Source organism: Modestobacter sp. SYSU DS0657 (assembly GCF_054050925.1).
This window is the reverse complement of record NZ_JBJHAG010000033.1, coordinates 1-44,915: the sequence shown is the minus strand read 5'-3', so window position 1 is coordinate 44,915 and position 44,915 is coordinate 1. Positions and strand designations below refer to the sequence as shown.

Genomic DNA, 44,915 nt, shown 5'->3' with positions numbered 1-44,915 from the left:
GCTTCCCGGCTCGCCGCTGGCCGGCGTCCTCGAACGCGGTGCGCTGGGCACCCTGGACCGGGGGTTCGCCCGCCGGCACGACCGGGCGGCACTGGTCGCGGGGGGGGGGGGGGGGGGGGGGGGGGCCCCCCCCCCCCCCCCCCCCCCCCCCCCACAACGGCCCGGTCAGCTGCGGCTGCCGCCACCGATCATCGGGTCGTCACCGGTGTCCCGACCCGCCTCGGTGGCCCCGCCGCCCGGGGTGGTGCGGTTGTCCGCGTCGGACTCCTCGGTCACCACGTCGGCGCGCACCTCGCCCGCCGGCGGCTGGTCGACGACGGTGACCGACTGCTCGGTCACCGGAGGCGCCGGGGTCACCGGCGGAGCAGCCGGCACCTCCTGCGGCTGCTCGCTCTCCGAGCCGCTCCTCGACCCGGCCACGGCCGCGCCCGCAGCCGCGACCCCGGCCAGCGCAGCCGCCCCGGCGGCGACGCCCTTCGCCGACAGCCCGGCCTTGCCGCTGTCCCCGCGGGACTGGGCGGCGTCCTCGACGCCGGGGGTGCCGGCACCGACGCCGGGCCGGATCTCGCCGCGCCACGCACCGCTGGCGTAGCCCGCGTCCTCGATGAGGGACTTGAACCTCTGCAGGTCCGACTTCGCCTGCCGGCCGACGATGCCGAGCTTGTCACCGGCCTGCTCCACCAGCCCCTCGGGCTCGTACTCCAGGCTCAGGTGCACGATCGTGGACGCTGGACCGACGGGTTCGAACCGGACGGCGCCGGCGTTGGTCGCGCCGTCCGTGGCAGCCCAGGCGATCTTCTGGTCGGGGATCTGCTCGAGGACCGCGGCGTCCCACTCCCGCTTCACCCCGGCGATCTCGGCCACCCAGTGCAGTCGCTGGTCACCGCGCTGGGAGACCTCCTTCACCCCGCTCATGAAGTGGGGGAAGTCCTCGAACTGGGTCCACTGGTCATAGGCCGTCCGTACCGGGACGTCGACCTGGATCGACTCCTCGACCTTGGTGCTCATCGTCTGTTCCTCCCTCGTCGCAGGCACTGGCTGCCTCGCCCCTACCCCCTCGCGCCGCTGTTGCACGTCCGATCACGCGCAACCGCGGGGCGCCCTGCCCGGGTCCCGGCGCAGACCGCCGACCGGCCCTCGGGAAGGCGCCGCCGGGGTTAGCGTGACGAGCGTGACCGAGCCGCAGCGTCTGCCGTCCGACCTCGACCAGCTCGCCGACCGGTTCGTCGACGCCTACGCCGCCGACCAGCCGACCCGGGCGACCTACGTGGGCGTCGCCGGCCACGACGACCGCTGGCCGGACCTCACCCCCGACGGCCGCGCGGCCACCGCGGAGCTGCTGCGCCGCACGCTGGCCGAGGTCGAACGGGCGCAGTCCGCCGACCGCCGCGACGACGTCGCCCGCAGCGCGATGGTCGAGCGGATCGGCGCCGAGCTGGCCCTGCACGAGGAGGGCTGGAGCCAGGCCGCGCTGAACACGATCGACAGCCCGCTGCAGGACTTCCGCAAGACCTTCGACCTCATGCCCACCGGGACCGAGGACGACTGGGCGACGATCGCCCGCCGGCTCGCCGCCCTCCCCGACGCGCTGGCGGGCTACACCGCCGGCCTCACCGACGCGGCGGGCCGGGGCCGGGTCTCCGCCGCCCGCCAGGTCCGGCTGGCCGCCGGCATCGCCCGCCGCTGGGCGGGGGCGGCCGGGCAGGCGGGCTTCTTCTCCCAGCTCGCCGGCCGGGCCCCGGTCGACGGCGCGCTGCGCGCCGACCTGGACCGGGCGACCCAGCGCATCAACGCCGCCCTGGTGACCTTCGCCGACACCACCGAGCGGGACCTCCTGCCGCACGCGCCGCAGGCGGACGGCGTCGGCCGGGAGCGGTATGCGCTGGAGTCCCGGCTGTTCACCGGCATGGACCTCGACCTCGAGGAGACCTACGCCTGGGGCTGGGAGGAGCTGGCCCGGGTCGTCGCGGAGAAGGCGGCGGTCGCCGAGGAGATCGCGCCCGGGCAGGGCATCGCCGGCGCGATGGCCGCCCTGGACGCCGACCCGGCCCGGCAGGTCCGCGGCCGCGACGCACTGCAGACCTGGCTGCAGGAGACCGCCGACCGGGCGATGGCCGCGCTCGACGGCGTGCACTTCGACATCCCCGGCCCGGTGAAGCGGATCGAGGGGCGGCTCACCCCCACCTCCGGCGAGGGCGTCTACTACACCGGCCCCACGGAGGACTTCTCCCGGCCGGGCCGGATGTGGTGGTCGCTGCCCGAGGGCGTCACCGGCATGACGACGTGGCGGGAGACGACGACCGTCTTCCACGAGGGCGTCCCCGGCCACCACCTGCAGATCGCGCAGAACGTCTACAACGCCGCGCTACTGAACCGCTGGCAGCGGCTGATGGCCTGGTGCTCCGGGCACGGCGAGGGCTGGGCGCTCTACGCCGAGCGGCTGATGGGCGAGCTGGGCTTCCTCGACGACCCGGGCGACCGGCTGGGCATGCTCGACGCCCAGGAGCTGCGCGCGGCGCGGGTGGTGCTCGACATCGGCGTCCACCTGGACCTGCCGATCCCGGCCGGCCGCGCCGCCGGCGACCGCTGGACCTACGACGTCGCGCTGGCGTTCCTCCGCACGCACGTGAACTTCGCCGACGCGATGCGCGTCGACGAACTGCACCGGTACCTGGGCTGGCCCGGCCAGGCGCCGTCCTACAAGGTCGGCGAGCGGGTGTGGCTGGTCTGCCGCGAGCAGGCCCGGGCGCGCGCCGGGGCCGACTTCGACCTCAAGGCCTGGCACCGGGCCGCGCTCGACCTCGGCCCGCTCGGCCTGGGCCCGCTGGCCGCGGAACTCGCCCGGATGTGACACCCGGCCGCACCGGCCCGGTGCGGCCGGAGATCGGCACTGCCGAGGATGAGCGACGGACGGCACCCCGCCGCGGGACTGGACGAACGGTCACCGGAACGTCCATCCCGGCCCCTGCCGATCTGGACGAAGCTCTTCATCCCCGTGGGCAAGACCTGCTGTGGACCCCGGCGTGTCGGACGGTTCGTCGCGCACGACTGCGGCGCCCGTGACGACTGGTGCGGATGGGGCCGGCCGTCACGCGGACGACATTTGACCGGTTGTGAAGGACAGCCGTGTAATTCATGGCGTTGTCACAGGTCGTGACAAACCGGCAACCGCGAGTACGGGTGGCGGAGCGAGACGCAGGGGGACGAATCGTGATGGCTGAGGTTTCCTGGATGAGCGAGTACCGGAGCGCGGCGGCAGCAGCAGCGCCGGTCGACTGGGCCGGACAGGACGTGCTGGGCCTGGCCACCGTCCACCAGGGCGGCTTCCCCGGCTTCGACGGCGAGGAGCAGGGCTGGCAGGAGAACGCCCTGTGCGCCGAGACCGACCCCGAGGCCTTCTTCCCGGAGAAGGGCGGCTCCACCCGCGAGGCCAAGAAGATCTGCACCGGCTGCGAGGTCCGCGCCGAGTGCCTGGAGTACGCGCTCGCCAACGACGAGCGCTTCGGCATCTGGGGCGGGCTCTCCGAGCGGGAGCGCCGCCGGCTGCGTCGCCGCGCCAGCTGACGCAAGGACCCCGTCCTCCGCACCCCGCGCACGCTCGGGGCGAGCCGCTGGACGGGGCCGACCGGCGAGGCATCGGCGAGACGGTGTCGGGTAGGAGCCGCTCGTGCGAGCGATCACCTACACCCAGCCCGGCGGCCCCGACGTCCTGCAGCTCGTCGACCGCCCCACCCCCGAGCCCGGCCCCGGCGAGGTCCTGGTCCGCCTGGCCTTCTCCGGGGTGAACCCCACCGACTGGAAGTCCCGCAGCAGCGCACAGCCCGGCCCCGACGGGCAGGTCCCCAACCAGGACGGCGCCGGCACGATCGAGGCCGTCGGCCAGGGCGTCGACCCGGTGCTGGTCGGCGAGCGCGTGTGGATCTGGGAGGCCGCCTGGCAGCGGCCGCACGGCACGGCGGCGGAGTACACCGTCGTCCCCGCCCGCCAGACCGTGCTGCTGGGCGCCGACCCCGCCTTCGAGCTCGGTGCGAGCCTGGGCATCCCCTTCCTCACCGCGCACCGCTGCCTCACCGTGGCCGAGTCGCTGCCCGACCGGCTGGCCCCCGGCTCGCTGAACGGCCGCACCGTGCTGGTGCAGGGCGGCGCCGGCGCCGTGGGCAACGCCGCCATCCAGCTCGCCCGCTGGGCCGAGGCCACCGTGATCGCCACGGTCAGCAGCCCGCAGAAGGCGCAGCTGGCCGCCGCGGCCGGCGCCAGCCACGTCGTCAACTACAAGCAGCAGGACGTCGTCGCCGAGGTGCGCAAGATCGTGCCGGCCGGCGTCGACGCGATCGTCGAGGTCTCCGCCGCGCAGAACGCCGCCACCGACGCCCAGGTGATCGGCATGCACGGATCGATCGCCATGTACGCCGACGACGGCGGCGCCGAGGTGACCATCCCGGTGCGCGCCCAGATGGGCCCCAACGCCCGCTGGCAGTTCGTGCTCGTCTACACCGAGCCCACCCGCGCGAAGGACCTCGCCGTGGAGGACGTCAACGCCGCGGTGCTCGACGGCGCCATCCGGGTCGGCGAGGACGCCGGGCTGCCGCTGCACGTCTATCCGCTCGCCGAGACGGCAGCCGCCCACCAGGCGGTGCAGGACGGCGCCGTCGGCAAGGTGCTCATCGACGTCACCGCCTGACGCGCGCACGGGTGCGGCCCCGACTCCACCTGGAGCCGGGGCCGCACGCGTCGATCAGGTCAGCGCACCACGGTGAAGGGCACGCTCACCGGGTCGGCCGACCGGTCGCCCAGCGACTGCGTCGCGACCAGCTCGTAGGTGCCCGGCTGGAGCGTCCCCATCGCCGCCCGCCACGTGCCGTCCCTGCCGACGGTCACCGTGCGGGTGATGCCGGCCTGCACCGTCACCGTGGCGCCGGGGGTGCCGGTGCCGGTGGCGGTGACCGCGGGCTTCGTCGTCGCGTCGGCCGCCGGCGAGGTGACCGTGAGCCCTTCGATGTCGGCCCGGGCGGTCAGCCACTGGTCCTGGCCGATCGGGTGGTCGACCACGCGGGTCTCACCGATGCAGCCGTTCCAGCCGTTGGTGGCCTTGTCGTCGACCCAGTCGGACCCGAAGATCCACGGCATCGCCCCGTCCAGCCCGTGGCCCACGGTGTCCGAGGCGTTGCGCAGCACCGGGGCGCCGTCGACGTACATCGTGGTGGTGGCCGACTCCGGGTCGTTCACCAGCGCGACGTGCGCCCACGTGTCGACCATGATCTCGCCGGACCAGGCGGTGCGGTCACCCTTGGCGGTGTCGACCGGCACCTCGGTCCACTGGAACTCCTTGAGGTTCGACAGGCCCAGCGCCACCGGCGACGCCGTCCAGTCCCAGCGGCTCCACGGCACGCCGATCTGCGACCGGTTGCCCGAGCGCACGATCGCCTTCATCCAGGCGTTGTCCGACTGGTTCCAGCTGGGGTCGATCTTGAGGAACGTCTCGATCGTGTAGCCGTTCTCCAGCGCCTCGAGGTTCACCGGCGCGTCCGCGCGGGTGGTCAGGTAGCTGAACCGGTTGGTCTGCTTGTTGGCGTTGGTGAAGCAGACCGCCGCGCCGTCCGAGGAGTACGGGTGCGCGTCCTGCGAGAAGTTCACGTCCCGCAGCTGGGCGGTCGGCGAGCCGGACTGGCTGATCGGCACGCGCATCAGGTTGTTGCGGTTGTTGCCCTCGACGTCGCGGATGACGCCGCCCTGGGCGACCACGCCGCGCAGCCCGTTCATCCGCCAGTGCGCCAGCGTCCCCTCGACGCGGGGGTAGTCCGCGGGCGAGCCCGGCAGCTCGGTGGTGACCGGGTCGGGGGCGACGAAGCCGTCGAGCAGGATGTCGCGCGCCGCCTGGGTGAGCGAGGGCTCGTCGGCAGAACCGGCGGTGAACCCGGGGTTGAACCCGGCGAAGCGCTCCGAGAAGTCGATGTCCAGGGTGAACTGCTGGTTCGGGCCCTCGAGGAACGCCTGGTCGTAGGAGGTGAGCTTCTCCGCCGGCTTCGCGACCACCCACGGGGATCCGGTCTGCACCGAGATGGTGTCGTTGGTGAGGTCGAACTCGAACAGGCCGAGGTAGCCGTTCCCGCCCTCGTAGGCCATCTGGTAGTCCATCAGGACCTGGGTCACCGGGTGCCCGAAGTCGTTCTGCTTGACAGCCGGGTCGCGCCGTGGAAGTGGCCGTTCAGCGTCATGAAGATCTGGTCGTTGCCCTTGATGAGCTGGTCCCAGAGCCGCAGGCCGTAGCGGGTCTCCTGCGGGGAGATCCCGTCGTTCTGGATGCCGATGATGTCGTGCGAGGTGAGGATGACCGGCACGGTGGGGTGCTGGTCGATCACCTCGTTCGCCCAGCGCAGGGTGGCGTCCGAGGCCCGCCAGGACAGCGCCAGCACCATGAACTGCTGACCCTCGGCCTCGAACACGTGGTACTGGTTCATGCCCGTCGGGTCACTGCCGCCGTAGGTCGACTGCTCGGCTGCCCGGTCGGGGCCGAACCAGCGCAGGAACGGCTCGGCCGCCAGGTCGTACTGGTCGTCGTACCAGTTGTCCGAGCTGTTCCGGACGTCGTGGTTGCCGGCGAGCACCGAGTAGGGCAGGTCGGCGTCCTCCAGCGTCCGCATCGCGGCGTCCGCGGTGCGCCACTCGCCCTCCTGGTTGACCTGGTCCACGACGTCGCCGAGGTGGGCGACGAACGGGATGTTCAGCTCGTCGGCGTGCTCGGCCAGCCAGCGGGTCTGGACGGCGAAGGGGTTGTTGCCGTCGCCGTAGCGGTCCGGCCGCTCGAACTCGGACTCCGCGTAGCGCGAGTAGAACTGGGTGTCCGGCAGCACGGGGAGCATGAACCGGGAGGCCGGCTCGGTGGGCGCCGCCTGGGCGGGGGCGGCGGTGGCCAGGCCACCGGCCGTGGCGAGCGCGGCCACCGTGGTGACGACTCCGGCGCCGGCCACGGCCCGCAGGCGGGACCTCCGGGCGGGACGGTCCCCGCGGTGCGCGGGCCGTGTTCTGAGCAGGTGCATGGAAGCTGACCTCCGACTGTCCTGGGATCGGTGGGGGCCCCACCGCGCGGGAACGCTGTCGATCAGCTGTGGCCAGGGGATGTCGACGTTGTGTACGGAGTCCTAGCCCGGCATGAAGCTGTAGTCGCTACACCGGACGGTTCCGTTACCGGGGAGGCCGACCCGCCCACCCCCGTTGATCATCGGCAGATGGTCCCCGAACACGCCGGCCACCGGCGTGTCACCCGGCAGGACGCCGATGATCAACTGCCGGGATGCGACCTCAGCCCACGCCGAGGGAGCGGGCGATGAGCATCCGCTGCACCTCGGACGTGCCCTCGCCGATCTCCAGGATCTTCGCGTCCCGGTAGAACCGGCCGACCGGGAACTCGGTCATGAAGCCGTAGCCGCCGTGCACCTGCGCGGCGTAGCGGGCGTTCTCCACCGCCATCTCCGAGCTGTACAGCTTGGCGACCGAGGCCTCCCGCTTGAACGGCTCGCCGCGCAGCATCTTCTCCGCCGCCCGGTAGTAGGCCAGCCGCGCGGTCGAAGCACGCACCTCCATGTCGGCGATCATGAACTGCACCGCCTGGTTGCGGCCGATCGGCTGCCCGAACGCCTCCCGCTCGGCGGCGTACTTCACCGACTCGTCGACACACCCCTGCGCCAGGCCGACGGCGAGCGCGGAGATGGCGATCCGCCCCTCGTCGAGGATCGACAGGAACTGCGCGTACCCCCGGCCGCGCTCCCCCACGAGGTTCCCCGCCGGCACCCGGACGTCGTCGAAGGCCAGTTCCCGGGTGTCCGAGGCGTTCCAGCCCACTTTGGCGTAGCGCTTGCCGACGGTGAACCCCGGCGTGCCCGACGGCACGACGATCGCGGAGATCTCCTTGCCGCCGTCGGCCTTCGTGCCGGTGACCGCGGTGACGGTGACCAGGTCGGTGAGGTCGGTCCCGGAGTTGGTGATGAACGCCTTCGATCCGTTGATCACCCACTCGTCGCCGTCCAGCCGGGCGGTGGTCCGGGTGGCGCCGGCGTCCGAGCCGCCGCCGGGCTCGGTCAGCCCGAAGGCGCCCAGCGCCTCACCGGCGCACAGCCGGGGCAGCCACTGCTGCTTCTGCTCCTCGGTGCCGAACCGGAAGATCGGCATCGCCCCCAGGGAGACCCCGGCCTCCAGGGTGATCGCCACCGAGGAGTCGACCCGGGCCAGCTCCTCCAGCGCCACGCAGAGGGTGAAGTAGTCGCCCCCCGACCCGCCGTACTCCTCGGGGAACGGCAGGCCGAACAGCCCCAGCTCGCCCATCTGCCGGACGATCGCGGTCGGGAACTCGTCGCGCTCGTAGAAGCCGCCGATCTGCGGGGCGATCACCTCCACGGCGAACTCCCGCACCAGCTGCCGCAGCGCCTCGGTCTCCTCGTCGAGCCGGTAGTCCAGCACGGTCACTCCCCCTCGCCGGGCGCCGGTGGGGTCACCACGGCCACCCGCTCGTCGAGCCGGACCGACTGGCCGGCCGTCACCGGGAGCTCGGTGACCACTCCCGCGACGGGGGCGGTCAGCACGTGCTCCATCTTCATCGCCTCGACCACGAGCAGCGGGGTGCCCGCTGCCACCTCGTCGCCGAGGGAAGCGCGCAGCACGGTCACCGTGCCGGGCATCGGGGCGGTCACCGCGCCGTCGACGGCGGTCGCCGTCACGGCGCCGGCCAGCCGCTCGTGCTCGCGCAGGGCGATCACCTGCCCGTCCACGGCGAGCCAGACCGTGCCGTCGGCGTGCACCGCGGTCCACCGGGTGGTCACCTCGCCCAGCGTGACGTGCAGCTGGTCGCCGTCCCGGACGGCGCTGGCCGGCTGCGGGGCGTCGTCGCCGATGCGCACCTGCGCCGACGACGCCCGGCCGCGCACCCGCACCTCGACCGGCTCCCCACCCGGGGCCTGCAACCGGCGCAACGTCCAGGCGGGCCCGCCCAGGCGCCAGCCGCCGGGGACGTCCCACGGGTCGACGACCGGGCCGGCCGGCTCGGCCTCCATCAGCAGGGCGAGCGCTGCCGCGGCGTAGGCGTGCGGCGGCGGCGGGTCGGCCCGGGTGAGCTGCGCCCCCCGGCGCTCGATCAGCCCGGTGTCCAGCCGGCCGGCGACGACGTCGGGGTCGGCGAGCAGGCCGCGCAGGAAGGTCGCGTTGGTGGGCACCCCGAGGACGGCGGTCTGCCCGAGTGCGCCGGCCAGCCGGGCGCGGGCGGTCTCCCGGTCGGGTGCCCAGGCGACCACCTTGGCCAGCATCGGGTCGTAGTCGGTGCCGACGACGGTGCCCACGGTGATCCCGCCGTCCACCCGGATGCCGCGGCCGGCGGGCTCTCCCAGCCCGACCACGGTGCCGGTCTGCGGCAGGAACCCGCGGGCCGGGTCCTCGGCGTAGAGCCGCGCCTCGATGGCGTGCCCGTCCAGCACCACGTCGTCCTGGCCGAAGGGCAGCGGCTCCCCGGCGGCGACCCGCAGCTGCAGCTCGACCAGGTCCAGGCCGGTGACGCACTCGGTCACCGGGTGCTCGACCTGCAGCCGGGTGTTCATCTCCAGGAAGAAGAACGCGCTCGGGTCGTCGGCGTCGACGATGAACTCCACCGTGCCGGCGCCGGTGTAGCCCACCGCGCGGGCGGCGTCGACGGCGGCGCCGCCCATCGCGGCCCGGCCGGCGGCGTCCAGCAGCGGCGACGGCGCCTCCTCGATCACCTTCTGGTGCCGGCGCTGCAGGCTGCACTCCCGTTCACCCAGGTGCACCACGTTCCCGTGCGCGTCGCCGAGCACCTGCACCTCGATGTGCCGGGACCGCGCCAGGTACCGCTCGACGAGCAGCGTGTCGTCGCCGAAGGAACCCCTCGCCTCGCGCCGGGCCGCGGCGATCTGCTCGGCCAGCTCGTCCGGGCCGCGCACCACCCGCATGCCCTTGCCCCCGCCGCCGGCGCTGGGCTTGAGCAGCACCGGGAAGCCGACCTCCACCGCGGCGGCGGCGACGGCGTCGTCGTCCATGCCCGGCTCGGTGCGGCCGGGCACGACCGGCACTCCGACGGCGGCGACGGTCCGCTTGGCGCGGATCTTGTCGCCCATCGCCTCGATCGCGGCGACCGGCGGCCCGATGAAGACCAGGCCGGCCCGCTCGCACGCGCGGGCGAAGCCGGCGTTCTCGGAGAGGAAGCCGTAGCCGGGGTGCACCGCCTGGGCGCCGGTGCGCCGGGCGGCGTCGAGCACCCGCTCGACGGAGAGGTAGCTCTGCGCGGCCGGCGCCGGGCCGATCGCGACGGCGACGTCGGCGAGCCGGGTGTGCAGGGCGCCGGCGTCGGCCGCGCTGTGCACCGCGACCGAGCGGATGCCCATCGCGCGCAGCGTCCGGATGACCCGGACCGCGATCTCCCCGCGGTTGGCGACCAGGACGGTGTCGAACACCGCTCACCCCTCGCTTTCCGCGCGGAAAGCGAGGTCCCCCGCGCCGCTTTCGGCGCGGAAAGCGGGCGAGGTGGGGTCAGGCCGCCTTGCGGTCGCTCTTGGCGAGGACGGTGTCGGCCTTGCCGACCTTGACCAGCCGGCGCTTCTTGACCGTGTAGCCGGGCGGGAGGGTGCCCTCGGCGAGCGCGCGCAGCGGGCACCGGCCGCACCGGGGCTTGTCGACGCAGCACTTCTTCTTGGGCATCTTCGCCGACTTCCCCACGCGGTGAGGTTAGCCAAGCCTTGCCGGCCCGTCCACGGGTCCGGCGTGTCGCCGACTACCGTGCGGAGGACGTCACCTCGCGAGAATTGGGAGCCCCGATGGCCGCCGAGCCCTTCATCGACCTGCTCAACGCCCAGATCGGCCACGAGTTCGCCGCCCACCAGCAGTACGTGGCCTGCGCCATCTACTTCGACGAGCTGACCATGCCGCAGACCGCGCAGCTGTTCTTCGACCAGGCGGCCGAGGAGCGCAACCACGCGATGATGATGGTGCGCTACCTGCTCGACGCCGACGCGCGCGTGCAGATCCCCGGCATCGCCGCGCCGATCTGCGACTTCGCCGACGTCGTCGCCCCGGTCGCGCTCGCGCTGGACCAGGAGAAGCGGGTCACCGAGCAGATCAACCAGCTCACCGCCGTCGCCCGGCAGCACAACGACTTCGCCTCCGACCAGTTCATGCAGTGGTTCATCAAGGAGCAGGTCGAGGAGGTCAGCAAGATGAGCGACCTGCTGGCCGTCGTCAAGCGCTCCACGCACGACCTGGAGACGATCGAGGACTACGTGCTGCGCGAGGTCAAGCCGGAGTCGACCGACCCGACCGCGCCCGCGATCGCCGGCGCCGCCGGCTGACCCCCCCGGATCTCCGCCAAAATGGCCGTTTTGGCGGAGGTCCTCACATCCGGAAGACGCCATAGCCGACCTCCTCCAGGGGGGCGTTCGCGCACGCGGAGAGCGCGAGCCCGAGCACGGTGCGGGTCTGCGCGGGGTCGATCACGCCGTCGTCCCAGAGCCGGGCGGTGGCGTGGTACGGGTTGCCCTCCTCCTCGTACTGCGCCCGGATCGGCTCCTTGAACGACTCCTCGTCCTCGGCGCTCCAGGCGTCCCCGAGCCGGTCGCGGCGCACCTGGGCGAGCACGCTGGCGGCCTGCTCCCCGCCCATCACCGAGATCCGCGCGTTGGGCCAGGTGAACAGGAACCGGGGTGAGTAGGCGCGCCCGCACATCGAGTAGTTGCCGGCGCCGAACGAACCGCCGATGACGACGGTCAGCTTCGGCACCCGGGCGCAGGCGACGGCGGTGACCATCTTCGCCCCGTGCTTGGCGATCCCCCCGGCCTCGTAGTCCCGGCCGACCATGAACCCGCTGATGTTCTGCAGGAACAGCAGCGGGATCGACCGGCGGTCGCAGAGCTCGACGAAGTGGGCGCCCTTGAGCGCCGACTCGGCGAACAGCACGCCGTTGTTCGCCACGATCCCGACCGGGTGGCCGTGCAGCCGGGCGAAGCCGGTCACCAGCGTCGATCCGTAGAGCGGCTTGAACTCGGCGAACCGGCTGCCGTCGACCAGCCGGGCGATCACCTCGCGCACGTCGTAGGGGGTGCGGACGTCGACCGGGACGACGTCGTACAGCGACTCCGCCGGGTACCGGGGCTCCTCGACCGGCTCGACCGCCCACGGCCGCGGGCTGCGTCGCCCGAGGGTGCCGACGATCTGCCGGATCATCTGCAGCGCGTGCGCGTCGTCCTCGGCGAGGTGGTCGGTGACCCCGCTGACCCGGGAGTGCAGCTCGCCGCCGCCCAGCTCCTCGGCGGTCACCTCCTCCCCCGTCGCCGCCTTCACCAGCGGCGGGCCGCCGAGGAAGATCGTGCCCTGGCCGCGGACGATGACCGCCTCGTCGCTCATCGCCGGCACGTAGGCGCCACCGGCGGTGCAGGAGCCGAGGACGGCGGCGAGCTGCGGGATGCCGGCCTTCGAGAGATTGGCCTGGTTGTAGAAGATCCGGCCGAAGTGGTCGCGGTCGGGGAAGACCTCGTCCTGCAGCGGCAGGAAGGCGCCACCGGAGTCGACCAGGTAGACGCAGGGCAGCCGGTTGTGCAGCGCCACCTCCTGGGCGCGCAGGTGCTTCTTCACCGTCATCGGGTGGTACGTGCCGCCCTTGACCGTGGCGTCGTTGGCGACGACGACGACCTCGCGGCCGGCCACCCGGCCGATCCCGGTGACGATGCCGGCGGCCGGGACCTCGCCGTCGTACAGCCCGTTCGCGGCCAGCGGCGACAGCTCCAAGAACGGGCTGCCCGGGTCCAGCAGCGCGTCGACCCGGTCGCGCGGTAGCAGCTTGCCGCGGTCGAGGTGCCGGCGGCGGGCCTGCTCGCCGCCGCCGAGGGCGACCCGCGCGAGGTGCGTGGACAGCTCGGCGACCAGGGCGCGGTGGCCGGCGGCGTTGCGCTCGGCCGCAGTCGGGTCCGCCGGCGGGGCGGTGGGGAGCACCGGTGCGTCCACGGGTGCGAGTGAACCACGTCACTCCGGGTGTTGTGAACAGTCGTTAACCTGTCGGTGTGGCCGCCGACCGGGACAGCGCGCTGACCGCCGACGCCGCCCACCCGTCCCGCCGAGAGCAGATCCTGCGGGCCGCCGCGCAGCTGTTCGCCGAGCGCGGCGCGCGGGCGGTCGGCGTCGACGACGTGGGCGCTGCCGTCGGCGTCACCGGCCCGGCCATCTACCGGCACTTCGCCGGCAAGGACGCCATGCTCGCCGAGATGCTGCTGCGGATCAGCGAGCGGCTGCTGGTCGGGGGCGGCGAACGGGTCGCGGCGGCCGGGGACGACCCGCTCGACCAGCTGCGCGCGCTGATCGCCTTCCAGGTCGAGTTCGCCCTGGACAACCCCGCGCTGATCACCGTGCACGACCGCGACCTCGGCGTCCTCGGCGATCCGGACGCCCGGCGTGTGCGGCAGCTGCAGCGGCGCTACGTGGAGGTGTGGGTCGAGGTGCTGGGCCGGGTGCACCCGCGGGCGGGCACCGCGGCCTGCCGGGGGCGGGCGCACGCGCTGTTCGGGCTGGTCAACTCCACCCCGCACAGCGCCGGGCAGGTGCCCCGCCCGGCGATGGCCGAGCTGCTCGGCGCGATGGCCCTGGCCGCCGCGACCGCGCCGGCCTGAGGCTCACTCGCCGGTGCTCGGCAGCGACAGCGCTGAGCTGGTCAGCACGTCCAGCGCCGCACTGGACCCGGCCTCGCCGGCCCACGCCGACTCGACGATCGTGACGCCGCTGCCCCGCTGGCTGCTGGCGTACTGGGCACCCTGCAGCCGCGCCGGGGCGCCGGGGTAGCCGACCCCCTCCCGGAGCAGGTCGCTCACGTTGCCGCTGCCGTCGGTGTCGGCCAGCGCGCGGAGCGCCTGGGCCAGCGACGCCTCCGGCATGGTGACCTCGGCGACCGAGACGACCGCCGACCGGCCGTCGGCCTCCGCCGACCACAGCGAGCGCACCAGCGCGGTGCAGTCGTTCTCGGCGAAGAACGAGGCGACCGAGCCGTAGGCGTGGTCGGCGCAGCTGGTGTCGCGCCGGGTGACCTGCAGCGTGTAGGTGACCCCGTCGATGAGCTCGGTGTCACCGAGCTGGACGCCCTCGGCGCCGCCCACGGCCGGCGCCTCGGTGGTCGCACCGACCGGGTCGGCCGTGCGCTCGTCCCCGCCGGAGGTGAGCACGACGACGCCCAGCACCCCCGCCAGCAGCACCAGGACCAGGGCCGCCACCACGAGCGCCGTGCGCCCGCTGCGAGGTGCCCCGGCGGCGGCGGTCGCCCCGCTCCCGGGTGCGCTGCGGCGGGGCCGCAGCCCCGGGGGCAGCTCGCGGAGCGCGGCGACCGGCGGCGACCCGGACGGCGGGCTCCCGATGCTCCCCGGCCCGAACGGGTAGGCGGTGGTCGACCGGGACCCGGTGGACGGCGCCGGCTCGTAGGCCGGCTGGACCGCGGTGGCCGGACCGGACCCCCGGGGCGACGTCGCGGAATCGCCGAAGAGCCCGTCCAGCCCGCCGGTGTCGCCCCGGTCCGGTTGCGCGGAGCTCTCCTCCGGGGCGTGGTCGCCGAGCAACGACACGGTGTCCCGCGCGGTGGACGACCGCAGCTCGACCGGCACCACCGCCTCCTGGGTGGCATCCGCCCGCGCGGTCGCCGGGAGCGGCTCCCGGGATCCAGCGGACTCGGCGGCCGCGCGCTCGGGGTCCACGGCCAGCTCAGGGGCCGCGGGGTCGGGGGCCACCGCCGACTCAGCGGCCGCGCGCTCGGAATCCACGCGCTCGGAATCCACGGGCTCGGAGTCCACGGGCTCGGGGGGCGCCGTCGGCTCAGGGGCTCGGGCGGCGGGCTCCGTGCGGGCGGGAGCTGCCTGCTCCCCCGCCTGCTGGGCCGCCACGGCGGCCGCGGCCACCCGAGCGGCTGCGGCGGGGTCGACCAGGGGCCCGGCGGGCGCGACCCGGCCGATGCCGTTGCCGGTCGCCGGTCCGGCGGCCACCCGGCTGGGCGAGGCGTTGAGCGCGGCAGGGGTGAGCAGGTCGGGACGGCGCAGCACGTAGGGCGAGTAGGGGAAGCCCTCCCCGTTGAGCTCCTCGACCGACGGGGAGCGGCCGGCCACACCCAGCGCCTCGATCGCCGCCCGGACGTCCGCGGTGGTCCACAGCCGCGGGTTGTCGGTACCGGCGTGCCGGCTGGCCCGGGCCACGCCGAGCAGCAGCGAGCGGGGGTCCAGGACGGCGACCTGGTCGCCCTCGCCGAGGTCGCCGTCGGCGGGCACCAGCCCGGTGACGGCGCCGGTGAGCACGGTGAGCCGGGCGATCCGGCCGGGCTCCAGGCCGGCGCGCCGCAGGGTCACGGCAGCGTGCATGCCGGCGCGCATGAGCCCGTCCAGTGGGGTCGACCCGCCACCGCCGAGCTGCAGCACGCTGCCCGGCCCGTCGCCGTCCCCGATGGTCCAGGGCCCCTCCGGGCCGGCGGTCACCACGCCGGTCTGCCGCTCGACCTCGACGACTCGGACGACGGCGAGGCCCTCGGGCACGAAGAGGACCGCGTCCGACTGCCGCCGCTGCAGCGGGGGTTCGACGATCGGCAGGGACGCCATGACCGCCCCGCGCACGGCGCTGCCGGTGTCCCAGCTGGCGAGCTCGGCGAAGAACGCACGCTCGGCCGCCGACTCCAGGCGGCTCGGCGTGACGATCAGCACGGGTTCTCCACGGTCGGGCGACGGGCCGCCGCGGCGGGGGCGACGGCGGCACGGACCGACCCGACGTTACGTCATCGCGCCCCCCGTCCCGGGTTCACCGGACGGGCGCGCCGCCGGTTCCCGCCGCGACCGCGGCGTCCGGCGCACCGTCCCGGCCGGGCTCGACCGCGTCCCGCCAGCGGAGGAACGCCGACGTCCGGGCGACGCCGTCGACCGTGCCCCACAGCACGGCGAAGGCGAGCGCGACCAGCGGCAGCGCCGCCCAGTTCCAGGGCGGGATCTCCGCGACGACCGACTGTGCGAAGGCGGCCAGCGCGACCCCGGCGGTGACCGGGAAGGCGGCCAGCCACCCCGGGATCCGGGCCAGCACGGCCAGGTCGACCAGGAAGGCGCCGGCCAGCAGCATCACCGGCACCACCGAGGGCGGGAACCCGGTGGCGCCGAGCAGCAGCCAGGTGACCGCCCGGTAGGCCAGGTAGCCGCCGGCGATCGTCGTCGCCGTCCAGCGCAGCCCGACCGACTTCCGGGCGACGACGAGCGCGAGCAGACCGGCGCAGACCAACCACGCGGGGTGCACCCAGGCGGGCACCGGCAGCATGAACTGGGCGGCGTCCTGCCCCTGCGAGGCGGCGAAGTCCAGCAGCTGCGGCTCCGCGGTGGTCCGCCCGGCGCGGTAGTCGGCCAGCGACAGCACCCCGTACTCCTGGTGCTGGTTGGGGAACAGGACGTTCTCCACGAAGAACAGCCACAGTCCCAGCGAGACCAGGTCGCGCAGCCGGCCGGGTGCCGCGTAGAGCCACCAGCCGCGGATGGCGCCGGTCAGCATGATCGCGGTGCCGAGGTAGAGCAGCGCGTGGCTGGGGCTCCAGCTGGTGATGTCCAGCCCGTTGATCCGGTGGTTGACCAGGTCGACCGGGACGGCCACCAGGAAGGTGGCGGTGCCCGCCTGCATCAGGCGGAGCGCCCGCTGGTCGACGCCATGGCCGCTGTAGCTGTGGAAGACGACCAGCGCGACCACCACGACGGTGCCCAGGGTGTTGAGCAGGTGCGGCGGGGCCAGGTCGTCGCGGAGCCACTTGAAGTGCCAGGAGACGTCCCAGGAGGAGCCGAGCATCTTCAGCGTGAACGCGGCCAGCCAGGCGGTGTAGATCCACCGCAGCTCGAGCTGGCTGGTCGGCCGGCCGGGGCGGCCGTGGGTCATGTAGGCCGCCCAGAGCCAGCGCAGCAGCGCGACGGGGTGGCGCAGGCCGGCCCGCAGCGAACCGGGAGCCGGGGGCACCGACGTGGACCGGGGTGCGACGGGCGTGGTCGGGGTCACTCGCAGCTCCGCTGGTTCGAGGCAGGAGCCTGCACAGTAGCGGCGCCGAAGCCGCAGGTCAGCCCACCACCGATCACCCCGGGACCGGTGGGGCCACTGGTGCCGGTGGGCCGTTCCGCCGACGCGTGCGTAGGGTGCCGGGTCGTGGCCGAGAGCGCACCGCAGAACCTGGTCTGGATCGACTGCGAGATGACCGGGCTGGACCTGTCCCGGGACAAGCTGATCGAGGTCGCCGTCGTCGTGACCGACTCGCAGCTGAACGTGCTGGACCCGGGCCTGGACGTGATCATCCACGCCGACGACGACGCGCTGGACGGCATGCTCGAGGTCGTCACCGAGATGCACGCGAAGTCGGGGCTGACCGAGGCGGTGCGCGCCTCGACGGTGACCCTGGCCGAGGCCGAGGAGCAGGTGCTGGCCTACGTGAAGCGGTTCGTGCCCGAGCGGCGCACCGCACCGCTGTGCGGCAACTCGATCGGCACCGACCGCGGCTTCCTGGCCCGGGACATGCCGACCCTGGACGACCACCTGCACTACCGGATGATCGACGTCTCCTCGATCAAGGAGCTGGCCCGCCGCTGGTTCCCCCGGGTGTACTTCGCCCAGCCGCAGAAGGGGCTGGCCCACCGGGCCCTCGCCGACATCATCGAGTCGATCCGCGAGCTCGCCTTCTACCGCCGGACGCTGTTCGTGGCCGACCCGGGCCCCAGCAGCGACCAGGCGCAGGCGGCATCCGCGCAGGTCGTCGAGGCGTTCGCGGAGGTCCTGGCGGCCGGTGCGGCCGACGGCGCGGCCCCGGGCGACCAGCCCCCCGCAGCGGGCTGAAGGACTCCGGTATCGTTGCCCCGGTTCGCCCCGCTCGGGGCGGGCGATGGTGGGTGTAGCTCAGCTGGTAGAGCGCCAGGTTGTGATCCTGGATGTCGCGGGTTCAAGTCCCGTCACTCACCCCACGCGCAGGAGGCCCTGGTCAGGAGACTGACCAGGGCCTTCCGTGTGTCGGCGCCCCGATGCCGGGGTCAGACCTTCGTGTTGCGCTTCACCCAGCCGAAGACCGCGGTGGCGACGAAGAGCACGGCGCCGATGACGACGAGCCAGAACAGCCCCTCGATCACCGAGCCGATGACGATGAGCGCCAGCCAGATGACCAGCAGCAGCGCGATGACCCCGAGCACGGGTCCTCCTTCCGTAGTGTCCTCTCCCGTCGGTATCCGCAACCCGGCCGGGGCACTCCCGGACCGGTGTGATCGTCACGCGACCGTCATGGCCCGTCCCGGTGGGTGGCCGGCCATGACGCGGACCGCTGCGCAACGGATCCGACCTGGCGGAAGGGGGGCAGGGCATGAGGGAACAGCCGCCGGTCCCTGCTGACCCCGCGACCGCACGCCCGGACGGGCGGGTGACCACACTGCACCGCGAGGCGACGATCGCCGGGCGCCTCCTGGTCATCGGGCTGGCCGCCGTGGGCGCCATCTGGCTGGTGCTGCAGGTCCAGTTCGTCGCGGCCGCGGCGATGCTGGGCCTCGCCCAGGTGGCGATGCTGTGGCCGATCACCCGCTGGCTGCGGCGGCGCGGCGTGCCGGCCGTGCTGGCCGCCGTCCTCTGCGTCGTGGCCTACCTGGCGTTCTTCGTGAGCGTCCTGTTCTTCCTCGTGCTGCAGTTGATCGGCGCCTGGCCGGGCCTGGTCGCAGCGGGCACCGACGCCGTCGACGCGGTCTCCACCTGGGCCCAGGACCGCACGGACGACCTGGACAACGCCGGGCTCGACCAGGTCCTCGACCAGCTCGAGTCGTCCGTGGGCACCGCGATGAGCGGGCTGGGCGGCGCGGCGGCCCAGGGCCTCAACGCAGCGGGCAACGTCGCGACCGTCCTGGCGATCGCCCTGTTCTTCACCCTCTTCGCCCTCACCAGCGGCGACCGGTTGTGGCGGCAGTTCGTCCGGGCGCTCCCAGCGGGACGCCGGGCGCCCACCGACGCGGCCTTCCGCGCCGGCATGCGCACGGCCGGTGCGTGGTTCTACGCGGCCACCGCCACCGGCCTCATCGACGGGGTCCTCATCGGCTCCGGGCTGTGGGTGCTCGGCGTCCCGCTGGCCCTGCCGATCGGCGCGCTCACCTTCCTGCTGGGCTACGTGCCGCTGGTGGGGGCCACCATCGCGGGCGCGGTGGCGGTCGCCGTCGCCGGGGTCACCGGCGGGCTGAGCCAGGCGCTGTGGGCGCTGCTGATCGTGGTCGTGGTGCAGCAGATCGAGGGCAACGTGCTGGCCCCGCTGCTGCTCTCCCGGGCGATCAGCTTCCACCCGCTCGTCGTGCTCCTCCTCACGACCGGGGCCGCCTCGGCGTTCGGCCTGCTGGGGCTGTTCGTCGCGGTGCCGGTGGCCGGGGTGCTCGCGGCCGCCGTGCAGGGGTGGCGCCGGGAGGTGCGTTCCCCGGCGGCAGCCGGGTCGGCCGGCGGCGACGACCCGGACGGCGACGACCCGGACGGCGACGACCCGCACGACGGCGGCCCGGTGGGCGCACACACCGCGGCCTCCGCGCCCTGACCCCTGCCGGGCGCCCTCCGGTGGGAGAGGCTCCCGGGGTGCCGTTCGACCCACCGCCACTGACCGTCCGCCGCGCCGACGACCTGTGCTGGGAGGTGGTCGGGCCGCTGGTCTACCGCGGGCGCCGGGACGTCTTCGTCGTCCCGGCCGGGTTCCGCACCGACTTCGCCTCGGTGCCCCGGGTGGTCGTGTGGCTGTTCCCGCAGTTCGGTCGGTTCACCCTGGCCGCGGTGCTGCACGACTGGCTGGTGACCGAGGGGGTGCCCAGCGCCGCGGTCAGCGCGCGGGACGCCGACGGCCTCTTCCGGCGGGTGCTGCGCGAGCTGGGGGTGCCGCCCGTGCGTCGCTGGCTGATGTGGACCGGCGTGCGCTGGGGCGCGCTGGTGCCCCCGGCGCGCCGGGCGGGCTGGGTCCGCGACGCGCCCCGGGTGCTGGCGGTGTCGCTGCTCGCTGCGCCGCTGGTGGTGCCGCCGGCGGCGGTCGTCGCCGCCGCGCTGGGGGTCTACGCCGCGGTCGAGGCCGTCGTCTGCGCCGTCCTGCCCGGGAGCAACCGACGCACCGACCGCGGCATGCGGCTGTGACCGACGGGAGGCCGGGGCCCGGTCCGGGTCCCCGCCTCCCGGGCGGGTGCGGTCAGGAGAGCGCAGAGCCCGCCTGCCACTCCTCCCACGGGATCGCCCAGTCGTAGATGTCGCCGTCGACCGCCGAGAGCGTCGGGCCGATGGAGTTGACCACCTCGACGACGTCGCCGGGCTGGGAGAAGTCGTAGAACCACTTGGCCCGGTCGGTGGAGAGGTTGATGCAGCCGTGCGAGACGTTCGCCGAGCCCTGGTCGCCCACCGACCACGGCGCCGCGTGCACGAACTCGCCGTTGTTGGAGATGCGCGTCGCGTACTCGACGTCGGTGCGGTAGCCACCGGGGGCGTCGACGGCCAGGCCGAAGGTGGAGGAGTCCATGGTGATGTCGGCGAACTTCTCCAGCACCACGTGCGCGCCGTTGCGGGTGGGGTTGTCGCTGCTGCCGGCGCTCATCGGCCAGCTCTGCACCTGCTGGTCGCCGTCGTACACGGTGAGCGTGTGCGCGCCGGCGTCGGCTACGGAGACGTGCCTCGCGCCGATGGAGAAGGAGATCGTGCGGTCCTTCTCCCCCCAGACGCCGTCGCCGAAGTCGACCCCGTAGAGGTCGGCGTGCAGCGTCACGTCGGTGTGCGCCGGCCAGTACGTCGACGGGCGGAAGTGCACCTCGTCGTCGCGCACCCAGTTCCACACGCCGTCGGTCGGGGTGGAGCTCTCGACGAGCAGGTGGCTCTCCACGGCCGCCTTGTCGGCCACCGGGTCGTCGAAGAAGACCCGGATCGGCATGCCGACGCCGACGGTGGTGCCGTCCAGCGGGCCGATGCCCGGGGTGGACAGCGTCGCGGGGCTGACCGTGGTGAAGGTGCTGGTGGCCGCGGTCTGCACGTCGTCGGCGTTCGCCGCCGTGGCGGTGACCGTGTAGCTGGTGCCGTATGCCAGCGGCTCGTCGGGCGTCCACGCCCGCGCGGCCGGGTCGCCCGCCACGGCGCCGATCGTGCCGGCCACCGTGCCGCCGTCGGCGGTGGTCACCTCGACGTCGACCAGCTCGCCCGCGGCGACGGTCAGCTGCACCGGCGTCGTGGGCGGGAGGTCGGTGGCGCCGTCGGCGACGCTCAGGGAGACCTCCGCGGGCGCGGCCGACGACGGTGCCGCCGCCGCGGACCGGTCGGACGTCCCCTGACAGCCGACCAGCAGCGCGAGCACCGCTGCGATGAGCACTGCGGCGATCCGTCTCGCCCGGCGCGACCCCACGACGACCTGCCCTCTCCCGGCGCGTGCCCACCCGAGCCCGTCCCGGAGGCACCGCACGCACTTCGTCCCAGTGTCCCCGCCGGTGCTGACAGTCGGGTGTGAGCAGCAGCATGCTGCCCGGCTGCTCGTGGGCGGCGGACGCCGTGTAGAGTTCTCCTCCGTTGCCCGGCGCTGCCGCGCGACACGCGCCATTAGCTCAATTGGCAGAGCAGCTGACTCTTAATCAGCGGGTTCGGGGTTCGAGTCCCTGATGGCGCACCCTCCACGAAGCGGCCTCGTCCTCCGGGACGGGGCCGCTTCGTCGTTCCCGGGCCGGGCGGCATCCCCGGCGGCGGGCGGGCACAGTGGAGGGCGTGACCGCACCGTCGAACTCCCCCGCCGACCTCGGCGCCGCCCGCGCCCGCGAGTACCTGCAGCTGGTCGAGTCCGGCCGCACCGACGACGCCGAGCAGCTGCTCACCGGCCTCTCCGACACCCGCGAGCTCGTGTACGTCGGCGCCGGTTTCACCGCACTGGCCCGCCGCGCCGGCCGCACCCTGCCCACCGCGATGCGTGCCCAGGCCAGCACCCGGCAGGTGCTGCTCGGCCAGCTGCGCGACCGCAACCGCGGCGACGCCGAGGGGCTGCGGGAGTGGCTGCGCCGCGCCGCCGAGGAGGTGCGCACGGTCGACCGGCTGACCGAGGCGGTCCGGCAGCAGTCGGGTGGCGCGGCGCGCTGATCAGCGCAGGTCCGGTGCGCCGACCGGCGTCCGGCCGAGCGCGGTGGCCAGCGGCAGCGCGGCGGTGAGCAGCGCCGCGATCAGCACGTACGTCCACGGCAGGCCCGCCCCGGCGGCGACCGCCCCGACCAGCAGCGCGCCGGTCGCCGTCCCGCTGTCGTAGCAGGCGTTCCACACCGCGCTCACGGTGGCGGCCGGACCGCCGCCGGCCCGCGCCAGCGCGACCACCAGGGTGAGGTTCTGCACCGCGCCGTAGGTGACGCCGAGCAGCAGCGCACCGCCCAGCACGAGGGCCGCGCCGGCCGCGCCGGCAGCGACCAGCCCCCAGGCGATGAGCAGCAACCCGGCCACGCCCGCCGCCAGCGTGCCGGGCAGCAGCGCCCGGGCGCCGAGCCGGTCGACCAGCACCCCCACCCGCCACCGGGCGAGCCCGCTGGTCAGGCCGTAGCAGAGCAGCGCCACCGGGGCGAGGGCCCCGTCGGGCCGCTCGATCGGCAGGAAGGTGAAGAACCCCGCCGCAGCGAACGTGACCACCAGCAGCACCAGCGACGGGGCGATGGCCGCCCGCACCGCTCGGCGTGCCGAGCCCGGCCGCGGGCTCGGCTGCTCGACGGCGGCCATCGCCCGGCCCAGCGCCGGCGCGAACACGCAGGCGAGCGCGGGCGCGGCGGAGAGGGCGGCCACCCAGCCGAAGTGCCCGGCCAGGGTGAGCGCGGCGCCCCCCGGCACCGCGCCCAGCATCGGCACGGCGATCGCCAGCCCGTACAGGCCGATCGACTCGCCGCGGCGCTCCGGTGGCACCACCTGCGCGGCGATCGTCGAACCGAGCACGGTGATCACCGCGAAGCCCAGGCCGCGGACGGCGGAGACGGCGGCGAACCAGCCCAGGTCCTCCGACAGCAGGTACAGCGGCGAGGGCAGCCCGAGGGCGAGCAGCCCGGCGACGAGCACCGGGGTGACCCCCAGCCGGTTCACCAGCGCCGGCACCGCCAGCTGGCCCAGCACGGTCACCCCGAGGAACACGGTGGTGACCGAACCGGCCGCGGTGAGCCCGTGTCCGACCGCCGCGGCGTGCGCCGGCAGCGCCGAGAGCAGCAGCGAGTAGCTGAGGAAGCCCAGCAGGTTCAGGGCGAACAGCGACCGGACGGCCGGGATCTGCCACAGCGAGCTCCGCCGCTGCGTCCCGGTCACCCGCCGTCCTCCCGTCGCCGGTTCCCGGCATGTGCCCCTACGGTCGGGGCATGGAAACCACGCCCAGCATCCCGGCTTCCACCAGCATCGTCGTCATGGGGGTCTCCGGCTCCGGCAAGTCGACCGTCGCCACCGAGCTCGCCCGGCGGCTGCAGTGGGAGTTCATCGAGGGCGACGACCTGCACCCGCCGGAGAACGTCGAGAAGATGCGCAGCGGCACCCCGCTGGACGACGAGGACCGCTGGCCGTGGCTGCGCCGCATCGCCGAGCTGATCGGCGAGCACGAGGCCGCCGGGACGTCGTTCATCCTCACCTGCTCCGCGCTCAAGCGGAGCTACCGGGACCTGATCCGCGACGGCCACCCCTCGGTGTGGTTCGCCCATGCGAACACCTCCGAGGAGGTGCTCACCGAGCGGCTGGCCAAGCGTCAGGGGCACTACATGCCGCCGAGCCTGCTGCGCAGTCAGCTGGCGACCCTGGAACCCCTGGGCGCCGCCGAGCCCGGCGCCGTGGTGCCCGGCGAGGGATCCGTGGAGGAGACGGTCGCCGACTTCCTCACCGAGCTCTGCGACGCACGGAAGATCCAGCTGCCGCCCACGCCGTGATCATCGGCGAGTGGTGGACCACCACGCCGACGGTGGCCGCCATTCGCCGATGAGCAACGCCGCCACTAGAGCATGTGCGGGTAGCGGTGGTCGGTGGCGGGGACGAACGTCTCCTTGATCGACCGGGTCGACGTCCAGCGCAGCAGGTTCTGCGCGGCGCCGGCCTTGTCGTTGGTGCCCGAGCCGCGGCCACCGCCGAAGGGCTGCTGCCCGACGACGGCACCGGTGGGCTTGTCGTTGACGTAGAAGTTGCCCGCGGCGTGCCGCAGGAACCGCTGCGCGTGCGCGATCGCCGTGCGGTCCTGGGCGATCACCGAGCCGGTGAGCGCATAGGGCGCCGCAGACTCCATCTGGGTCAGCACGGTGTCGTAGTCGGCGTCGTCGTAGACGTGCACCGCCAGCACCGGGCCGAAGTACTCGGTGGTGAAGACGTCGTGCCCTGGGTCGGTGCCCTCGATGATCGTCGGCCGGACGAAGAAGCCCTCGCTGTCGTCGGCGGTGCCGCCGGCGACCACGGTGAGCGCGTCGTCGGCGTCCGCCGCCTCGAGCACGTCCGACAGCCTGGTGAACGACTTCCGGTCGATGACCGCGCCCATGAAGTTCGAGAAGTCGGTGACGTCGCCCATCGGGATGTCCTCGACGGTGCCGATCAGGTCGTCGCGGATCCGGCCCCAGAGGCTGCGCGGCACGTAGGCCCGGGAGGCCGCCGAGCACTTCTGCCCCTGGTACTCGAAGGCGCCGCGGATCATCGCGGTGCGCAGCACGTCGGGGTCGGCGGAGGGGTGGGCGACGATGAAGTCCTTGCCGCCGGTCTCGCCGACGATCCGCGGGTAGCCGCGGTAGGTGTCCAGGTTCTCGGCCACCCGCTGCCACAGCTGCTTGAACACGGCGGTGGACCCGGTGAAGTGGATGCCGGCCAGGTCCGGGTCGACGACGAGGACGTCGGAGACCTGGTGCCCGTCGCCGGGGAGCATGTTGATCACGCCCGGCGGGAGACCGGCGGCCTCGAGCAGCCGCATGGTCAGGTGCGCCGCCACCTGCTGGGTGGGCGAGGGCTTCCAGATCACCGTGTTGCCCATCAGCGCCGGGGCGGTGGGGAGGTTGCCGGCGATGGCGGTGAAGTTGAACGGCGTGATCGCGTAGACCACTCCCTCGAGGGGGCGGTGGTCGGTGCGGTTCCACACCCCGGCCGAGGAGACCGGCTGCTCGGCCACCACCTGGCGGGCGAAGTGCACGTTCCAGCGCCAGAAGTCGATCAGTTCGCAGGCGCTGTCGATCTCGGCCTGGTGGGCGGTCTTGCTCTGGCCGAGCATCGTGGCCGCGTTGAGGGTCTGCCGCCACGGGCCGGCCAGCAGGTCGGCGGCCTTGAGGAAGACCGCGGCCCGGTCGTCGAACGACAGCTCCTGCCAGGCCGGCGCTGCCTGCTTCGCGCACCGCACCGCCTCCTCGGCGTCCGCTGCGGTGGCATGCGCCGAGGTGCCGAGCACCTGGGCGTGCCGGTGCGGGGCGACGACGTCGAAGGCGGCGCCCCGGCCCATCCGCTGCACGCCGCCGATCGTGGCGGTCAGCTCGAACGGCGAGGCGGCCAGCTCGGTCAGCCGCTGCTGGAGCTCCGCCCGTTCCGGTGAGCCGGGGGCGTAGTCGCGCACCGGCTCGTTGCGCGGCGCGGGGACCCGGGTGACGGCGTCCATGGGGTGCTCCTCGGGGATCGACGTCGCCAAAATGGCCATCTTGGCGAGAGGCGGGGTGCTAGGAACGGGTGGCGAGGGAGCGGAGGAAGAACTGCACGTTGGCCGGGCGCTCGGCCAGGCGGCGCATGAAGTAGCCGTACCAGTCGGCGCCGTAGGGCACGTAGGCCCGCACGGTGTGCCCGGCGGCGGCCAGCCGGGTCTGCTCGTCGGGGCGGATGCCGTAGAGCAGCTGGAGCTCGTAGCTGTCGCTGCCCCGCCCGGTCCCGGCGACCAGCTCCAGGAACCGGGCGATCAGCGCCGGGTCGTGGGTTCCGGCCATCGGGTGGCCGTCGCCACGGACCAGGATCTCCAGGCAGCGGGCGTAGGCGGCGTCGACGGCGGCCTTCTCCTGGTGGGCCACGGCCGCCGGCTCGCGGTACGCCCCCTTGACCAGCCGCACCCGGGAACTTCGGGTGGCCAGCGCGCGGGCGTCGTCCTCGGTGCGGTGCAGCATCGCCTGCAGCACCGCACCGGTGCCCGGGTGGTCGCGGCGGAGCTCGGCCAGCACGCCGAGGGTGGAGTCGACGGTGCGGAACTCCTCCATGTCGAGGGTGACCGTCGTGCCCAGCGCCGAGGCCGACTCGACCACCGGGCGCACCAGCGCCAGCGCGACGTCGTCGCCGCCGACCGGCAGCGCCTGACCGAAGGCCGACAGCTTCACCGACACCTCCGCCCGCCGGCCCAGGCCGAACGGCGCGAGCCCGTCGAGGGCGGCGAGGTAGGCGTCCCGGGTGCGCTGCGCCTCGCGGCGGTCGGTGACGTCCTCGCCGAGGTGGTCCAGGGTCACCGCCAGGCCCGAGGCGGTCAGCGCCCGGACGACGTCGAGCACCTCGGGCAGCGTCTCCCCCGCCACGAACCGGTCGACGACGCGCCGGGTGACCGGCGTCCCGGTGACCACCCGCCGCAGACCGGGGCGCCGGGCGGCGGCCAGCAGGGCCTTCGAGGCGAGCACGGCGACCTCCGGGAACGCGGGGTGTGACCTACGACGCTAGGCAGGGCGGCTCGCCCGCACCAGCGCCAGACGCAGGGAATCCGGCGCCCCGCTTCGCACGACCGGCTGAACGGCGGGAGGAGCCCGGTGCGCGACGACCTGCAGGACCTGGTGGACGGAGCTGCACCACCGGCTGGGCCCGATCGAGCAGCTCACCCGGCTGGACCTCGGCGACGGCGCCGACCGGCTGCTGCTGCACCTCGGCGTGCGCACCGCCGAGGTGATCGACGCGATGACGCCACCGCCCGATCGTCACCCGGGTGCCCTAGGCTGGGCGAGTTGAGCACAGCAGGAGAAGCGCTCCCCGGGACCCGGGCCGGCGCGGTGGACGACGCGGACCCGGTGACCGACGACCGTGACGTGCTCCGCCGGCTGCGCAGCGAGACCGCGGCCGAGCACCGGGCCGTCGAGGACACCCTCGACCTGCTCGACCCCCGGCTGACCCGCGAGCGCCTGGTGGCCGCCCTCGCCCGGATGCACGGCTTCTGGCGCGCCGCCGAGGCCGGCCTGGACGCCTGGGCCGGAGCCGAGCCGGCCGACGCCGCCCGGGTCGGGTGGTCGCGACGGCGGCGGTCGCACCTGTTCGCCGCCGACCTCGCCGCGCTGGGTGCGCCTCCGGTGGAGCCACCCGCCCAGCCGGAGCTGCCCGCGGTCGCCGACACCGACGCGGCGCTGGGCCGGCTGTACGTGCTGGAGGGCTCCTCGCTCGGCGGGGTGTTCATCGACCGGCACCTGGCCACGCTGCCGCACGTGGCGGCGCCCGGCGTGCTGCGGGCGTTCTCCCCCTACGGCACCGAGACGGGCGCGATGTGGCACGCCTTCCGGACGGTCACCCGTGAGCGGGTCGCCGGCGGGGGCGACGCCGGCCGCCTGGTGGCCGCGGCGCGGGATACGTTCAGCGCACTGGCCGCCTGGTGCGGCGCGGTCCCCGCCGAGCAGGGAGACTCAGGGGCAGCGCTGCCGCGGGGGCACGTCCGAGGGAGCGAGGTCACCGCATGACCGACCGGGTGCAGACCGGCCCTTGGCTGGCGCCGGGCGAACCGGTCGACCTGAGCAACTGCGAGCGCGAGCCGATCCACGTACCGGGCAGCATCCAGCCGCGCGGCGTCCTGCTGGCGGTCAGCGAGCCGGACATGGTGGTGCGGCAGGTGTCGCGCAACCTCGCCGACGTCGTCGGCATGCCCTGGGACGACGCGCTGGGGCGACCGCTGACCGAGGTGCTCGGGGTGCCCGCCGCCGAGGCGGTGGCCCGGTCGGCGAGCGCCTTCGGCGACCTGCGGGAGCGCAACCCGGTGGAGCTGGTCCTCGACTGCGAGGGCACGCCGTGCCCGGTCGACGCGATCCTGCACCGGGCGGTGCACGGCTCGGAGAACATCGTCCTGCCGCCGCTGGTCGACGGCCCGTCGGTGCGCGTGCTGGCCGCGGGGACGGTCGCGGCCAGCACCCTGGTCGTGGAGCTGGAGCCGGCCTCCGGCCCGCGGCCCTTCTCCTTCCCGAACACCTACCAGGCGGTGCGCGGCACCATCGTCGAGCTGAACCGGGCGACCTCGCTGCAGGAGCTCTACGACATCACCGCCGAGGCGGTGCGCGCCCTCACCGGCTTCGACCGGGTGATGGTCTACCGCTACGACGCCGACTACAACGGCGAGGTCGTCGCCGAGGCGAAGGTGGCGGGGCTGAACTCCTTCCTCGGCCTGCACTACCCGGCCTCGGACATCCCGGCCCAGGCGCGGGCGCTGTACGAGAAGAACTGGATCCGGCTGATCGACGACGTCGACTACACGCCGTCGCCGTTGGAACCGGTCGACCTGCCGGCCACCGGCCAGCCGCTGGACCTGACCTTCTCCACGCTGCGCAGCGTCTCCCCGATCCACTGCGAGTACCTGCGCAACATGGGCGTCCGCGCCTCGATGTCCATCTCGCTGCTGCGCGACGACAAGCTGTGGGGGCTCATCGCCTGCCACCACTACGCCGGCCCGCACTCCCCGCCCTACGCCACCCGCGCCGCGGCGGAGTTCCTCGGCTCCGCCCTGTCGCTGCGGCTGGTCGACCGCGCCCAGGACGAGGAGCACCGGCGCGCGCTGCAGGTCCGCTCGACGCTGGCCTGGCTCACCGCTGCCGCGCTGGACGAGGACCGCCCGCTGGCCCAGAGCCTGCTGGGCAGCCCCGGGCTGCTCGACGTCCTGCCCGCCGACTCGGTGGTGCTGAACCTGCAGGGCGCCACCGCGTCCGCCGGCGCGCCACTGCCGGCCGCCGTCGTCGGCGCGCTGGCCGCCTGGGCCGCCGAGCAGGGCAGCGACGTGGTGAGCACCGACCAGCTGCCGCTGGTGGCGCCGCACCTCCCGGTACCGGCGGACCTGGCCTGCGGCGTGCTGGCCCTGCCGCTGCCGGAGGGCCAGTACGTGATCTGGACCCGCGCGGAGCAGGTGCACTCGGTCGACTGGGGCGGCGACCCGCACAACAAGGCGATCGCCGAACGCCAGGGCGACACGGTCCGGCTCTCCCCGCGGAAGTCCTTCGACCGCTGGCGGGAGGTGGTCCGCAACCGCTCCGAGCCCTGGTCCCCCGCCCAGCTGGGCGAGGTCGGCGACCTGCGCACCAACCTGCTGGAAGCCCTGTACGCCCGCAGCCGCCGGGTCGCCCGGGTCGCCCTCACCCTGCAGCGCAGCCTGCTGTCCGAACCGCCGGACCCCGACCACCTCGACATCGCCGTCCGCTACGAGCCGGCCGCCCGCGAGTCGCAGGTCGGCGGCGACTGGTACGACGTCTTCCAGCAGCCCGACGGCGCCACCATGCTGGTGATCGGCGACGTGGTCGGCCACGACACCGAGGCCGCTGCCCGCATGGGTCAGCTGCGCGGGCTGCTGCGCGGGATCGCCTTCGACAGCGAGGGCGGTCCGGCCGTGGTGCTGTCCCGGCTGGACCGGGCGATCGAGGGGCTCCAACTGGGGACGATGGCCTCCGTGCTGGTGGCCCGGCTGGAGCAGACCCCGCAGGAGCGGGCCGACGGCCTCACCCGGCTGCGCTGGTCCAACGCCGGGCACCTGCCCCCGGTGGTCCAGCACCCCGACGACTCGGTGCAGGTGCTCGACGGGCCACGCGCGGAGCTGCTGCTGGGGGTCTCCGCCGACGCCCCCCGCCGCGAGCACGTCACCACCGTGGCGCGCGGCTCGACCGTCCTGCTCTACACGGACGGACTGGTCGAGCGCCGCGACCAGGTGTTCGACGAGGGCGTCGAGCGGCTGCGTACCGAGCTCACCACCCTCGGGGGCCGGCCGGTCGACGAGATCGCCGACACGCTGCTCGCCCGGCTGCTGCCGTCCGAGGGCGCCGAGGACGACGTCGCGCTGATCACCGTCCGGCTCAACGACCAGTGAGCGGGGGGACCACCCCGCTCACTGGTCGGTGAACTGCGGGTCGAGCCCGTCGTCGTTGCCGCCGCCGTCGCCGGCGGTCGGCAGCGGCGCGTCGTCGGCGGCCGCCGCGGCCACCTCCGGGGTGTCCTCCACGGCGGGCTCGGCCGGCCGGCCGTCGGGCTGCTCGAGGGCGGCCAGGGCCTCCTGCTCGTCCACACCGAGGGGCACCCGGCTCCGCTCACCGGGCAGCCCCTCGTCGTTGCCGGTGGCCATGCCGGTGTCGGGCAGGGCGGGGTCCGGGTTCTCGCTCATGCGTCGGTCACTACCGCCGATGGCCTCCGGTCAACCTCCGGTCCGGCGGCAAGGGTGCGCAGCAGCTCGCGGGCGGCGGCCCGCCCCGCCCGGTTGGCGCCGATCGTGCTCGCCGAGGGGCCGTACCCGACCAGGTGGAGACGTGGCTCGGCGACCACCCGGGTGCCGTCCATCGCGATGCCGCCCCCGGGGGCGCGCAGGTGCAGCGGCGTGAGATGGTCCAGGGCCGCCCGGAAGCCGGTGGCCCACAGCACGGCGTCGGCCCGGACGAACCGGGCCGGGGAGTCCCAGGCCACACCGTCGTGGGTGAGCCGGTCGAACACCGGGAACCGGTCCAGCACGCCCCGGTCCCGGGCGGCGAGCACCGCCTCGGTCTCCAGCAGCCCGGTGACGCCGACGACGCTGCCCGGCGGCAGGCCGGCGCGCACCCGCGCGTCGACCAGGGCGACCGCGGCGCGGCCGGCGTCCTCGTCGAAGTCCCCCGGGCGCCAGATCGGCTCCCGGCGGGTGACCCAGGTGGTCTCGGCGACCTCGCTGATCTCGATCAGCTGCTGCACCGCCGACGTCCCCCCGCCGACGACGACCACCGACTGCCCCCGGAACTCCTCCGCGCCGCGGTAGTCGGCGGCGTGCAACTGCCGGCCGCCGAACAGCTCCCGCCCCGGGTAGGCGGGCCAGAACGGGTGGGTCCAGGTGCCCGTGGCGTTGACCAGCCCGCGCGCCGTCCACTCCCCCACGTCGGTGCCGAGCGCGAAGCCGTGGTCGGTGCGCCGGACCGCCCGCACCGCCACCGGCCGCCGCACCGGCAGGTCGAAGTGGCGCTCGTAGGCGGCGAAGTAGTCCCCCACCACCTCGCTGGCCGGGGTCGCCGGGTCGGCGTCGGGCAGCGCCATCCCCGGCAGGGGGTGGATCCGGTGCGCGCGGTCCAGCCGCAGCGAGGGCCAGCGGTGCTGCCAGGCACCGCCCGGCCCGGCGTCGGCGTCCAGCACGACGAAGTCGGCGCCGGCCCGGCGCAGTGCCCAAGCGGCCGAGAGCCCGGCCTGCCCGGCCCCGATCACCACGACGTCGTTGTGCACGGCCACCTCAACACCGCGGGCTCGCGGGCCATGCCGGGCCCGACCGGGAGTGTGACCTTCGCCGGACCGATGATTCCTGATCACCGTCCCCGGGCACAGACCCCCAGTCGAAGCAGCCGACGAAGGAGGCGGGCCCAGCCCGTGGAGCACGCCCAGCAGCAGGTCGTCCCGTCGCCGAGCCCGGAGCCCCAGGGCTACCGGCACATCGGCTACGTGGTGCGCCCGGGACAGGACGTCGCCGCCGTCCTGGGCCCGGTGCTGCGCACCGCCCTGGACGCCGGCGAGCCGGTCGTGGTGGCCTGCACCGAGCCGGTGGCCGGTGCCCTGCTGGACGCCCTCGGCCGCCCCGAGGACGTCCACGTCGGCCCGGCCGACCCGCTGGGCGACCGTCCCCCGAACGCGATCGCCGCGATCGGGTCGCTCGTCGACGGCGAGCTGCCGCCCGACGGCCGGCGGCTGCACCTGGTGACCGGCCCCGGCGAGCCGGACGACTGGACGACCTGGACGCAGACCGAGGCGCTGCTCAACCACGTGCTCGCCGAGCGGCCGGTCGATCACCTGTGCCTGCTGAGCCCGGCCGTGGGCGAACCCGACGGTGTCGACGCCCAGTCGGTGGCGCGGGCGACGCACCCGTGGCTGCTGACCGCCGACGGCGCGGTGCGCAACCCGGACTACCGGGCTCCGGAGGAGCTGCTGCGTGAGGTGGAGCGGGCGCGGGTGCCCGATCCCCTGGAGGACACCGAGCCCACCCTGGCCGTCGTCGACCTCGACGACATGCGTGCCCTGCGCCGCGCCCTGCGCCAGGCGCTGGCCGACAGCGCGCTGTCCGAGGACGCCGCGCAGGACTTCGTGCTGGCCATCGACGAGGTGACCGCGAACGCCACCGAGCACGGCGTGCCCCCCGTCGACGTGAAGCTGTGGTGCACCCCGGAGCGCCTGCTGTGCGCGGTGACCGACCGGGGCACCGCCTTCGACGACCCGCTGGTGGGCTACGGCCCCGCGCACGGCGACATGGCCGTGGGCGGGATGGGGTTGTGGCTGGCCCGCCGGTCGGTCGACGTCCTCACCACCACCCCGGCCGACGCGGCCGGGCAGGGCTGCACCGTCCGGCTCGTGGTGCACGCCTGACGAAGGACCCCGTCCTCCTCACCCCTCGCAGGCTCGGGGCGAGCCTCTGGACGGGGCCGGGCGACCCCGCGTTCCCTCAGGTGGTGGGCGCGAGGCCGGCGGCCTCGATGAGGCGGGCCTGCTCGCGGCACCAGGGCGACCAGGCGTCGTCGAGCTGGGCCTCCTGGCGGGCCCGGAAGTCGGCCCAGTCGAGCACCTCCCACTCACCGACCTCGGTCGGTTCGGGCGACGGCGTGCCGGTGAAGCGGCCGATCCAGACCGGGCAGATCTCGTTCTCCACCACGCCGCGGAACACCGCCCGGTAGCGGTAGGACGGCAGGGCCGGCCGCAGCTGCTCGACCCCGAGGCCCAGTTCGTAGCGCGCCCGGCGGGCGATGGCCGCGACGTCGTCCTCACCCGGGCCGGGGTGCCCGCAGACCGTGTTGGTCCACATGCCGGGGAAGGTCGCCTTGCCCTCGGCGCGGCGGGTGACCAGCAACCGGCCGGCCTCGTCGAAGAGGTAGGCGGAGAAGGCGCGGTGCAACGGGGTCTCCCCGTGGTGCACCAGCGGCTTGGGCATCGTGCCGATCGCCGTCCCGTCCTCGTCGACCAGGACGATCAGCTCGCGCGCCGCGGGTGCCACCACCGCTCCATCGTCCCCGACCGCGGCCTCCGGCGCCTGCCTGGGCTCACCACGGCGCCGACCCGGACGGGTGAGAGGGCATCGCCCCGTCCCGCCGACCATGATCATCATTCCTCCCGACGATCGCCGCGCGGCGGTCCGGGGAGGACGACGGTCGATGACCAGCACCGGGACGGTGGACACCGCCCTGCCTGCTCCGCCGGCGCCCGTCGCGGTCGCCGGCTCCGCTGCACCCGCTGCGCCGGGCGCCGACGGGCCCGCGGTCGCCGCGCTGGGCGACCTGGCGGTGCCGGCCCGGCTGGTGCCGCCGGGAGTGCCGCTGGCCGCCCTGGACGCCCTGTTCCGCCGGGACGCCGGGCTGCGCTGGGTGGTCACCGACCGGCCCGAGGCGCCGGTGCTGGTCAGCCGCTCCTGGTTCGAGGTCGCGATGACCGGCCGGCTCGGCTACGGCCGGCTGGTGAACGCCCGGCGCGAGCTGCCCGAGCTCGGGGTGCCGGAGACGCTGTGCTTCCCGGCCGACGCCCCGGTGCCGCAGGCGGCCGCAGCGGTCGTCGAGCGGCGCGCCGCCGGCGACGCGCTGCTCGACGCCGTCGTCGTGACCGGAGCGGAGGGCCGGCTGCTCGTGGTGCCGGTGACCGTGCTGTTCGAGCACCTCGCCCAGCAGTACGCCTGGCAGGCACTGCACGACCCGCTGACCGGGCTGCCCAACCGGATCTCCCTCCTCGAGCGGCTCCGGCAGGCCGGCGGCGCCGGCGTGCTCTGCTACATCGACCTGGACCGGTTCAAGGACGTCAACGACCACCTCGGGCACAGCGCCGGTGACCAGGTGCTCGTCGAGTTCGCCCGCCGGCTGCGCGGGGTGGCCCGCGCCGAGGACCTGGTGGTGCGGCTCTCCGGGGACGAGTTCGCCGTCGTCACCGGCGAGGCGATGACCGGCGAGCAGAGCAGCGCGCTGGCCGAGCGGATCGTGCTCGCCGCGGCCGCGCCGTTCGTGGTCAGCGCGCTGGGCGCCGACGGGCCGGCCGAGCACCTGGTGAGCCTGGGCGCCAGCGTCGGGGTGGCCAGCGCCGACGGCCGGCTGCCGGCGTCGCTGGACGACCTGCTGCACCAGGCCGACCTGGCGATGTACCGCGCCAAGTCCCTGGGCCGCGGCCGCGTCGCGCACTTCGGCAGCGAGCTGCTGGCCGACGCCGAGGCCACCGACGTGGTCCGCGCGCGGCACGCGATGGAGCGCCGGCTGCGGCACGCCATCGAGACCGGGGGCCTGACGCTGCACTACCAGCCGGTGGTCGCGCTCCCGGGTGGGCAGGTGACCGGGGTCGAGGCGCTGGCCCGCTGGGACGACGTGGAGCTCGGCGTCGTCCCGCCCGACCGGTTCATCCCGCTGGCCGAGCAGACCGGGCTGGTCGTCGACCTGGGCCGCTGGGTGCTGCAGACCGCCTGCCGGGAGGCGGCCGGCTGGCCGACCGGTCCCACCGGCCTCGCCGCCACGGTCGCGGTCAACGTCTCCGCCGTCCAGCTGGCCCAGCGGGACTTCACCGACGACGTCGTGCGGGCGCTGGCCGACAGCGGGCTGACCCCGGAGCGGCTGTGCCTGGAGATCACCGAGACGGCGGCGATCACCGACCTGGAGGCCACCGCGGCCCGGCTCACCCAGATCCGCGACCTGGGCGTGCGGCTGGCGCTGGACGACTTCGGTGCCGGGCACTCGGCGCTGAGCCTGCTGCGCGCGCTGCCGTTGGACCTGGTGAAGATCGACCGGTCCTTCGTCGAGCGGGTGGCCAGCGACACCGCCGACGCGGTGCTCGTCCGGTTGGTCGTCGAGGCGGCGCACAGCCTGGGACGCCGGGTGCTGGCCGAGGGCGTGGAGTCCGACGAACAGGCCCGGCAGCTGATCGCGATGGGCTGCGACGCGGCGCAGGGCTGGCTGTTCGGCAAGCCGGAGCCGGCCTCTCCGGCGCTGACCGCCCGCCTGGCCCGCCGCGCGGTCAGCGGACCGCCGGCCGAGGCCGGGGGCAGCGCGGTGCTGCCGCTGGGCGGGAACGACGAACTGGTCCTGGTGACCACCCCGGACCTCCGGATCAGCTACGCCTCGGCCAGCAGCGGCCCCATCCTCGGCTGGCTGCCGCAGGAGCTGGTGGGCCGGTCGATCGGCGACCTGCTGCACCGGGAGGACCTGGCCCGGCTGGTCGCCGACCCGGAGCTGGCCGCGCGCGTGCTCGACGGCACCGCCGTGCACCGCTACGTGCACCGTGACGGGAGCCTGCGCTGGCTGGAGAGCGGGACCCGCCAGCTGCGCGACGACGACGGCCGGGTGCGGGAGGTGCTGTCGGTCTCCCGGGACGTGACCGCCACCGTCGAGGCGCGGCGGGCGCTGGCGGCCAGCGAGGCGATGTTCCGGCACGCCTTCGACGACGCGCCGATCGGCATGACGATGACCCGGATGGACGGGCGGCTGCTGCGAGTGAACAAGGCCTTCGCCGCGCTGCTGGGCACCACCGCCGAGGAGCTCCGGGACAGCCGGGTGCAGGACCTGACCCCGGTGGCGGACCGGCCCGCCGTCGAAGGGCTGTTCACCGCGTTCATCGGCGTGACCGAGCTGTCCACGGCGTTCGTGCACGCCGACGGCTCGCCGGTGCCGGCGCTGGTGCGGGTCTCGGTGGTGCGGGACCGGGACGGCAGCCCGACGTCGGTGTTCTCCCACGTCCTGCCCGAGTGAGCGGGCGGTCGCCGGGGAAGGGACGGGGCATGGACTCCTTCCGCCGCGGTGACCTCGTCTTCGACGTCCGGGACGCCGGCCCGTCCGACGGGGAGCCGGTCGTGCTGCTGCACGGCTTCCCGCAGGACTCCGGCGCCTTCGACCGGCTCAGCCCGGTCCTGCACTCCGCGGGGCTGCGCACCCTGGCGCCGGACCAGCGGGGCTACTCCCCCGGCGCCCGGCCCGCCGGCCGCTCGGCCTACCGGCTGCGCGAGACGGCCGACGACGTCCTGGCGCTGCTGCAGGCCGCCGGGCTGGAGAGCGCGCACGTCGTCGGGCACGACTGGGGCGGCATCGTCGGCTGGGCGCTGGCCGCCTGGCACCCGTGGCGGGTGCGCACCCTCACCTCGCTGTCGGTGCCGCACCCGGCCGCGATGACCCAGGCCCTCGGGCACAGCGACCAGGCGCTGCGCTCGGCCTACATCGGGCTCTTCCAGCTGCCCGTGGCTCCCGAGGCGGCGCTGCTGGCCGGTGGCGGTGCCGTGCTGCGCCGGATGCTGCGGCAGGGCGGTCTGCCGGAGGAACTGGTCGACCGCTACGTCGACCGGATGCGGGAACCAGGGGCGCTGACCGCCGCACTCAACTGGTACCGGGCGCTGCCCCTGGCCGGGAACGACCCGGTGGGCCGGGTGCGGGTGCCGACGCTGCACGTCTGGGGGGCGCGGGACACCTTCCTCGGCCGGGCCGCGACCGAGGCGACCGGGGAGTTCGTCAGCGCGCCCTACGCGCTGGAGGTGCTCGAGGACGCCGACCACTGGCTGCCCGAGCTCGCCGCCGACCGGGTCGGGGAGCTGGTCACCGCCCACGTGCGCACGCACGGCTGACCGCGGGAGCCCCCGGTCCCCCGCCGTGCCGCGTGGTGCAGGCTGGGGACGCTGCCCGCGCACCCCGAGGAGGAGACCACCACCCCATGCCGGAACGCCGGACCCTGGCCCAGCACCACGCGGACGTGGTCCGGCTGCAGGCCGTCGAGGCGGAGCTATCCCGGGCGCTGGAGCTGTTCCGCAAGATCCTGGACAACACCGCCGACGGCATCTACGGCCTGGACGCCGAGGGCCGGGTGGAGTTCGTCAACCCCGCCGCCGAGCGGATCACCGGGCACCCCGCGGCCGTGCAGCTGGGGATCAACCAGCACGAGCTGATCCACTCCCGGCGCCCCGACGGCACGCCGCTGCCGCTCGAGGAGTGCGGGGTGTGGCGCGCGCTGCGCACCGGGGAGCCGGTGCACGCCGCCGACGAGGTCTTCTGGCACCGTGATGGCCGCGCCGTCCCGGTCGACCTGGTCGCCGTGCCCACGGTCGAGGACGGGCAGGTGACCGGCGTCGTCGTCTCCTTCCGCGACCTCACCGAGCGGCGGGCGGCGGAGGCCGAGGCGACGCGGCTGCGCGAGGCCGCCCGCCGCGCCGCGGAGGACCGCGCGCTCTCCGACCGGCTGCAGCAGGCGCTGCTCACCCCGCCGCCGCAGCCGGACCACCTGCACCTGGTGGTGCGCTACCTGCCCGCCGCCTCCGGCGCCCAGGTCGGCGGTGACTGGTACGACGCGTTCCTGCAGCCCGACGGCGCGACCGTGCTGGTGATCGGCGACGTGGTCGGCCACGACAGCGACGCCGCGGCCGCGATGGGCCAGCTGCGCGGGCTGCTGCGCGCCCTGGCCTTCGACAACGACGAGCCGCTGTCGGCCACCCTCACCCGCACCGAGCGCGCCGCGACGGGGCTGGCGGTCGGCACCCTGGCCACCGTCCTGCTGGCCCGGGTCGAGCGGCGGCCGGACGGGACCGGGACCGGCGGGCGGCGGCTGCGGTGGAGCAGCGCCGGCCACCTGCCTCCGGTGCTGCTCGCCCCCGACGGCAGCTCCCGGCTCCTGGCCACCCGCCCGGACCTGATGCTGGGGGTGACCGCCGACGCGCGGCGGCACGACCACACCGTCGACCTGCTCGACGGCAGCACCCTGCTGCTGTTCACCGACGGGCTGGTCGAACGGCCCGGCTCCGACCTCGATGCCGGGCTGGCCGCCCTCCAGGACGCGCTGCGCGACCTCGGGCGCACCCCGCCGGAGGAGCTGTGCGACACGCTGCTGGCCCGGCTGGTGCCCGGCGCGGCCACCGACGACGTCGCGCTGCTGGCCGTGCGGCCGCACCCCGAGGATCGTCCCCGGCCCGTCGAGGCCGGCCCGAACCGGCTGCCGGACCCGCTCGCCGGCACGCAGGGGTGAGACCGGGCGCCCGGTCGGGTAGGCCGCGTCGATGAGCGCCGAGCCGACCGCCGCCTCCCCGACCTCCCCGGCCGCGCCGCTGACCCGGCCGCAGCGGCTGGACCGGCTGCCGCTGACCCGGCAGCACGGCCGCCTCGTGGTGGGCAGCGGCATCGGCTGGGCGCTGGACGCGATGGACGTCGGGCTCATCTCCTTCGTGATGACCGCCCTCGCCGTCCAGTGGTCGCTGACCGACACCCAGCTGTCCTGGATCGCCTCCATCGGGTTCGTGGGCATGGCGCTGGGCGCCACCCTCGGCGGGCTGCTGGCCGACCGGATCGGCCGCCGGCAGGTGTTCGCGCTCACCCTGCTCGTGTTCGGTCTGGCCACCGGCGCCGCGGCGCTGTCCTGGTCGGTCGGCGCCCTGCTGGTGTTCCGGTTCCTCATCGGGCTGGGCCTGGGCGCCGAGCTGCCGGTGGCCTCCACCCTGGTCAGCGAGTACGCACCGGCCCGGGTGCGGGGCCGGGTGGTCGTGGCGCTGGAGGCGTTCTGGGCGGTCGGCTGGGTGCTGGCCGCGCTGATCGGCTACTTCGTCGTGCCGCGCAGCGACGACGGCTGGCGCTGGGCCCTGGCCCTGGGGGCGCTGCCGGCGCTGTACGCCGTCGTCGTCCGCCGGGGACTGCCCGAGTCGGTGCGCTTCCTGGAGCTGCGCGGTCGCACCGACGAGGCGGAGGCCGCGGTCCGCCGCTTCGAGCGGGCCGCCGGGGTCGACCCGGTGCCCAGCCCCCGGGTGGCCGCGCCGGTGACCCGGGCGCGTCCGGGTCAGCTGTGGGCCCCGGCCGCCCGGCGGCGCACGGCCGCGCTGTGGGGCGTGTGGTTCTGCATCAACTTCGCCTACTACGGCGCCTTCACCTGGCTGCCGACGCTGCTCTACGCCTCCGGCTTCTCGCTGGTGAAGTCCTTCGGCTACACGCTGCTGATCACCCTGGCCCAGCTGCCCGGGTACGCGGTCGCGGCCTGGCTGGTCGAGCGCTGGGGCCGCCGGCCCACCCTGGGGGTGTTCCTGCTCGGCTCGGCGCTGGGCGCGGGCCTGTTCGCCGTCGCCGGCGGGGACTCCGCGGTGCTGGCCAGCGGCATGGTCCTGTCGTTCTTCAACCTCGGGGCCTGGGGGGCGCTCTACGCGCTCACCCCGGAGGTCTACCCGACCGCGCTGCGCGCCACCGGCGCGGGCGCGGCGGCCGGCTTCGGCCGGATCGCCTCGATCCTCGCGCCGCTCGCGGTGCCCCTGCTGCTGGACGGCGGAGGCACCGGGCTGGTGTTCGGGGTGTTCGCGCTGGCCTTCGTGCTCGCCGCCGCCTCGGCCTGGGCACTGCCCGAGCGGCGCGGCGACGCCCTCGACGAGACCGTCGCCTCCTGACCGTCGGCACCTGCCCCTACGGTGACGCCATGACGGTGCTGACCCGGGCGCAGGTGCTCGGTCACCGGGTGCGGGCCCACCAGCTGGACCGCTCCACCGGCACGACCGACGACACCGCGGTGCTCGACCAGGGCGTGCAGGACACCGGCCCCGAGGCGGGCCGGTGGGCGTTGGCCGTCCGCGGCCTCGACGTCGCGCCGGAGCTCCCCGGCCTGGCGGTGGCCTGGACCCTGCGGGGCGCTCCGCACCTGTACCGCCGCGCCGACCTGCCCGGCGTCCTCGCCGCGACCGCGCCGTTCTCCGAGGCCGACGCCGCCAAGCGGGTCTTCGACGCGGCGAAGCCGCTGCGCGCGGCGGGCATCCCGGTGCTCACCGCCCTGGACACCGTCGCCGGCACGATGCGCACGCTCGTCACCGAGCCGATGGCCAAGGGCGAGGTCTCCGGCCGGCTCGCCGAGCTGCTGCCCGAGCCGTACCTGCGCTGGTGCCGCCCGTGCCAGGCCACCCACCTGTATGAGCAGCCGTTCCGGCTCGCCGCGCTGCGCGCCGGACTGGAACTCGTGCCGGGCACCTCACCACCGGTGCTGCGGCCGGTGCCCGGGCTGGCCCCGGCCGCGGAGGTGCCCGAGCGGCTGGACGTCGTCCGCGGCCACCTGCGGCTGTACGGCCCGGCCACCCCGCAGCACGTCGCGGCACACCTGGACGCCCCGGTCGCCGCCGTCCGGGCGCGCTGGCCCGACGACGCCGCCGAGGTCACCGTCGACGGGGAGCGCCGCTGGCTGCTCGCCGCCGACCTGCCGGCCGCGGTCGCGGGGCCGGCCCCAGTGGTGCGGCTGCTCGGCCCCTACGACCCGTGGTTGCAGCTGCGCGACCGGTCGCTGCTGGTGCCCGACCGCGCGCGGGCCAAGGAGCTGTGGCCGGTGCTGGGCCGCCCCGGCGCGGTCCTGGTCGACGGCGAGGTGGCCGGCGTGTGGCGACCGCGCAGCTCCGGGCGGCGGCTCACGGTGCGGGTGCAGCCGTGGCAGGCCCTGCCGCCCGCGGTCCGCAGGCGCCTGGCCGAGGAGTCCGAGCGGCTGGCGGCGTGCCGAGGCCTGACGCTCGACGCGGTCGACGTCGCCGGCTGAGGGGTGGACGTCGTCCTGCGCGGGTAGCCGCCGGACATGGCTGAGCTCCCCAGCGGACACCTGTCGGGCATGACCGTGGCGGTCACCGGCGCCTCCGGCAACGTCGGGACGGCGTTGCTGCGCACCCTGGCCGACGCCGGGGTCGCCGAGGTGCGCGGGCTGGCCCGCCGCCGGCCACCGGAGACCGAGCCGTACGCGGGGGTGCGCTGGTTCAGCGCCGACCTCGGCGAGAGCTCCAGCGAGCCGGTGCTCGACGAGTTCCTCGCCGGGGCCGACGCCGTCGTCCACTCGGCGTGGGCGCTGATCCCCGACCGGCAGCCCGACCTGCTGCACCGGGTGAACGTGGAGGGCACCCGCCGGGTGCTCGACGCGGCCGGCCGGGCCGGGGTGGCGCACGTGGTGGCGCTGTCCTCGATCGGCACGTACGCCGCCGGCCCGCAGGTGCACCCGGTCGGCGAGGACTGGCCGACCACCGGCATCCCGTCCTCGCAGTACAGCCGGATGAAGTCGACGGTCGAGGGGCTGCTGCGCGACTTCGACGCCGCGCACCCGGAGGCGACGGTCTCCCCGATCCGCCCGACGCTGGTGCTGCAGCCGGACGCGGCCAGCGAGATCGGCCGCTACTTCCTCGGGCCGGTGCTCTTCCCCGCCGCCCGGGCGGTGCCCGGACCGGTGGCCAAGCTGCTGCCGCTGCCGTTGCCCGGGTCGCTGCACCTGGGCTTCGTGCACGCCGACGACGTCGCCGACCTGATCGCCCGGGTGCTGGACCGGCGGGCGCCGGGGGCGTTCAACGTGGCCGCCCCGCCGAACCTCGACGCCGACGGACTGGCCCGGGCGCTGGGCACCCGCCGGGTGCCGGTGCCGGCGGTGGCGCTGCGCGCCGGGATGCAGGCCGCGTTCGCCGCACACGTGCTGCAGATCGAGCCCGGCTGGCTGGACATGGGCATCGGGGTGCCGCCGCTGGACACCACCAAGGCGCGCACCGACCTGGGCTGGCGGGCGAAGCACAACGGCGGCGACCTGCTGCGGGAGTTCGTCGCGGCGCTGGGCAGCGGCGAGGGGCACACCGGCCCGCTGCTGCACCCGGGCACCGGCCCCGAGCACTCCCCCGCCTGAGCTCGGCAGCGCCGTCCTGAGTCGGATCAGGTGACCTGATCAGACGCTGTCCCCCCGCACCAGTGCTGGTGCGGGGGGACAGGCATTGATCAGGTCACCTGATCACCTCTGCGCCGGCGAGGGTCCTTCGTCAGCCGGCGAGGGCGTCCAGGCGGGCGATCTCGTCGGCGGAGAGGGTCAGCTGGGCGGCGCCGAGGTTCTCGGCCAGGTGGTCCAGCGACTTGGTGCCCGGGATCGGCAGGATCACCGGCGACTTGGCCAGGAGCCAGGCCAGCGCGACCTGCGACGGAGTGGCGTCCAGCTCCTTCGCCACCGCGGCCACCGGGCTGTCGGGCTTGGCGAGGTCACCGGTGGCGATGGGGAACCACGGGATGAAGGCGATGCCCTCCGCGGTGGCGTAGTCGAGCACGTCCTGGCTCTGCCGGTTGGTCAGGTTGTACATGTTCTGCACGCTGACGATCTCGGTGATCTCCCGGGCCGCCTTCAGCTGCTCGACGGAGACCTCGGAGACGCCGATGTGCCGGACCTTGCCCTGCTCCTTGAGCTCGGCGAAGGCGCCCAGCTGGTCGGCCAGCGGCACCTCGGGGTCGATCCGGTGCAGCTGGATCAGGTCGATCCGGTCGACCTTGAGGTTGCGCAGCGAGAGCTCGACCTGCTGCTTGAGGTAGGCCGGGCGGCCCACCGGGATCCACTCGCCCGGACCGGTGCGGGTCAGGCCGGCCTTCGTGGCCACGACCAGGCCGTCGGCGTAGGGGTGCAGCGCGTCGGCGATGATCTGCTCGCTGACCACCGGTCCGTAGGAGTCGGCGGTGTCGATGAAGTCGACGCCCTGCTCGACGGCGGCCTGCACGACGCGGACGGCGTTGGCCCGGTCGGCCGGCTCGCCCCACACACCGTCGCCGGTGAGCTGCATGGCGCCGTAGCCGAGGCGGTGGACGGGGAGGTCGCCGCCGAGGTCGAAGGTGAGCGTGGGGGCGGTGGCGCTGGTCATGTGTCCTCCAGGACGTGAGGTGCGCGGGACGTCGGTGCGCGACGTCGGGGCCCCGGGATCGGCCACCGGAGTCTCGTTGCGCACAAGCGAGTACTGCCCCACCACCTTCCCGACACCACGCCATGTGTCCGGCTGCACAGATCGGCTTCCGCGCCCCCGCCCCCGGCGCGCGGCACGGCGGCGCGGTGGAGTTGAGTGGACCGGTGCAACGAACACGGGGGACAGCGGCCGTGCCGGTTCTGCTGCTGGTCGGGGTGCTGCTGGTCGCGCTGAACATGCGCGGACCGCTGGTGGCCGTCGCCCCCGTGGTCGAGCTGATCCGCCGCGACCTCGGCGTCGGCGCCGGCACCATCGGACTGCTGACCAGCATCCCGGTGCTCTGCTTCGGGCTGGCCGCGCCGTTCGCCTCGCTGCTGATCGCCCGGACCGGGGTGCACCGCGCCGTCGTCGTGTCGATGGCCGGGGTGCTGGCCGGCACCCTGCTGCGCTCGCTGGGCACCGAGGAGGCCGCGATCGCCGGCACGGTGGTGATCGGGCTGGGCATCACCGTGGGCAACATCGTCGTCCCGGTGGTGATCGGCCGTGACTTCCCCGGCGTGACCAACGTGGTCACCGCCGCCTACACCGCGACGATGAACCTGGGCTCCACGTTCACCTCCGCGCTCACCGCACCGCTGGCCGCGGTGCTGGGCTGGCAGCTGGCGCTGGCGTCCTGGGGGTTGCTGGTGGTCGTGGCCGCCACCGTCTGGACCGCCGCGCTGCGCCGGCACGTGGCCCGCGCCGCGGCGGCCGGCACCACCCCGCCCGCTCCCCCGCCGCCGGTGCCCGGCCGGTCGGTCTGGCGCCGGCCGGTCGCCTGGGGGCTGACCGTCACCTTCGCCGGGCAGTCGTTCGCCTTCTACGGGACGACGGCCTGGCTGGCGACGCTGCTGGCCGACGAGCAGGGGCTGTCCCGGGAGGCGGCCGGGGTCGGCTCGTCGCTGTTCCAGGTGCTCGCCGTCGCCGGCGCCTTCGCGATCCCCGCGCTGGTCGCCTGGTGGCAGCGTCCGTGGGCGGTGCTGCTGGCGGTGACGACGCTGTGGGCCACCCTGCCACTGGGCATGCTGGTCGCCTCCTCGCTGTGGCCGCTGTGGTGCTCGCTGGCAGGGGTCGCGCAGGGCGGCGGGATCACCGTGGTGTTCATCGCCATCGTCCGGCGGTCCCGGGACCAGACCGAGAGCCGGCAGCTGTCGGCGATGGTGCAGGGGTGCGGCTACGTGGTGGCGGCCACCGGCCCGCTGGTGATCGGGTCGGTGCACGATGCCACCGGCGGTTGGACGGCGCCGTTGCTGGTCATCCTGGGTGCGGTGATCGTGATGACCGTCGCCGGCACCGTGTCCGTGGGCGGCCGGGAGTCGTCCGGTTCGAGCGAGCCGGGGCCGGTCCCGGCGGAGGAGGTCCAGCGTGGGTGAGATCGTCGTCGTCCGGCACGGAGCGACCGAGTGGAGCAGGAGCGGGCAGCACACGGGGTTGACCGACCTGCCGCTGCTGCCCGACGGGGAGGACGACGGGCGGCGGCTGCGGTCGGTGCTGGGCGGCCGTGGCATCACGCACGCCTTCGTCAGCCCGCTGATCCGGGCGCGGCGCACCGCGGAGCTGGCCGGCCTGTTCGACGACGGCATCGAGACGGTGCTCGAACCGGACCTCGTGGAGGTCGACTACGGCCGCTGGGAGGGGCTGACCACCCCGGAGATCAGCGACCGCGTCGGGCACCCGTGGTCGCTGTGGCACGACGGCACCGAGCCCGGCGACAGCCCCGGGGAGACGCTGGCGCAGGTGGGCGAGCGGGTCGACCGGGTGTTGGAGCGGGCGCGGCCGCTGCTCGACGGTGGTGACGTCGCCCTCGTCGCCCACGGGCACGTGCTGCGGGTGCTGACCGCCCGCTGGCTGGGGTTCGGCCCGGACAAGGGCGCACTGTTCCCGCTGGCGACCGGCCGCTACGGCATCCTGGGCCACGACCACGAGTGGCCCGCCCTGACCGGTTGGAACACCGGCTGCCCCTGAACGGCTCCGCCGCGCTCCGCAGCGCACCGTGCTCCACGATCAGCTGAGCTCACCTGGCGTGGGGGGGGGGGGGGGGGGGGGGGGGGGGGGGGGGGGGGGGGGGGGGGGGGGGGGGGGGGGGGGGGGGGGGGGGGGGGGGGGGGGGGGGGGGGGG

Annotated in this window: 39 protein-coding genes and 2 tRNA genes; 23 read left to right on the top strand and 18 right to left on the bottom strand. The window is 74.9% G+C overall.

What is annotated here, in order from left to right; genetic code table 11:
• Positions 1-165: 165 nt before the first annotated feature.
• Positions 166-1,008 carry an SRPBCC family protein gene (locus ACI79A_RS17405; protein ID WP_457085015.1) on the bottom strand — a complete coding sequence of 281 codons (843 nt, stop codon included), beginning with the start codon at positions 1,006-1,008 and terminating at the stop codon, positions 166-168.
• A gap of 163 nt (positions 1,009-1,171) precedes the next feature.
• Between ACI79A_RS17405 and ACI79A_RS17400 the strand changes: the two genes are divergently transcribed.
• The 3 genes from ACI79A_RS17400 (at position 1,172) to ACI79A_RS17390 (ending at position 4,681) form a co-directional block, all read left to right on the top strand.
• Positions 1,172-2,851, top strand: coding sequence for a DUF885 domain-containing protein (locus ACI79A_RS17400; RefSeq protein WP_457085014.1), 1,680 nt, complete (start codon positions 1,172-1,174; stop codon positions 2,849-2,851).
• A gap of 380 nt (positions 2,852-3,231) precedes the next feature.
• Positions 3,232-3,564 carry a WhiB family transcriptional regulator gene (locus ACI79A_RS17395; protein ID WP_457085013.1) on the top strand — a complete coding sequence of 111 codons (333 nt, stop codon included), beginning with the start codon at positions 3,232-3,234 and terminating at the stop codon, positions 3,562-3,564.
• Positions 3,565-3,667: 103 nt separating this feature from the next.
• Positions 3,668-4,681: an NADPH:quinone reductase gene (locus ACI79A_RS17390; protein ID WP_457085012.1), complete on the top strand. Its 1,014-nt coding sequence runs from the start codon at positions 3,668-3,670 to the stop codon at positions 4,679-4,681.
• Positions 4,682-4,740: 59 nt separating this feature from the next.
• Here ACI79A_RS17390 and ACI79A_RS17385 read toward each other — a convergent pair whose 3' ends face one another.
• The 5 genes from ACI79A_RS17385 to ACI79A_RS17365 all read right to left on the bottom strand — a co-directional run bounded on the left by ACI79A_RS17385 (position 4,741) and on the right by ACI79A_RS17365 (position 10,713).
• The gene (locus tag ACI79A_RS17385; RefSeq protein WP_457085011.1) at positions 4,741-6,150 is read right to left on the bottom strand and encodes a hypothetical protein; all 1,410 of its coding nucleotides are present in this window, start codon (positions 6,148-6,150) and stop codon (positions 4,741-4,743) included.
• The gene (locus ACI79A_RS17380) at positions 6,147-6,968 is read right to left on the bottom strand and encodes a metallophosphoesterase (RefSeq protein WP_457085010.1); all 822 of its coding nucleotides are present in this window, start codon (positions 6,966-6,968) and stop codon (positions 6,147-6,149) included. Before ACI79A_RS17380 ends, ACI79A_RS17385 begins: the two co-directional genes overlap by 4 nt.
• A 331-nt stretch (positions 6,969-7,299) precedes the next feature.
• Positions 7,300-8,460 (bottom strand): acyl-CoA dehydrogenase family protein, encoded by a 1,161-nt coding sequence (locus tag ACI79A_RS17375; RefSeq protein ID WP_457085009.1) that lies wholly within the window; start codon positions 8,458-8,460, stop codon positions 7,300-7,302.
• Positions 8,457-10,451 (bottom strand): ATP-binding protein, encoded by a 1,995-nt coding sequence (locus ACI79A_RS17370; protein WP_457085008.1) that lies wholly within the window; start codon positions 10,449-10,451, stop codon positions 8,457-8,459. The genes ACI79A_RS17375 and ACI79A_RS17370 overlap by 4 nt, the downstream gene beginning before the upstream one ends.
• Positions 10,452-10,527: 76 nt before the next feature.
• Positions 10,528-10,713, bottom strand: coding sequence for a hypothetical protein (locus ACI79A_RS17365; protein ID WP_457085007.1), 186 nt, complete (start codon positions 10,711-10,713; stop codon positions 10,528-10,530).
• A gap of 98 nt (positions 10,714-10,811) precedes the next feature.
• On the opposite strand from ACI79A_RS17365, the gene ACI79A_RS17360 reads away from it, so the two are divergent.
• A complete protein-coding gene (locus ACI79A_RS17360; RefSeq protein WP_457085006.1) occupies positions 10,812-11,342 on the top strand; it encodes a ferritin in 531 nt (176 codons plus the stop codon).
• A gap of 43 nt (positions 11,343-11,385) precedes the next feature.
• Here the strand turns inward: ACI79A_RS17360 and ACI79A_RS17355 are convergent, their stop codons facing one another.
• A complete protein-coding gene (locus ACI79A_RS17355; RefSeq protein WP_457085005.1) occupies positions 11,386-12,990 on the bottom strand; it encodes a carboxyl transferase domain-containing protein in 1,605 nt (534 codons plus the stop codon).
• Positions 12,991-13,046: 56 nt separating this feature from the next.
• Here ACI79A_RS17355 and ACI79A_RS17350 point away from each other — a divergent pair, with 56 nt between their 5' ends.
• Positions 13,047-13,649 (top strand): SACE_7040 family transcriptional regulator, encoded by a 603-nt coding sequence (locus ACI79A_RS17350; RefSeq protein WP_457085004.1) that lies wholly within the window; start codon positions 13,047-13,049, stop codon positions 13,647-13,649.
• Positions 13,650-13,652: 3 nt separating this feature from the next.
• Here the strand turns inward: ACI79A_RS17350 and ACI79A_RS17345 are convergent, their stop codons facing one another.
• Complete coding sequence (locus tag ACI79A_RS17345) at positions 13,653-15,707, bottom strand: hypothetical protein (protein WP_457085003.1); 2,055 nt, start codon at positions 15,705-15,707, stop codon at positions 13,653-13,655.
• Between the two features lie 94 nt (positions 15,708-15,801).
• Positions 15,802-17,025 carry a hypothetical protein gene (locus ACI79A_RS17340; protein WP_457085002.1) on the bottom strand — a complete coding sequence of 408 codons (1,224 nt, stop codon included), beginning with the start codon at positions 17,023-17,025 and terminating at the stop codon, positions 15,802-15,804.
• A gap of 144 nt (positions 17,026-17,169) precedes the next feature.
• Between ACI79A_RS17340 and orn the strand changes: the two genes are divergently transcribed.
• Both orn and ACI79A_RS17330 read left to right on the top strand, forming a co-directional pair.
• Positions 17,170-17,850: an oligoribonuclease gene (gene orn / locus ACI79A_RS17335; protein ID WP_457085001.1), complete on the top strand. Its 681-nt coding sequence runs from the start codon at positions 17,170-17,172 to the stop codon at positions 17,848-17,850.
• A gap of 49 nt (positions 17,851-17,899) precedes the next feature.
• Positions 17,900-17,975: transfer RNA gene (locus ACI79A_RS17330), tRNA-His, on the top strand.
• Between the two features lie 66 nt (positions 17,976-18,041).
• Here the strand turns inward: ACI79A_RS17330 and ACI79A_RS17325 are convergent.
• Complete coding sequence (locus ACI79A_RS17325) at positions 18,042-18,197, bottom strand: hypothetical protein (protein ID WP_457085000.1); 156 nt, start codon at positions 18,195-18,197, stop codon at positions 18,042-18,044.
• Between the two features lie 224 nt (positions 18,198-18,421).
• Here ACI79A_RS17325 and ACI79A_RS17320 point away from each other — a divergent pair, with 224 nt between their 5' ends.
• Both ACI79A_RS17320 and ACI79A_RS17315 read left to right on the top strand, forming a co-directional pair.
• The gene (locus ACI79A_RS17320; protein ID WP_457084999.1) at positions 18,422-19,564 is read left to right on the top strand and encodes an AI-2E family transporter; all 1,143 of its coding nucleotides are present in this window, start codon (positions 18,422-18,424) and stop codon (positions 19,562-19,564) included.
• 38 nt (positions 19,565-19,602) lie between these two features.
• Complete coding sequence (locus ACI79A_RS17315) at positions 19,603-20,145, top strand: DUF1353 domain-containing protein (protein ID WP_457084998.1); 543 nt, start codon at positions 19,603-19,605, stop codon at positions 20,143-20,145.
• Between the two features lie 52 nt (positions 20,146-20,197).
• On the opposite strand, the gene ACI79A_RS17310 is transcribed toward ACI79A_RS17315, so the two are convergent.
• Entirely contained in the window at positions 20,198-21,358 is a 1,161-nt protein-coding gene (locus ACI79A_RS17310) for a L,D-transpeptidase (RefSeq protein ID WP_457084997.1), read from the bottom strand.
• 218 nt (positions 21,359-21,576) lie between these two features.
• On the opposite strand from ACI79A_RS17310, the gene ACI79A_RS17305 reads away from it, so the two are divergent.
• Positions 21,577-21,649: transfer RNA gene (locus ACI79A_RS17305), tRNA-Lys, on the top strand.
• 95 nt (positions 21,650-21,744) lie between these two features.
• Positions 21,745-22,110 carry a hypothetical protein gene (locus ACI79A_RS17300; protein ID WP_457084996.1) on the top strand — a complete coding sequence of 122 codons (366 nt, stop codon included), beginning with the start codon at positions 21,745-21,747 and terminating at the stop codon, positions 22,108-22,110.
• Here the strand turns inward: ACI79A_RS17300 and ACI79A_RS17295 are convergent, their stop codons facing one another.
• Positions 22,111-23,301 carry an MFS transporter gene (locus tag ACI79A_RS17295; RefSeq protein WP_457084995.1) on the bottom strand — a complete coding sequence of 397 codons (1,191 nt, stop codon included), beginning with the start codon at positions 23,299-23,301 and terminating at the stop codon, positions 22,111-22,113.
• A gap of 50 nt (positions 23,302-23,351) precedes the next feature.
• On the opposite strand from ACI79A_RS17295, the gene ACI79A_RS17290 reads away from it, so the two are divergent.
• Complete coding sequence (locus tag ACI79A_RS17290; protein WP_457084994.1) at positions 23,352-23,906, top strand: gluconokinase; 555 nt, start codon at positions 23,352-23,354, stop codon at positions 23,904-23,906.
• Positions 23,907-23,971: 65 nt separating this feature from the next.
• Here the strand turns inward: ACI79A_RS17290 and pruA are convergent, their stop codons facing one another.
• On the bottom strand, positions 23,972-25,597 hold the full coding sequence (gene pruA / locus ACI79A_RS17285; RefSeq protein WP_457084993.1) for an L-glutamate gamma-semialdehyde dehydrogenase: 1,626 nt from the start codon (positions 25,595-25,597) through the stop codon (positions 23,972-23,974).
• A 58-nt stretch (positions 25,598-25,655) separates the two neighbouring features.
• The gene (locus ACI79A_RS17280) at positions 25,656-26,588 is read right to left on the bottom strand and encodes a proline dehydrogenase family protein (RefSeq protein WP_457084992.1); all 933 of its coding nucleotides are present in this window, start codon (positions 26,586-26,588) and stop codon (positions 25,656-25,658) included.
• A gap of 318 nt (positions 26,589-26,906) precedes the next feature.
• Between ACI79A_RS17280 and ACI79A_RS17275 the strand changes: the two genes are divergently transcribed.
• Positions 26,907-27,626 carry a biliverdin-producing heme oxygenase gene (locus tag ACI79A_RS17275; RefSeq protein WP_457084991.1) on the top strand — a complete coding sequence of 240 codons (720 nt, stop codon included), beginning with the start codon at positions 26,907-26,909 and terminating at the stop codon, positions 27,624-27,626.
• On the top strand, positions 27,623-30,004 hold the full coding sequence (locus tag ACI79A_RS17270) for a SpoIIE family protein phosphatase (protein WP_457084990.1): 2,382 nt from the start codon (positions 27,623-27,625) through the stop codon (positions 30,002-30,004). Before ACI79A_RS17275 ends, ACI79A_RS17270 begins: the two co-directional genes overlap by 4 nt.
• An 18-nt stretch (positions 30,005-30,022) precedes the next feature.
• Here the strand turns inward: ACI79A_RS17270 and ACI79A_RS17265 are convergent, their stop codons facing one another.
• The gene (locus ACI79A_RS17265; protein ID WP_457084989.1) at positions 30,023-30,295 is read right to left on the bottom strand and encodes a hypothetical protein; all 273 of its coding nucleotides are present in this window, start codon (positions 30,293-30,295) and stop codon (positions 30,023-30,025) included.
• Positions 30,292-31,377 carry an FAD-dependent oxidoreductase gene (locus tag ACI79A_RS17260; protein WP_457084988.1) on the bottom strand — a complete coding sequence of 362 codons (1,086 nt, stop codon included), beginning with the start codon at positions 31,375-31,377 and terminating at the stop codon, positions 30,292-30,294. The genes ACI79A_RS17265 and ACI79A_RS17260 overlap by 4 nt, the downstream gene beginning before the upstream one ends.
• Before the next feature lie 135 nt (positions 31,378-31,512).
• Between ACI79A_RS17260 and ACI79A_RS17255 the strand changes: the two genes are divergently transcribed.
• Positions 31,513-32,499, top strand: a complete 987-nt coding sequence (locus ACI79A_RS17255; RefSeq protein ID WP_457084987.1) for an ATP-binding protein — start codon at positions 31,513-31,515, stop codon at positions 32,497-32,499.
• A gap of 76 nt (positions 32,500-32,575) precedes the next feature.
• Here the strand turns inward: ACI79A_RS17255 and idi are convergent, their stop codons facing one another.
• Positions 32,576-33,124: an isopentenyl-diphosphate Delta-isomerase gene (idi, locus tag ACI79A_RS17250; protein ID WP_457084986.1), complete on the bottom strand. Its 549-nt coding sequence runs from the start codon at positions 33,122-33,124 to the stop codon at positions 32,576-32,578.
• A 154-nt stretch (positions 33,125-33,278) separates the two neighbouring features.
• Between idi and ACI79A_RS17245 the strand changes: the two genes are divergently transcribed.
• The 6 genes from ACI79A_RS17245 to ACI79A_RS17220 all read left to right on the top strand — a co-directional run bounded on the left by ACI79A_RS17245 (position 33,279) and on the right by ACI79A_RS17220 (position 41,727).
• Entirely contained in the window at positions 33,279-35,840 is a 2,562-nt protein-coding gene (locus ACI79A_RS17245; RefSeq protein WP_457084985.1) for an EAL domain-containing protein, read from the top strand.
• A gap of 29 nt (positions 35,841-35,869) precedes the next feature.
• Positions 35,870-36,703 (top strand): alpha/beta fold hydrolase, encoded by an 834-nt coding sequence (locus ACI79A_RS17240; RefSeq protein ID WP_457084984.1) that lies wholly within the window; start codon positions 35,870-35,872, stop codon positions 36,701-36,703.
• An 86-nt stretch (positions 36,704-36,789) separates the two neighbouring features.
• The gene (locus ACI79A_RS17235) at positions 36,790-38,091 is read left to right on the top strand and encodes a PP2C family protein-serine/threonine phosphatase (RefSeq protein WP_457084983.1); all 1,302 of its coding nucleotides are present in this window, start codon (positions 36,790-36,792) and stop codon (positions 38,089-38,091) included.
• A 31-nt stretch (positions 38,092-38,122) separates the two neighbouring features.
• A complete protein-coding gene (locus ACI79A_RS17230; RefSeq protein ID WP_457084982.1) occupies positions 38,123-39,487 on the top strand; it encodes an MFS transporter in 1,365 nt (454 codons plus the stop codon).
• Between the two features lie 29 nt (positions 39,488-39,516).
• Positions 39,517-40,611 carry a winged helix DNA-binding domain-containing protein gene (locus ACI79A_RS17225; RefSeq protein WP_457084981.1) on the top strand — a complete coding sequence of 365 codons (1,095 nt, stop codon included), beginning with the start codon at positions 39,517-39,519 and terminating at the stop codon, positions 40,609-40,611.
• 36 nt (positions 40,612-40,647) lie between these two features.
• On the top strand, positions 40,648-41,727 hold the full coding sequence (locus ACI79A_RS17220; protein WP_457084980.1) for an NAD-dependent epimerase/dehydratase family protein: 1,080 nt from the start codon (positions 40,648-40,650) through the stop codon (positions 41,725-41,727).
• 130 nt (positions 41,728-41,857) lie between these two features.
• Here the strand turns inward: ACI79A_RS17220 and ACI79A_RS17215 are convergent, their stop codons facing one another.
• Positions 41,858-42,718, bottom strand: coding sequence for an aldo/keto reductase (locus ACI79A_RS17215; protein WP_457084979.1), 861 nt, complete (start codon positions 42,716-42,718; stop codon positions 41,858-41,860).
• Between the two features lie 230 nt (positions 42,719-42,948).
• On the opposite strand from ACI79A_RS17215, the gene ACI79A_RS17210 reads away from it, so the two are divergent.
• Both ACI79A_RS17210 and ACI79A_RS17205 read left to right on the top strand, forming a co-directional pair.
• Positions 42,949-44,169 (top strand): MFS transporter, encoded by a 1,221-nt coding sequence (locus ACI79A_RS17210; RefSeq protein ID WP_457084978.1) that lies wholly within the window; start codon positions 42,949-42,951, stop codon positions 44,167-44,169.
• Positions 44,162-44,761 carry a histidine phosphatase family protein gene (locus ACI79A_RS17205; RefSeq protein WP_457084977.1) on the top strand — a complete coding sequence of 200 codons (600 nt, stop codon included), beginning with the start codon at positions 44,162-44,164 and terminating at the stop codon, positions 44,759-44,761. Before ACI79A_RS17210 ends, ACI79A_RS17205 begins: the two co-directional genes overlap by 8 nt.
• The last annotated feature ends 154 nt before the right edge of the window (positions 44,762-44,915 follow it).

Bases quoted from the DNA above. Each gene is read 5' to 3' on its own strand.
- ACI79A_RS17235 (WP_457084983.1), top strand. From the start codon at position 36,790: ATGCCGGAACGCCGGACCCTGGCCCAGCACCACGCGGACGTGGTCCGG.
- ACI79A_RS17240 (WP_457084984.1), top strand. From the start codon at position 35,870: ATGGACTCCTTCCGCCGCGGTGACCTCGTCTTCGACGTCCGGGACGCC.
- ACI79A_RS17290 (WP_457084994.1), top strand. From the start codon at position 23,352: ATGGAAACCACGCCCAGCATCCCGGCTTCCACCAGCATCGTCGTCATG.
- ACI79A_RS17215 (WP_457084979.1), bottom strand. From the start codon at position 42,718: ATGACCAGCGCCACCGCCCCCACGCTCACCTTCGACCTCGGCGGCGAC.
- ACI79A_RS17225 (WP_457084981.1), top strand. From the start codon at position 39,517: ATGACGGTGCTGACCCGGGCGCAGGTGCTCGGTCACCGGGTGCGGGCC.
- ACI79A_RS17360 (WP_457085006.1), top strand. From the start codon at position 10,812: ATGGCCGCCGAGCCCTTCATCGACCTGCTCAACGCCCAGATCGGCCAC.
- ACI79A_RS17395 (WP_457085013.1), top strand. From the start codon at position 3,232: ATGAGCGAGTACCGGAGCGCGGCGGCAGCAGCAGCGCCGGTCGACTGG.
- ACI79A_RS17245 (WP_457084985.1), top strand. From the start codon at position 33,279: ATGACCAGCACCGGGACGGTGGACACCGCCCTGCCTGCTCCGCCGGCG.
- ACI79A_RS17405 (WP_457085015.1), bottom strand. From the start codon at position 1,008: ATGAGCACCAAGGTCGAGGAGTCGATCCAGGTCGACGTCCCGGTACGG.
- ACI79A_RS17230 (WP_457084982.1), top strand. From the start codon at position 38,123: ATGAGCGCCGAGCCGACCGCCGCCTCCCCGACCTCCCCGGCCGCGCCG.
- pruA (WP_457084993.1), bottom strand. From the start codon at position 25,597: ATGGACGCCGTCACCCGGGTCCCCGCGCCGCGCAACGAGCCGGTGCGC.
- ACI79A_RS17270 (WP_457084990.1), top strand. From the start codon at position 27,623: ATGACCGACCGGGTGCAGACCGGCCCTTGGCTGGCGCCGGGCGAACCG.
- ACI79A_RS17265 (WP_457084989.1), bottom strand. From the start codon at position 30,295: ATGAGCGAGAACCCGGACCCCGCCCTGCCCGACACCGGCATGGCCACC.
- ACI79A_RS17220 (WP_457084980.1), top strand. From the start codon at position 40,648: ATGGCTGAGCTCCCCAGCGGACACCTGTCGGGCATGACCGTGGCGGTC.